Consider the following 57,671-nt stretch of genomic DNA (forward strand, 5'->3'; position numbering starts at 1 on the left):
ATCTAATTCTCCTTCAAGCATCTTTTCAATACCGCGCTTTTGAATTTGTTTTAAAAAACTGCTGAGTTCATCTCCAGTCTTAAACTGTTTTAAAAAATCGTCGGATAATAAATCTTCTTTTTTCATGAGTGTGTAAAATTTAAAATTAAACAAAAAAATATCGAGGGTTGCAACCCTCGATATTTTTTAATTACACACTTCGTGGCTTAGTGCCGATGATTTCTTTAAACACTACTAATATCATTTCCTAAAAAAGGATCTTAACTTACTCATTAATCCTTTGGGTTTAACAAAGGTTTTTACATATTGTTTTCTGTGGTTATCTTTATAGTTATATCGCTCTAAAATAATATTAACCTTTTCTTTATATTTTTTACCTTTTTCTTGATCAATCTGGTTTATAAAATTGGCATACCCATGAATCTGAGATAATAGATCCGCCTTGCCTGTCCATACTTTATCTTTTAAACCATCTTTTTCTATTTGGTATAATAATGCTCGAAATCTTTTTAATGATTTCTTATCAATATTTGGCTTTTCATTGACCACAACTCCTGTTACTTCTTGTCGCACTCCTTTTTTCATTACTCGTAACTTATCGGGATGTAGGGTAAAATTTTCTTCTTTTACTACCCTACGAGAATACTTAAGCATATTAGTAATATGTGCGTACTGATCTTTTTCTCCAGAAAATGTGAGATCGTCTACATATCGTGTATAACTGAAACCATACTTACGTGCCAGCCCATCTAATCGATAGTCTAGTTTTCTACAAATAATATTAGTAATAGCGGGGCTGCAAGGGGATCCTTGTGGTAAAAAACGCTCCCCTCGTTGTGCATAATAATCTTCTCCTAGAACAGATATTTCTACTATTTTAGGCTCTGAACAAAGTAGTGCAAAAATAGTTGCTACCTGATCTGAATACCCTAATGACTGAAATACACCTTTAATCCTTGGGTACACTATAGAAGGAAAGAAATTCTTTAAATCTTGATTAATCACTACATCTTTTGCAACGTGTGGAATCGCATTTGTTTTAATTGACTTTCCTATAACACATCCGTGTGCTTGAGGGTGCATTGTAACTTTGTTTAGGATATTTTCCAAAATCCAATGCTGGGCTTTTTTTAGCTTAGGTTGTGGTGCTGATATGTACCTAAATCCACCTGTTTTTTTTGGAATCTGAAATCTTTTGTAATGATTTATTTTAGAGTTTTTTCTGGAAAATGATAAAAATCGAAGTTGCCCTATCGAAATATCCATCGCTTTAGCAACATCTTCTGCATTTTGTAAAACAGGTAATTTTTCTTGTTGTAATCTATCCTGTTTTGTGCTTTTATCATGTAATGTATGAGAATATCCTGCTCCAAGAAATAAGATATCCTTTTCCTTTGATTCTTTCCAACGATCGGCTTTTTCCTGCCTTAGTTTTTCTCTCTTCTCCTTTGTTTCTTTTTGACTCTGCTTAGAGGCTAGTTTTCGTTCTTTATGTTTTTGAGCTAGAAAAGCTTCAGGGTTTTCTACCAGTCTTTTTTCTCTAAGCAATTTTTGTAACTGCTGGGATAATTCACTTTCTTCTTTGAAATATTGATTTACTGTTTCAAAATCAACCTGACCTTCATTCCAAAATCCAAGACGCTTCATCTCTTCTAGGATATACTGATCTTTTGACGATTCTTTTATTTTATCATAAATCTCTTGTCTTCTGGTTGCAGAATCTGCCATAGTATATGGTATAAAAAAAGTAGCGATAAGATGTATTTTATTCCCTTCGTACAATTCTAAAGACTGGATTGAACAACTCCAGTGAAATAGGTACTATAGTGCTATTTCACTTCGTAGAAGTCTAACCGGAAATGGCACTATAGTACCTATTTCACAAGTTAAGTTCGAGCCAGTGACGCGTTTAGTGTCTGTATGCAGGATTGGCGATCCACCAATCAAAATGCAAGGTTTTCTCTCTTATCACTACCTGTTACAAATATAATTTATTTATCTTCAAAAGCAATCCTAAGTGCTAATATATGGGCACAAGGACCTTTTGTCATTTTGTTATTATAATAATATGCGCAAGTACAATTTCCATCAACAATTCTAAGGTCTCTATCTACCGTTACACTAGGTGTATAGGTCTTATCTACAACCCCTGTAATGGTAATTTTTTCTTGATTTTCTTTATGTTCTATATTACGTACTCCATCTTCTTGTTGTGAAATCTTATAGGCTTCTTTATCTGTATCACTAGAAAAACGTAATGCATCTATATCTATTCCTTCTCGTTTTAATTCTCTGGCACGGTATACTTTGTTTTTTAAATCATAAATCACTTTACCTGCTTGCGTAAATGTTGTTAATGCTTTATTTACTGTAGACACATCCATCCCAACATCTGTAGCTAATTCTTTTTCTGTACGAAACCAATTCTTTCTTAACTCAAGATATATGGTTTGCAATGCAGAAGAAGACACTTGTCCTCTTGGTGCTAACAAATCCAGTTGGCTAACCTGTGTCCAATCGTTTGCTGTCCATCCCGAAAGCCCTAATGTAAAATACATATCATTGTTTAGGTGCGCTGTGTAAAAAGATGGCATTCCAGTTCCTAAAAGGTGTACTGTAAATTTATCTGTTATTGGCAATAAGCGTTCTAATAACAGAATTCGTCGTCGTCCCCAAACACGTATTTCTTTTTCAACATCTCCTTGATAAATGGATCGTGAACATTCTATCTCAATATTCCAAGGCTCGAAAACGGCTATAATTGGTTGTCCTGGTTTTAGGATATACTTAATAGATCGTGGACTTTTTCTTTCTTTATTTCGTTTTAAGACAAAAATAAAATTAGCAATATCAACGGCTTCTAACTCAAAGGATATTTTCTCGCTGGTCATTGCCGAGCTTACTTGTAAGAAGCCACGAAGCCAACTATCTGGCAAATCTATTTTTATTTCTTTATAATTTTCTTCTCCTGTAGTCTGCACATCAAAACCACTGGGATCAATCTTAAAATCTGTTTCTTTATAGCTACGTATTTTCTGAAACTCCTGATATAAATTTTCTGAGTAATCTATATTGGTAGTTCCACATTTAAAATCACTGATGTTAGTAAATACGTCATAATTACAAGATAGTTTACCGTATACAGATTCATCTTTACTAAAACATTCAAAAAAAACTTGATCAGGATGTACTGTAATCACAGGGTCCAATACTAGCCAAGCTGCATAATCTCTTGTGTATAAGTAGTTAAAATATTTTCTTTGCGCTTTATAATAAGGTTTTGTTATTACTTCTCGCTGCTCTCGCAATCCTTTTAGTTTTCTTTGTAATTCGTGTATCTCTGTATTGGTTTTATCCAGTTTTTGATTGGCTTCTGCTAACCATACTTCTTCCTGACTTTTTAACCATTCTAAGTATTGGGTATTATCTTTGGGCTTGAACTTAAAATCTGCAACCACCACATCGTGTAATGCTGAAATGGCTTCTCTAAAAGGAATCTTTTTGTGTAGAGTTCCAATAAAAAACGTAGGATCTCTAAGTACATCTGGTGCAAAAGCAACACCTGTTGATGAAACTCCATTTTGTACGCTGCTTGTTCCGCCATATTTATAGTTAAACTTCATACTTTAAACAGCTTTTATAATTAATGGGATTTCTATTTCAGGAAAAGTCTCCTTAATCGCAAGCATAATATCAATACACTTACTTTTATCTTTTATTGTTTTGGTTGCCAATACAGAATCAAGAACTCTAATTACCATATTAGCTACTAACGGGTCTTTAACACCTTCTTTTTCTAAAAATCCATATACTCTTGCTTTTGCAGCACTATTTGTATTTATATTAAATAGTGTAGTTTTAAAAAAAGCTTCTAGTTTTAGAATTACTTCTGGCGCATCTCGGGCATAAGTATCTAAATAATTAGTGGTAAAAAATTGCATTGTCTTAGAAGGATGTTCTTGTAATTTTAATAATAATTGTAACCCTTCTTCTTTTCTAAAGCGAGTAGTTACCATTTTCCTTCCAAATGCCTGTACGTCTTGTTTGGTGTGATCACATATATATAATAATGTGTCCAAAGTCCAGGTTTCTGTTTTTATAGTATTGTCAAAAAAATCAAATGCCCATTCTCTAGCATCTTTCCAATCTGTATTAAAAATTCGTAAAGCTTCTTCAAATTCATAATTGATACGGGATGGGTTACTTTTAAAATATACCTCTAGTGTATCACGAATTACTCTAACATCACTTGTTGATAATGATATAAGTTGTGATATGGTTAAATCATGGAGTTGAATTCGTTTCTGAAATATCGGAGTTCCTAGTTTTTGTGCAAATTCATATTTAGACAATATCAGTGCAAGAATTCCATCTTGATTTACCTCCTGTAAATCATTTCCATAGTATTTTGTCAATACTTCATAACTACTTTTATGAACTCCTTCATAGGATTCTTCTTCGGTAAGTACTTGCAGTAATTTATCCAATAACCCTTGTTTAAATTTTTTATCTAAACCTGTCAACTTTCCTATTGTAGGTTGGATAGCCTCGCGTACTTCTATATGTGGAGAAAAACAATACCCGCTTATGAGTTGATGATGCTCTAATAAATATTGATCCGGAAAATCTGATACTAATTCTATTCCTGCCTTTCTTAATACTTCTTCATCGGCATTTAAATATTCTCCTACATAATCTTTTGACAGTTCATAAGTAGGGATTGTATTTACTCTACTTAATGTTGCTGCAAATAATTTATTAGCAATCGAGCTACTATTAACTAATTCTTTAATCTTTTCTTTGGATACATCTTTCAATAACTGCCCAAAATATGTTTTCCCAATTAATTCATTTATTTTTAAAAGAAAATCGAATGGATAGGTATTTGATGTTTCTAAAAATGGTGCTAATTGATCTATATGTAATGGCAAATCATAGGCTACTTTATTCTCATATAATTTATACACATAAGCTGTAACTTCTGATCTTTCAATTACTATTAATGCTGCTAAAAAATCAGCACTCTTCATATAGTCAACTTCATATTTTTGCAACCACTCTAAGCCAAGGGTCTGAGCTTTTTTACTGTTGGATAAAAGTAACGATAATAGAATTTCTTCCTCTGGTTTTTCTGTTTCATATTTTTTCTCCAGAATATCTATTACAATATTAACTACTCGTGCATCGTAATGAATTATTAATTTCCTGAAGATGTCAGGAGGAATTTCATCCAAAAAACTGGGTTGGTCTTCTATGATACGAATTGAAAAGCGAATTGCTTCTTCACTTTTTGCATTGGCAAGAATATATAATACTTCTTGCGGTTTGGTGTTCCATACTTCTTGTAAGGCTTCTTCTCTAGGTAATTGAGTTGTGCCAGAAACATCTCCCACATAATACCATCTTTTTCTGGTGCGATGAAACCTTTCTGCATTACCATATAAAACATACATTAATGCTGGAAAATCACAATATTTAGGATACTGTTGTTTTATAGTTTCATAATTTCCTGTATCATAATCGTAATTATACTGATATTTTGTTTCTTCACTTCTCTTATCGGTAGCGTCATCTAAACTGCATAATAATTCTTTAGCAAAATCCACATACCCATTTACATTAAATTTCCCTAGAGAGTGTATAGTTTTATAGGTTGCATTACCAAAATATTCTTTGGTTTTTCTAGAAAAAGCAATTCGTGGATTATTTTTTTTCTTTTCCTCATCAGCAGATATCCAATTCCAATCTGAGTCATAAGTACCATATCCTCTATATCCAGGTTTACTAATAGCGATACGCTTAGAAATTAAAGCATAAAAAACAAAATCTTCGGTTACTTCGGCAGTTCTATATATATACCGAATAGACTTAAATGTATTTAATTTTAGTGGTAATCGATTTATAAATGTATACAATATATCTCTTAATTGAGTATCCTGATAGGAGAGAAGATACAGATAATATATACATAGTGGATGCATACCACTTTCTTTCATAAAATAAGCTGCCAGTTCACTTAAGAGTTCCTGTTTATTGTTTAAATGATCTACTATTTCTATAGGTAGTTCTTTTTTGGCGTATTCAAATATTTCTTTTTGATACAGGTTTCCTTCATTCGAGGTTTTAAGTAAGTATGCTGCTGCTGCTCTTCCTACTTTATTGGTACATTTTTTTTCATCAAAAACATGAAAAATCCTTTCTATTACAGTTGTATCTTTAAATTTTGCCAATACTAAAATAGCAGAATATTGTTCAAATTCATCTTTGGATGTAATAAAATGAGAAATATGTTCTGAAGATTCCACAAGACCAAGGGCTCCTGCTCTCCATATAATTCTGGATACTTTCCAATCTCTTGTATAATTACCTAAGACAGCATCTTTAAGGTATTTGAGAATTACTTCATTTCGTGCCGTATTTACATTGTCATCTTCATTTATTTCTGTTTTTTGGATCAAAGCATTTTCTTGATCTTCTTCTGCATATCCCTTATTTTCTTTGCTTTTTACAAGTTTATCGAATGTAGTTGCTGCTTCTTCATAAGAGACAGGAAAGACCGTTTTTGTTCCTTCTCTAAGGGTACTTCCTTGTCTTCCATATCTAAAATTAACAACAAATAGTTCTGAATCTACTTCGCAAAGATCTACTTCATATATTTTATCCGATTTTGCATCTTTAAAATATAGTGATTTGCTTTTTAGTAATTTCAATGTGAATTGGATTTTATGAACTAAAAATCTCGCTTTTAAATGATATTTCAAAATTAATCATTACTATTTTTTGACTGTATTTAGTTTTTATTGGAATGCTTGTGTTTTACCTTCTGTTTTTGATATTTATTTTCTTTAGTATACCTGCAAAAACACTCCATTAGGATAGATGTAAAAGAAATAGAGAATAGGAAAACTTAAACGAGGTAAAGAAAATCAAAGACAAGTTTCTGTATTGATGATGGTAAAATCAAAAATAAGTAGTCTTCTTTTTGATAAATAGAAAACCTAAAAAAATAAGAGGTTAAATGGATACAAATTACAATTGAATAAATTACTCTTATTCCCTAAAAAAACATAGACAAAAACCAACAGTTTATTTAACAATACGTTAGCTTTTAAAACTTTAAATACACAACTCTTTAACATAAATACATTATCGCAAATAAAGCGGCTAATCTTCACATCGATGTCCTGTATATATAAAAGCATACCATTTGTATATTTTATTTTGCTAAAACCATATAAAGAATCAATTTAGATTGTTTAGTCAATAAAATTGACTGCGTATTAACAATTAAATTATTTTTTTAAACTCAACTTAATTCATTTAACTATGAACAAAACAACTAAATGTACAATAAAGAAGTTTCTTTATCAAAAGGGCTTAAAACAGCTAGTCATGGCTCTGGTTTTCATGATTGGTTACACCAGTATCGCTCAGGTAAACTCAGAAGAAAGTCACAGGGCAACCAACTATTCTAAACAAGTAATAGAAGAACACCCATTGGTATCAAGAGCTCAATGGGATGTTTTATTCCCACACAGATTCGGATCAAAACTAGTAGGAGATATCTATGTAATCGATCCTAAAGATGATTTTTACAGCTATGACGCATTTATAGAAGCTATCAAAAGAATGAAGAACATTAGAGTGATGTTTGAAAGAAGATGTGGAACCAATGCATATAGAATAACTCGAACGGACAAAACCACTGGAGCTTCTTTATTATTGAGAACTCATGTTGATTTTGATGCACCAAGAAACTTAGAAAAAGAGATCATTATAGATAATGTTGATTACGCCTCATTCTTAGAAGAAGGAACGTTAGAAACTAGAAAAAGAGAGCTTGCTGCCTTTTTTGCAAATATCTCTCACGAAACTACAGGAGGATGGGATACAGCACCAGGAGGAAGATTCTCTTGGGGATTACATTTCAATGAAGAAAAAACAGATGCTCCTTATGTAGCTGCAAACGACCCTCACTATCCTGCAACACCAGGTCAATCATATAAAGGAAGAGGCCCTATTCAACTTTCTTATAACTTTAACTATGGAGCTGCTAGTCATATCATCTTTGGAGACAAACAAATTCTATTAGATAATCCTGGTAAAGTACTTGAAGACTCTGCTTTAGCATTTGAAACAGCTATTTGGTTCTGGATGACACCTCAATACCCAAAACCATCTGCACATACAGTAATGGCAGACACTTGGGTTCCTAATGAATTAGATATCGAAAAAAACAGAGTTCCTGGATTAGGAATGACTGTAAACATCATCAATGGAGGTATCGAATGTGGACACGGAGGTGCTTCAGAAAAAGGGCAAGTAGCAGACAGAATTGGATATTACGAACGATTTACTGGTATCTATAATATCGGAACAGATATGGATGGTGTAAATGATTTATCTGACTGTGGTTGTAAAGATATGACTAAATATTCAGGTAATTCTGGTGGTGACTTTACTGCTGAGCCATGTGCGCAGAAACCTGCGATTACCTTTGTATCTCCAACTAACAATCAATTAATCCTGCAAAATACTTTTGCTGCCGTTGCTGTAAAGATAGAAGTAGATCAAAAAAACTCTGTTCTAAAAACTCTTACAACAACTATTGGAACAGAAACATTTAATGGTACTACTTTTTCATGGACTCCTACTGGATACGGAAGCCATGTTATGACTTCTAGTGCAACTTTCGAAAACGGAAAAACTGCCACTACTACTAATAAAGTAATCATTTGGGATGGTACTAATCTTGATTGTAATGAAATCCCAGAATGGATAAACGTTAGAATCTATAAAGACAAAGATAACTATGTGAGATACAATAATGCAATCTACAGAAACAAGTGGTATGCACCCAACGGTAGTACACCAGGAGTTGATGGAGTTTGGGAACTGGTTAAAGAATGTACTGGAACACCTAGTTCTGCACCAACTGTTAACTGGGAGAAACCAACAAATGGCCAAATCATAGAAGCTACAACACTTCCAACACTTACATTAGCTGCAACTGCAACAGATAGTGATGGTACTGTACAATCTTTCTCTTTCAAGCACAATAATACTGTTATCACTGCTACAAAAACAGGAGATCAATATACTGCAGATTTTACACCTGCCGCATTCGAAACAATTACTATCTCAGCTATAGCTACAGATAACGATAACAATACTACAGAAAACAAAATTACTTTTACTGTACAAGAAAATACAGGTCAAAATACGGCTCCTTCAATATCAGGAGTTTTGCCTGCTAATTCAAGTACTATCGAGCAACTACAATTAGCTAGTGTTCCATTAAAAGCATTGGTAAATGATAATGTATCTGTTAGTAGTGTTGTTTTTATGGTAAATGATACTGCCGTTGCTGCGATTCAAAGCCCATCTGGAGAATATACTGCTAATTGGATGCCTACTTCTTTTGGACAGGTTACTTTTAAAATAATTGCTACTGATGGTGAAGGCTTATCTTCAGAAAGCAATACTACTTTTACTGTTAAAAAGAAAACTACTGGGGGAACCTGTGGAGATGTTGCTACATGGGAAGCAAAAATATACCCGTCTTCTGGTCAACTTGTTAACTATGAAGGAAAAGTATATAAAAACAAATGGTATGCTGAAAGTACAGATACTCCAGGAATAAATGATGTATGGGACTATGTAAAAGATTGTAATGGTGGAGCTTCAGAAGACTATTGTGGATCACAACTGTGGGCTGCTACCAAAGCATATAACGGTAACGATAAAGTATATTATTCTAAGAAAATATACCAAGCTAAACACTGGACCAAAGGAAGTATACCAAACACTAGCAACGAATGGACTTTTGTTTCAGACTGTGTTCCTATAAGCTCTATTACGACTAAAGTATATCCTACTGTAATCTCTGACCAGATTAATATTAGTGTAAACTCTAAAAAGAGTACTATTTTGAAAATTGTACTTTATGACTATTCAGGTAAAAAAGTACAAACTCTTGTAAACAAAAATATCCTTGAAGGAAATACTGTTTTTACAGAGGATCTTTCTTCTTTGAAAAAAGGTTTATATATCTATAAAATTTACATAGATGGTAAGGTTATAACAGAAAAATTAATCAAAAATTAATAATATGTATGAAGGTGGCTAGTGTTCATTTAGTCACTTTTTCTCTAATTCCCAGCTGTTCCTACTGCTATAATTTTCTAGTAGAAGTTATGAATAAACGGTAAGAGTTAGCAAATAAATGCTGAGAACCAGTTACAGTAATGTAGCTGGTTTTTTTATTGTTTTAATTAATGAATCATTATTTTATAATTTGACTACCTTTTTCGGATAAAATAAATCAATAACCTCGGAACAAGCTCACGAGGTATGCCTATGATTTTTTTATGAAATTGTTACTTGTACTTGAATAAAGTAATATCAAATTAATTATTATCTAAAAAGCGCCTTTTTTTGAAGAAAAGGCGCTTTTTAAAAGTTATACTTTTTTATCTTTTAGAATCCATAATTTACACCAAGTCCAAACACTTCTCTAATTTGAAAAGCACGAACTGCATTATCATCATAGATTGCTTGAAAAGTAATGTTTGTAGATAAATATTTATTGATCTTCATTACAACATTAGCTGTATAGTCTATATCCGTATTTTGCGGGTCTTCTAAATAATTAGAATATAAATTTAAAATATTTTCTATAGATATATTTTTCATGATTTCAAACTTGGCATATCCACTAAGTGAAGCTCCAAATTCAAAACGAGAAGTTTCGTTTGCTTCTACCCCAAAATAACCTCCGGAAGTATTAAAAGCATCAATAGCAGCTTGTGAATTGCCAACATCTGTAAATTCTTTATGAACAAATATCATCCTAGCTGTTGCAGGAGCTATATTAACATAAAGATTATCACTTTTTTTCCATAGCATACCAGGGCCAAACTGTAAATATGCAGGCGAAAAGAAATGAGTAGTTCTAACACGAGTTTTTTCTGTTAAAGCATTACCATTTATCATCACAGGAACTCCCTGATCATCTAAAAGTGGTGTTTCTCTATCCTCAAATCCAGAATCCATTTGTGTTCTAAAGTTTAAGAACAAAGAATAATACCAATTAGATTCTTTTATTTGCTTTCCTAAAATAGAGTTTAACTCTAAACGGTCATTTGTTTTTCTTGTAAAATCGTCTCCTTTTATTTTTGTTAAACCATAATCAGCAATAATTTTATTATCCCAAGAAATTGGTCCTTTTCTGTAGTTAAAACCATACGATATCGAAAGGTTAGCTGCGATATTCGAAACTCCACCACCAGTCCAATCATTATTAAAAGCAGATTGATTAAATAATAAGCTAATATTTCCTCCTCTGGTCCACCCCTCTTTTGGAGCTTCACTCTCTTTTGTTTCTTCTTGAGCAAATGAAATTGCAGAAATTGCTATTAATGATAGTGTTAAAAGTGTTTTTTTCATGTAATACATAGTTTTTAGTTTTAATGAGTCATTTTTAAAAGTTACGTAATTTGTGGGTATCAATGACTGCCTATATTTTTACGTTGGCAAATATATTTTAAGGAACGATTTTTACTGTAAAAAAAAGCTCATAGCGTAGTGTTTTTCGACAAAAGACACTATTTGCAGACAAAAGGTTTTATTTTCTTTTGTATAGAGGTACAGAGGAACAAGCTTCGCCATACATAAGGCTTTTTGCAACTGGTTGTAGTTTTTGGATTAATGCAATATAAGCTCCTTGAGGGACTGGTTTATTAGCACATCCTTTTATAATAATAAACTTGTCTTGATATTTAGAAATATCGAGATTCCTAATAATTTCATTATAAAGAAGCGTTTCAATAGTTTCTAAAGATCCTACCACCACTTTTTTTACAAAAGGAAATGCAGCACTAGTTACTAATAAATATGCCCAACCTGGGATAATAGCATCTGTAGAACAAGTTAATGCAAGATAAGCATCTTGATACTGGCTCCAATCATGATCCATTACTTGTTTTCTAAAGTCTTTTTCACGTAAAATCAACCCTTCATATAGCCAATCTTTTATATCAAAAAGTATACGGTTTCCTTTAGGATAATATTCTTCTAAATCAAAAGTGATTAAATTTATATTACTAGCGACTTTATTTACAATTTCTTCTGCCATTATCGTATTGTAATTTTATTTATATCCTATTTTTTGGGATAGTTCTATTTTACTTTTTGTAAAATTTCCTGTTCCAAATGCAATTTCTTTCCCATCTTCATTATATAAAACAGATTCTGCAACAAAATGATTTCTGGATCTAAACTTAATCTTTCCTACCGATGTAATAATTCCTTTATGTACTGGTCGGACTAAATTAATAGTAAATGAAGTAGTTAGTACAAAAGCATCTTTTATAACTGAATTTACAGCAAAAAACGCAGCATCATCTAATAATTTAAAATAAACTGAGCCGTGTATTGCTCCTAAAGCATGAAAATATTTTTCTGAAATCTCTAGTTCTATTTGTGCCAATCCTTCAGAAATTTTTATGGTAGTAGTATCATACACTTTTGTATTAATATTTGCTTGTAGATACATTCTTTCTAATTTACTATAATGTTCAGGATCCATTTTCCTTATTTAGTGGTTGTAGAAAGTATTAATAATATTACCTTAGAGCATTCCTAACTCTAATTTAGCCTCTTCACTCATTAAATCCTGTGACCAAGGTGGATCAAAAGTAAGTTCCATCTCTACATCGTTTACAGCATCTAGAGATTTTACTTTTTCTCGTATTTCTTCTGGTAAAGATTCTGCAACTGGGCAATTAGGAGAAGTAAGTGTCATTAAGATTTTTACATCCTGATCTTCATTAACAAATACGTCATAAATTAAACCTAATTCATATATATCTACAGGGATCTCAGGATCATAAATAGTTTTTAAAACTTTTACTATTTTTTCTCCTAGTTCGTTAGTGTCTATATTGGTTTCACTCATTTTATTTGATTTTATACTCTTTGCTAGGTAAGACCTAGTAAAAAAAGTAATTAATTTAATTGGGTTTGGTAAGCAACAGCATATAGTTTTATCTGCTTAATCATACTTACTAAACCATTAGCACGTGTTGGTGACAAGTGTTCTTTTAATCCAATTTCATCTATAAAATTGGTATCTGCCTTAATAATATCTGTAGGGTGTTGCCCAGAAAAAGTTCGTATTAAAATTGCGATAATACCTTTCGTAATAATTGCATCACTATCTGCGGTAAATTCAACTTTGTTATCTTTCATTTCGGCATGTACCCATACTTTACTTTGGCATCCTTTAATGATATTATCTTCTGTTTTATATTTTTCTTGAATAAGGGGAAGTGATTTTCCTAGCTCTATCATATACTCATATCGCTGCATCCAATCATCAAACATACTAAACTCGTCAACAATCTCTTCCTGAATTTCTTGAATCGTCATTACCTACAATTTTTTAACAAAAGTACGATAAGAAATGAGCATAATCAAGATTTTCATTCGTAACTAAAAAGTATTATTATGCAATTTCTATATAGACTTACATTTGTATAGTTCTACTCATAAAAAAACAACAATTTAAGCAGGTTAATTATTGTTTTCTATACTTTCTGCTAATCCTAGTATAGCAGTAATTAATGGTTCTATTTCTTGAGGAGGGTTGCCATGATCAAAACCACTGGAAGTATATGTTTGGCTGGAAATAGTTATTTTTAATTGCGCATGTGGCGCTCCATCAAAAAGGCGTTTTTCAGTTGGTGATTTTAGAATATCGATTTTTTTAAAATCTATATTTTTTAAAAGAGAAAGAATGGATTTCCAATCTTCTTTTGAGCATTCTTTAGAGGAAAATTTCTTTAAATTTCTATCTGTTGTTCTTTCTATAAGATCCTTATTTATTTTAATTTGAAGAAAAGATGCTCTAGACAAAGATTCATATTCAATATGTATTACTGTATCTGGAAAATTTGGAGTTATAGAGAGGTCTTTTTCTTTAGATAGTATTTTAACTAAGGTATATTGTAATGAAGAACCATCTGCGGGAGGATTTTCGATCTTAGTAATTGCAACTTCTATTTCGTATATATATCCTTCTTCATATTTAAAACCCTCTATAGTATCGTAAAAAAACAACCAATCCTCTGTAGGGTTCTCTTTATATAATATACATTTTTGAGGAGCTTCTCCTACACAATCTGCTAAAGAACCCGCAATGAATATTGTTTTTGTCTCTTTGCAAGAAGAAAATAAAAAGATAAAGGATACTAAAACAACAAAGTTATTCATAAGGTAAAGGTTTTAGACTATCAAACAGTATATTGTATACTAATATAAATAGCAAACGAATTCTTCTTAGTTTTTGTTATAAAATAAATACTAGCTTAGCATCATTTTTGCTTTTTTAACAGCTTCCACCAAAATATCTATTTCCTCTTTGGTATTGTAAAATGAAAAAGATGCTCTTACTGTTCCTGGTATTTTATAAAAATCCATAATAGGCTGTGCACAGTGATGCCCTGTACGAACCGCAACCCCTAATTTATCTACAATAGAACCTATATCATACGGATGAATATCCCCTATATTAAAAGAAATTACAGATGTTTTATTTTTGGATGTACCATAAATTTTTAAACCTTCGATTTCTAATAGTTTTTCTGTACCGTATTCTAACAGTTCTTTTTCATAGGCTGCAATAGTATCAAAACCAATTGCATTCATATAATCCAACGCTACTCCAAACGCTATTCCTCCACATATGTTAGGAGTACCCGCCTCAAATTTATGTGGTAGACCGGCATAAGTAGTTTTTTCAAAAGTTACCTGATCTATCATTTCACCACCACCCTGATAAGGAGGAAGCTTATTTAACCATTCTTCTTTTCCATACAACAACCCGACCCCTGTTGGTCCACAAAGTTTGTGTGCAGATGCAACATAAAAATCTACGTCTAGAGCTTGAAGATCTGGTTTTATATGAGGACAAGACTGTGCACCATCAATCAATACGGCTGCACCAACCTTATGTGCTTTATGAATTATTTTTTCGATAGGATTTATTGTTCCTAAGGCATTAGAAATATGATTCACAAAAACAAGTTTGGTTTTATCAGATAATAATTGTTCATAAACATCCATTACTAACTCTCCTTCGAGATTCATAGGAATTACTTTAAGAACAGCTCCTGCACGCTCACAAAGCATTTGCCATGGTACAATATTAGAATGATGCTCTAGTGCCGAAACAATAATTTCATCTCCTTTAGACAAAAGATTAGTAAATCCTGTAGCTACAATGTTGATACTATGTGTGGTTCCTGAAGTTAGAATAATTTCATAGCTATGTTTTGCATTAAAATGCTCCTGTACTTTCTTACGAGCCATCTCATAAGCATCTGTTGCTTCTTGTGACAAAGTATGTACCCCGCGATGAATATTAGAATTATAATTACTGTAATAATCTACTATAGCATCTATAACTGCAAGCGGTGTCTGAGATGTTGCTGCATTATCAAAATATACCAAAGGTTTTCCGTTTATTTTTCTTTTAAGAATAGGGAAATCTTCTCTAATTTTTAGTACATCTAACATATTCATTTCTTTCTGCAAAAGTAATAAGTATTTCTAAGTAGGGTTGTTTATTTTTAGAATGATTTAACCCTTTTGTAAAATGAGTATTCTAAAAATGATTAAGCATAAAGATAATTTAGGAAATGTATAGTAGTATATATATATTTATTAATACACATTTAATCTTAAAACCACACTTTAATGAAACTCTTAAAAAAAATTATTGGTATTACACTTATAGTACTTGTAGCAGGGGCTTGTATTACCGCTATCCTCAGTTATCCTAAACTAACCATACTTACAGGATATTCTGCAAAAAACATGAATTCATCGGTTTTTATTGCAAACCGAAGTTTAGAATATACAGATGCAAATGATAACGATTTCTCCCCTGTAAATCTGGCAGAAGATATTATAGATAAAAAGAAAAATATGACGGTTGCTTCTGTATTTGGGCTTAAAGAAAGAAAAGCAATCTATAGAAAAGGACTAGGTAGTGTTTTGATTGATGAAAATTTTGATGAAAAGGTACCTGTAGTAGTCCCAAATAGAACGATAGTACCTACTAAATTATCCTATCCTTATGGAGACTTGGAACAAAAAGATACTATTTTTAATTCTATTAATTATAAAAAGATAGGTAATGCTGTTACTTCGATATTTGATACTGGTGTAGATAAAATAAAGAATACAAGGGCTGTCTTGGTTATCCATAAAGATCAAATCATTGCAGAAAAATATATAGACGGCTTAGATAAGACCTCAAAATTACTGGGGTGGTCTATGACTAAAAGCATTATTAGTACTGTGTATGGTGTTCTCGATAAACAAGGGAAAATAGACATTAATGATAAGGCTCCAGTACAAGAATGGAAAAATGATGAGAGAAAAAATATTACAATCCATAACTTATTACAAATGAACTGTGGTTTAGAATGGGAAGAGGATTATGGTTCTATCTCTGATGCTACAAAAATGTTATACGTAGATGCTGATATGACGTCTGCTCAAATTCATAAAAAAGCAATTCATAAACCAAATGAGTACTGGTACTATTCTTCTGGCGTATCTAATTTATTATCAGGTATATTAAGAAAACAATTTAAAAGTTATCAAGAGTATTTGGATTACCCTTATCGCGAATTTATTGATAAAATCGGAATGCATTCTATGCTTATAGAAACAGATATGGCGGGTAATTTTGTAGGATCTTCTTATGCTTGGGCAACAGTTAGAGATTGGGGTAAATTTGGGCTTTTATATCTTCATAAGGGAAACTGGAATGGGGAACAAATTTTTAATCCTGATTGGGTAGATTATGTTACTACACCAAGCCCAACTTCTAACGGGGATTATGGTGGTCATTTTTGGTTAAATGCAGGTGGTTTTTATCCAGATGCACCTAGAGATATGTTCTCTGCAAATGGATTTCAAGGGCAAAGAGTATTTATAATTCCATCTAAAGATTTAGTAATTGTTCGTTTTGGGTTGATAGGAGATGCAGGTGTAGATTTTAATACGTTTTTAAAAGAAATTATTTCTGCAATAAATTAATATACCAAAAACCCCCACAAGTATTAAATACTTGTGGGGGTTTTGTGTGATTTAAAAATAGTTTTTTCTGTTTTATAAATCAAAACCAAGGTTAACACCTAGTTTTTTGGAAATTAACTTATTAATTCTACTTTTTAGCTGAGGTATTTTTACACTTGATAGTACATTATTAGCAAATGCATACATTAATAAAGCTCTGGCTTCTTTTTCTCCTATACCTCTGGATCTCATATAAAATAATGCACTATCATCTAATTGCCCTATAGTACAACCATGTGAGCATTTTACATCATCTGCAAAGATTTCTAACTGAGGTTTAGAATTAATGGTTGCTTTATCACTTAACAATATATTGTTATTAGATTGAAAAGCATTTGTTTTCTGAGCCTCTTTATTTACAATTATTTTACCGTTAAAAACACCTGTTGCTTTTTCATCAAAAATACCTTTGTAATCTTGATGGCTTTCGCAGTTAGGTTCTTTGTGGTGTACTAATGTATTATGATCTACGTGTTGTTTTCCTTCGATAATTGTTATACCATTAAGAATAGAATCAATTCCCTCTCCTTTTTGATAAAAATTAAGATTGTTTCTGGTAATATTCCCTCCAAAAGCGAAAGTATGTACAGATGCCACACTTTGCGTATGTTGTTCTATGTAGGTACTATCTATTAAGGATGCATTTTGATTATCGTTCTGTATTTTATAATAATCTACAACAGCTCTTTTATCTGCAAAAATCTCGGTTACAGAATTAGTTAAAACTGGATTATCTGTTAAGCTTTGGTGACGCTCTATAATTTGTACATGAGAGTTTTCGCCAACAACAATCAGATTACGAGGTTGTAACATTTGTGCAGATTCTATTCCTGTAGAGAAATGTATAATTTGTATTGGTTTATCTGCCAGTTTATTTTTTGGAATATAGATATATGCTCCTTCTCTAGAAAAAGCAGTATTTAGGGATGTTATACCATCTTCTGTTGCTATTTTGTTAAAATAGTTTTCTATTATGGAACGATATTTTTCATGTGTTAATGCAGAAGACATTAAACAGACATCTATTTTATCATGTGTAGTTTCGGATAAATGAGAAGAATACTTTCCATCTATAAACACAATTTTATAAGTATCCAGATCATGAAGAAAGTATTTTTTTATATCCTTAAACTCTAAATTGTCCTCTTCCTTTGAAAAAATACTATAATCATGTTTTAAAACTGCGTTTAGCGAAGTATATTTCCACGCTTCTTCTTTTTTGGTAGGAAATCCTTTTTCTTCAAAAGTTTTAATAGCTTGGCTTCTGATATCATGAACAGCACTATCCACATCTACTGTATCTTCAAAAGCCAAAAAAGAGGATACTAATTTATCTTTCAACTCCATATTTAATTGCTTATTGTCTGTTGTTTGTCGTTTTATTTAAATAAAAGCTACGTTTACTATCGATGAATAATCGACATCCAACTAATTATGCATTTATTTCTTCCTTAATCCAATCGTATCCTTTTTCTTCTAATTCCAGAGCTAGATCTTTAGTTCCTGACTTTACGATTTTACCATCGTACAATACATGTACAAAGTCTGGAACTATATAGTCTAATAATCTTTGATAATGTGTAATAACTATAATGGCATTGTTGTCACTTTTTAGTTTGTTTACGCCATTAGCAACGATACGAAGAGCATCAATATCCAATCCAGAGTCTGTTTCATCCAGAATGGCTAATTTTGGTTCCATCATTGCCATTTGAAAAATCTCGTTACGTTTTTTCTCTCCACCAGAGAAACCTTCATTAAGAGAACGAGATAAAAATTTACGGTCGATTTCTAATAATTCAGATTTTTCACGAATTTTTTTAAGCATATCCTTTGCTGGCATTTCTTCAAGGCCTTGTGCTTTTCGCGTCTCATTAATAGCAGTTTTCATAAAATTAGTAACCGTTACCCCAGGAATTTCTACAGGATATTGAAAAGACAGAAAAACACCTTTATGAGCACGTTCCTCAGGTGCTAACTCTTCGATGTCTTCAGTTTCTAAAAGGATTTTTCCTTTAGTAACCTTGTATTCTTCTTTACCTGCTATAATATTCGCCAATGTGCTTTTACCGGCACCATTAGGCCCCATAATAGCGTGTATCTCTCCTGCTTTTACATTTAGGTTAAGACCTTTTAAGATTTCTTTCCCTTCGATACTTGCGTGTAAATCTGTAATTTTCAGCATCATCTCTTAATTTAAATATTTAGGTGCTTTTGGCAATTTATTAAAATCTTCTTTTTGGTGTTGTAGATATATTTTTGCATTTTTTGCTTTAGCAAAAGCTTCAAATTCATCCATACTTTTTAAAGTTTGTTTTGTGTCAAAATTAAAAATAGGAACTCTTCTGTGTTCTCTATTTTCATACATATGATACAAATCTCCTGTTAATAAAAGCGGGCCATGTTCTATCAAATCGAGGTATAAAACTTGATGCCCAGGAGTATGTCCTGGCATAGATTTGATAACGACACTTCCGTCGCCAAAAACATCAAAATCCCCGTTTATTTTTTTTATGTTTGTTAACTCTTTAATGGCATTATAGTTATCCGTATTTTTTTTCTGACTCGTTGGACTAGTAATAGAATCATATTCTACTTCTTGTACTAACCATGTAGAATTCTTGAAAACATTAGCATGACCAGTATGGTCAAAATGAGAGTGTGATAAAGCGATATACTTAATATCTTTTATACTCATCCCTATAGATTTCAATTGATTTCCTACGGAATCCTTTCGAGATACAGTAAATGCTCCACTAGCATCTGTAAAAGGTTCTGACAAATCAACTAGCATTTCAGGAAGACCTGCATCCCACATTAAATTACCTTTGGGGTGACTGATTATATAAAAAGCATTAGCAAATTCTTTGGTTTGACCATGATATGTGGTGTCTTGTGAAAAAAGTTCTAAGTTATTAACCATTATATGACCACCGTCTAAAGTGAAAAGCTTTACATCTGGTTTTTTTATTTCTTCAGAATTAACTATGGGATCTGAATTTTGTTTTTTTGTTTCTTTACAGGCAAAAATAACCACAGAAACAAATAATAAGGATATGTATTTTTTCACTTTATTTTTTATATTTTTTCTTCTCTTCGCAAAGATTTTCTCAATTATTTAGTGATTATGACCTTTGTGACTTGCTTCTTCTGTACCTTTAATTTGATCCGATGATTTGATCTTAGTTGGCAATTCTGATGTTGGAGCACTTACTCCTATAATTTCTTTTATTTCAACTATTTCTTCCCAACCTTCTTCTGGATTAGGTTTTACGATTCCTTTTATTACTACGGGAACCATGTCATATTCTTCTCTTTGTAGAGGTTCTATTTTTTTGGCTAACTCATGAGTTAAATCATTAATTACTACTCCGTAAATAAAATCAGTACCTTTTATAACTGCTGCATCGTCGATAAAAATAAACTCTCCGCGAATTAAATCGGATTCTCCTGATTTACTTTCAGACTTACAAGAAATAACAATAAGGCTTAATACAATTAAAATAAATAGTTTTTTCATAAAAGTAGAATTTGATGGTTACACAATTACCCCACAGAACCTTCTAGGGAAATTTCTAAAAGTTTTTGAGCCTCTACCGCAAACTCCATAGGTAGTTTGTTTAGCACTTCTTTACTAAAACCATTAACGATCAATGCAATTGCTTTTTCTGTATCAATTCCTCGTTGGTTACAATAAAAAATCTGATCTTCACCTATTTTGCTAGTAGTAGCTTCATGTTCTATTTGAGCAGTTTTGTTTTTTGCTTCTATATAAGGAAACGTATGTGCGCCACATTCATTGCCCATCAATAATGAATCACATTGTGAAAAATTACGTGCATTGCTTGCTCTGCTGTTTATTTGCACTAATCCCCGATAACTATTATGAGATTTTCCTGCAGAAATACCTTTAGAAATAATAGTACTTTTGGTGTTTTTACCTAAGTGTATCATTTTTGTTCCAGTATCTGCTTGTTGGTAATTATTGGTTACTGCAATAGAGTAAAATTCTCCAACAGAGTTATCTCCTTTAAGTATGCATGAAGGGTATTTCCAGGTTACTGCAGATCCTGTTTCTACTTGTGTCCATGAAATTTTGGCATTAGCCTCACAAATTCCTCTTTTAGTAACAAAATTAAAAACTCCTCCTTTTCCTTCGGCATTACCAGGATACCAATTCTGGACAGTAGAGTATTTTATTTCTGCATCATCTAGTGCTATTAACTCTACAACAGCTGCATGTAATTGATTTTCGTCACGAGAGGGAGCTGTACATCCTTCGAGATAGCTAACATAACTACCTTGATCTGCAATTACTAAGGTGCGTTCAAATTGTCCTGTTCCTGCCTGATTTATCCTAAAGTAAGTAGACAACTCCATAGGACAACGAACACCTTTTGGTATATAACAAAAGGATCCGTCACTAAAAACTGCAGAGTTTAAAGCTGCATAAAAATTGTCTTTTTGTGGGACAACAGATCCAATATATTTTTTAACCAGTTCTGGGTGTTCTTTTATGGCCTCAGAAATGGAACAAAATATAATTCCTTTTTCTCCTAATGTTTTTTTAAATGTTGTAGCTACAGATACAGAATCCATTACAATATCTACAGCAACTCCTGCTAGCTTTTTTTGCTCATCTAATGATATTCCAAGTTTCTTAAATGTATCCAATAACTCAGGATCTACCTCATCTATACTATTATACTTTGGTTTTTTATTAGGTGCGGAATAATAGGAAATATCTTGAAAAGCAGGTTTTTTGTAGGTAACATTAGCCCATTCTGGTTCTTCCATTTCTTTCCAAACACGAAAGGCCTCTAACCTCCATTCTGTCATCCATTCTGGTTCTTCTTTTTTCTTAGAAATTGCACGAACTATATCTTCATTAAGACCAACAGGAAAAGTATCAGATTCTATATCGGTATAAAATCCATACTCATATTCTTTGGTTTCTAATTCTTTCTTTAAGTCGTCTTCGGTATACGCCATTTTCTTGACCTTGAAATAATTCAGGGTATTTTTTTATCAATTAAAGGGAAAAACTTTCTCCACAACCACAAGTTCTACTTGCGTTAGGGTTATTAAACACGAATCCAGTACCATTTAGTCCTCCTGAATACTCAAGAGTTGTTCCTATTAGGTACAGGAAACTTTTTTTGTCTACAATGATTTTTATATCGTTGTCTTCAAAAACTTTATCTTCGTTTTCTTGATTTTTATCAAACTTCAAATCGTATGATAAACCAGAACATCCGCCACTTTTAACACCTACACGTACATAATCTACAGAAGCATCATACCCATCATCACTCATCAGTTCAATGATTTTCTTTTTAGCTATATCAGATACTTTGATCATATTTTTGTAAATAGATTAATTCTAAATTGAATGCAAATATACTACATAAGTATATTTTATACACGAAACCTAACATTTATCTATTATATATTAGGATAAGAAAAAACTATAGTGATGGTAAAAGGGGCTTTTTAGAATTCAGAAAAACGGTCGTCATTTAAAAAATCATCATCAGTGAGGGTTTTTAAAAAAGCAATAATTAATTGTTTTTCCTCAGTAGTCATTGGGATTCCTTTAATGTTATTTTGACTTTTGAATATTGGATCTAAGGTCCTAGAATCTACCATGCCATCACTATAATGATTTAAAACATCTTCTAAAGTTTTTAATCTGCCATCGTGCATGTATGGAAAAGTAAGTTCTATGTTTCTTAAACTCGGAACTTTAAATTTATAGATATCTTCTTCTAAACCTGTTACTCGTTTTCTGCCTACATCATTATACTCTGGATCTATTGGCAAACCATTATTGCGATACGATTGATCCGTAAATAATGTTCCTTGGTGGCATGAGGCACATTTGGACTTAAACAGTTCTAAGCCTGCACTTTCTTGCTCAGTAAATACAGAACCTTCATTTCTTTCTACTTTATCGTATTTTGTATTTGCCGAAATCATCATAATCATAAACTGAGAAATTGCCTTGAGCATATTATCTGAATTTATTTTTTGATCTTCAAAAGCTTCTGCAAATAATTTTACATATTCTGGTTGCTCTTCTAATTTTTTTATAATGCCTGTAAATGTTTCGTTCATTTCAACTTCTGCAGTAATCGGTATAATAGGTTGCAGATCTAGATGTATTGCTGCACCGTCCCATGTAAACTCTTTCATAAAAGCCATATTATGTAAAGGTTGTGCGTTTCGAGTACCCAGCGCACCATTTACTCCATGACTTACAATATGTGTATGGTGGGTAAATGCAAAATCTTGTATATGGCAAAATCCACAAGAGATTACTCCATCTGATGCCAGACGGCCATCATAAAATAATTTTTTGCCTAATTCAAACCCTTTTTCTGTAGGAGGATTAAGAGTAACATTATAACTAGGCTCTGGAAAATTTGCAGGAACAGTAAATTCTAGTTTAGCATTCTCTGTAATGGGTACATAATCTTCCTTTTCTGAACTACAGGAAGTCCAGAAAAGGAGAGATATTATGTATACCAAAATTCGTAATTCCATATTATTCATTTATGCTCGCTGCGCTAAACATCGTAGCGCTATTTTCTGCAATTTTTGGAGCATTTTCGGGATCTACCTGAATATCACTTTTTATAGATAAAGAATGTGTGTTTACACTATCAAATATTTTGGCTATATCTGCATTTATAACTACTCTTGAAGTCGCATTTTCTTTGATGTTTAAAGTGTTTGGTAAATCCAAAATAACTTCTTTATAATTATCTAATGTTGTGCCGTGGCTACCTATGTGTATTTTAAAATCTGTATTTTCTTGCCCTCCTACAGAATAACCTCCTTCAAATTTAAGAAATATATAACCTGCAGACCAGCTCCATAGCATTTCATTTTCTTGTGCCGTAGGTATAAAATTATTTGTCCTATGTAACGGGTATTTGGATTGATCTACGCCAATACCGAATCTAATCTTTGTATATTCACCTTCGGATATAGTGTTTAGTTCTATGGTTTTACTTTCTGCTACTTCTTCATTAATCAGGAAATAACTTTTTTCTGTCGGGTACTTAAATTCTTCTCCATTAGCCTTAATAAAAACAATATTGCTAATAATATACTTTAGTTGTGAAATAGTGTATGTTTCACCACTTTTATTGGTATATGAAGTATTATTCATAATAATTGAAGTGTTCTCTATACTATTGTTAAAATTAAGGTTTACACTACCCACTTTTACATCATCATCGTCTTTACATGATGTTATTGCTAAAATCGTAAATACGATTATTATTATATTTTTCATTTTTCTTCTTTATATTTTATTATAATAAAGTCTTTTGATCCTTTATTACTTGGTACATCAAAATCATTACTTTCTGAACTACCAACGATGATTATTTTTTTATCACTTGTTTCTAAACAGCTTTCTCCAAATTCTGCAAGACTACCTCCAACGGTGGATTGCCATTGTACTACTCCTTTACTATTAATTAGTAGATTTAAGATATCACTTTGCCCTTTATTTTCTTTTATATCTACATCATTACTTCTGGAGTTTCCTGTAATGATAAAGTTGTTGTTTTGAGTTGTAAAAATACCTCTACCAGTATCGAACTGTGTTCCTCCTATAGATTTTTCCCATAAAACAGCACCGTTTCCATCTATTTGTATCATCCACAGGTCTGCATTTCCTTTGGCACTAGAAACATCACCATCGTCACTTCGAGAATCTCCTATAATTATATATTTTCCATCTCCAGTAGATGTTATTGCATAAGCGACATCGATTTCAGATCCTCCATAAGATTTTTGCCAAATCTTAGTGCCTTCAGAGTTTACTTTTACTGCCCAAAAATCATAGCTTCCTTTACTATTGGTTACATCAAAATCAATACTTTCTGAAGATCCGATCATTAAAAACCCATTATCCTCGGTTTGAAGAACATCATAACTTCGATCGTTATTAGTTCCTCCAAAATAGCGCCTCCAGATCTTATTCCCAGATATATCTAATTTTATACCCCAAAATTCTCCTACTCCATGTTTTTCGTTGTTTTTTGATTTATCATCATTACCTTCTCCATTACTGGCACTTACGTCTAAAAATCCTGTAATAAAATACCCTCCATCATTGGTCTGTACGATAGAAAAAGCACGATCAATTCCAGAAAAACCAAAGTTTTTTTCCCATTGAATATCTCCTGCACCATTAAGTTTAACAATCCAGTAATCTTGTAAGCCTTCATTTGAAGTTACATCTTCATCATTACTTCTACTATATCCTACTATTGCATATCCGCCATCATTAGTTTTAATGATTTTTTCTGCTCTCTCGTCTCCGGTTCCTCCATAAGTTTTGCTCCATACAATTTCTCCTTCTCTAGTGAGTTTAAGTACCCAATAATCACTATCGGTTGCTGTTTTATCGGTTATATCTCCATCAATACTTAAGGTGTATCCAGCAATGGCATAACCCCCATCTGCAGTTTCTACTACAGATAGGGCATTATCTTCATTGCTTCCGCCAAATGTTTTTGTCCATTCTATTGTTCTGATAATTTCTTGTTCTTCTTCTGGATTTGTTTCTGGATTTGTTTCTGGATTTTTATCATCACTACTACAAGAACTTAATACAACCATTGTTATAAATACAATACGTTGAATATATAAAAGTTTAAAGGTCTTCATTTGACTATAAAATTTATCATATTAGTTTTTTACAAAACGTTTTGTATAGACCTGATTGTTTGCCATGATTTGTACAAAATAGGTGCCAGCTCTTAAATTAGAAACATCTATTGTATTTGTAACAGTCCCTTTGGTTACGGATTGTCCTAAAAAATTTTTAATTTCAAAGCTTGCATTTTTTTCTATTCCATCAATAAACACAGTTAAAAGACCTCCTTTAACTGGATTTGGAAATATATGAAATGCTATCTTTTCTACAGGTGTAATTGGTTCGCTTCTAGAGGCATTGGTGGTTAAGGAAATATTATCAATAGCAATATCTGCTTGCCATGTAGATCCTGTTGTTCTATTAAATCTTAATTGCACACTATTTCCAACATAAGCAGAAAGGTTTATGTTAGCAGTATTCCAAGAGTTTCCTTGGTTACCTGTCTGGCTCCATATACTGGCCCATGTTGTACCATTATTTGTACTTGCCTCTAAAGCAAAGCTCCCCATATCTGCTGCACCATACATATGGTATGCAAATGAAAATGTGGCTGAAGTTTGACTACTTAGATCAAAACAAGGAGAGTTTATAATAGCTTGTTTATTAGGGAATCCTTCTGTTCCTGAGGCTTCTACATAGATATAATATGTCCCTTGTGTAGCACTAGATGGCCCTGTGTTATTAGAAGGTGTTCCATTTGCATCTATAGTCCAATCTATATTATCTGTAGAAGATTGTGTCCATACCCCAAGTGTATTTTCAAAACTTTCATTATAAGGAAAAGAAGATATTCCAGAAGAACATCCTTGGCTTCCGCCACTGCCAGCGGTAATATTAACAGTATAGTCCTCAACCTCTCCATATTCAAAAGATTCGCAGGAGGTTGGTATACCATTATATTTCATAGAAACACGCATTCTGGTTGCTCCTTCAGCTGTTGCTGCGGGAACAGTAAAACTCCCGGTAACCGGAGTTGTTTTAGAGGCTGCTTTAGTCCATACCTGTTCTCCTGAATCTGTAAAATCTCCATCTTTGTTATAATCTATCCATACACTATACCCTTCATTATAAATATTATTTGCCCAAGTTGGTGTTATTGTAATAGTTTGTAAACTTCCTTTTGCTATGTCTGTTGCGATTGATGTATTGTCTGCATAGCCTCCATTAGAGGCTCCTGTAGTGTTGTTAATAGTTCCTAAGCTAACATTGCTTATATATTCGTCAGCAATACTATTACCATTAGATGCACAATAGTTTATTTGTACATTGGTAGTTGTAAAATTAGTAGAGGCACTAAAACCAGAAGAGGTTCCGTCTTGGCATTTACTTTTTACCTGTACTTCATAAGCTGTAGTAGCCGTTAAACCTGTTATGTTATAAGAAGCAGAATTTGAAGTAGCAGTAGTCCAAGAGGTTGCTCCTGTTTGGCGATATCTTATATCATAAGTTGCATTTGATATAGAGGTCCAGTTTATTGTAGCTGTTGTTGCTCCTATATTAGAAGATGTTACTCCTACGGGTACTGTTGCGATACATTCTCCTCCAGAAGTATTGCTTTTACGAACTAAGAAAAGTCCTCCTTGAATATCGCTTATAACTATGTTTCCACTACTAAAATAAGGATATACGTTCCATACACCATCCATAGTTACACTATTACTAGAAGTATATGTGTCAAAAAAACCTACCTCTGTCATTGTTTTAGCTCCTATGCTAGAAATGTCTATTACCCTTAAACCTGCTCTATAATTTGCAAGGTAAAATAAATTCCCTTTTACGTAGCCATTATGATCTGTGGAAGGAGTAGGTCCAAAGTAGTTAAAATGGAATTTTGGATTATCTAAATCTTGAAAATCAAATACAATTGTTTTGGTATTGAAACCTACACCTTGTTCATCTAATTCATCTCCTAATATAAAGTATTTTAAATCTTCTGTGAACCATCCCTGATGGGTATATTTAACATCTGTATATTTTATAGTAGATATAGTAACAGGATTTGATTTATTAGTTATGTCCGCTATTACTATTTCAATCTCATTACTACCTATTAAAATTTCTTTTCCAGTATAATCACTATCTGGCCCATTATAAGTTATTACTTGCGCATCATGTGTATAGGCTCTTTGTCCTCCAGATAAAAGCCCTCCTGCGTTAATAGGATTTTTTGGGTCTTGAATATTAATAAATAGAGGTCCCCCTTTATAAGGCCCAGAGTTTCTTTGAGCTCCTACTACATAGGCATATCCAGAATCTTCGTTGATTACAATATTATGGGCATTTCCAAATTCTGTATATCTTGTATCTGCTGTAAATGTTTGAGGTGGATTCGCTACATTCCGTAATCTGGTTAAGTCAAAAACCTGTAATCCATGACCACTAGCTTCGCTTACAATAAAAGCATGATCTTTATATACTTTTACATCTCTCCAAGTACTATTAGAAGTAGCAGTAGGGAGTTTGCCTAAATATACTGGATTAGTAGGGTTGGAAATATTTATAAATGCAGTACCATTATTTAATCCGATAATTGCATATTCGTTACCATTTTGTGGATCTGTCCATCCCCAGCTATCATTACCCAAACTGGCGTTCATAGTAGATAGAGTTACTTGAGACATTAAATCGTAATCGTTACATGGGTAAGAACCAGCAAACCCATTTTGACAGGGGGTTTGACCATAAGAATATACCACTGTAATTAACAGCAGAAGAGTAGTTATTAAATTTTTCATTGAGTTTGTGTTTTAAGAGTTAGTTATAACGTTAAGTTTTTGTCATGTATAAATATTTAGTTAAAAAAATAAAAATACAATTAATTTGCTAAATTATTTTATAATTTATTAACGATATCCTATTAATTTGTTGTTTATTAACTATTTTTAACATTTTTTAAGATAGAGGGGTGCCTTTTTTTAAACCTAAGGCTTATAGTTTTAACAAACAATAAGTTAAATATCAAAATTTATCGATTTACATAATTTTTTTGTTAAAAAATTATACAATTACAAATACATGATTATCATTTATAACTATGCGGCTGATTTATTACTTTTATATCCTAAAGAAATTAATAACAAGATAAAAAACAAAAAGAGTAGGTGGTTTTTTACTATGGCTACTATTTTAGTGAAAACATAAAGTCATTATTATAAAAAAGAGAGATAAATTAATATTTGTTGCATATGGAATAGATTTTATTTTTATAAATTATAGTAGATAAAAATATCATGTTGCCTAAATTTGCAAAATGATTGAAAATAAAAATACATCAAGAACACAGATATCTGAATTAGGAGAATTTGGACTCATTAATCATTTAACTAAAGGTTTTAAAATCAAGCAAAAGACTACAGCTATTGGCGTTGGTGATGATGCGGCAGTTTTAGATTTTAAGAATAAGAAATGTGTTTTAACAACAGACTTATTGATTGAAGGAGTGCACTTTGATTTATCTTATGTGCCTTTAAAACATTTAGGATATAAAGCGGTAGTTGTTAATCTGTCTGATGTATATGCAATGAATGCAATAGCAACACAAATAACAGTTTCGATTGCGGTATCTAATAGATTTCCTTTGGAAGCTTTAGAAGAACTGTATTCGGGGATTGAAGCTGCTTCAAAAATTTATAATGTAGATCTGGTAGGAGGAGATACCACTTCTTCAACAACTGGTTTGTTAATTAGTATAACAGCTGTAGGATATGCTGAAGAAAAAGAATTGGTTTATCGCAATGGTGCTAAAGAAAATGATCTTTTAGTTGTAACTGGAGATTTGGGAGCAGCATATTTAGGGCTTCAAGTATTAGAAAGAGAAAAAGAAGTCTATAAAGTCAATCCAAATTCGCAGCCAGATCTAGATCCATATACTTACCTTATCGAAAGACAGCTTAAACCAGAAGCTAGAAAAGATATACGAGAACTCCTGCAAGCTCTGGATGTACAGCCCACAAGTATGATTGATATAAGTGATGGTTTATCTTCTGAAATTATACACTTGTGTAAACAATCCAAAGTCGGAGTAAATTTATATGAAGAAAAAATCCCATTAGATCCCACGGTAATATCTGCTTGCGAGGAATTTAAATTAAATAGTACTACTGTGGCTTTAAATGGCGGAGAAGATTACGAATTATTGTTTACTATCCAGCAAGAAGATTATTCAAAAATTAAAGCAAATCCTAGTTTAACCGTTATTGGTCATATAACGGATGAAAAAAGTGGGATAGGATTAGTTACCAGATCTAATGAAAAGATAGAAATAAAAGCTCAAGGGTGGAACCCTATAAACGAATAGAATAGTTATGATACTACCCGAAAAGAAGTATCTATATTGATTTTTGCCATTTTTTTGGCATGCACAGAAGCTAAAGCATTATTAATTTCTTTTAATTTAGGTGTCATTATTTCTAATCGACCTCGACTATTAGTTGTAGCTTGCTCACCGCAATGAGAACAAGTATACTCTTTTATATGATGTGTAACGTTTTTAGAAAGAAGGTAATTATGACCGAACAAAGAACAATAGATTTTAGAAAAAGAAAATGCGGCGCTAGGGGTAGTTTTTTTCATTATTTTTAAGGGGTTAAAAATTCATAAAAAGGGGTTAAATGTTCATTATCAATACAATAATAACATATTTTTTATAACTATCCATGTTTTTGTAAGAAAAAAACGCATTTCATGTACGTTTTTTAAGTAAGAATGTAATTTTAAAGTGTTTTTTAGCCATCAAAAATGTATTTTGTCTATATTTTTGATTTTCTGTAGTTGTGAAAAGTAAGAATACACTTCTTTCTATTAGTTGTATATTATATAGAATTTAAAAATCGACTAAGTTCTATCATATATTGCTCTTTATTTTCTAGATAAGACATGTGTCCCCCTTCAAGACTGACTAAATCAACATTATTTTGTTTTGCTTCTGCACAGCTTTGTTTATAGGGTAGAATAGGGTCTTTAATTCCAGCAAAAATTACTTTAAACCCTTTAAAATTAGCCAAAATATTGGTTCGATCTTTTCTAATCTTCATCCCTTCAAGAGCAGAAATAATTCCTTGTAAGGACATCTTAGAGGCTTGATTTTTAATTTCATGTATTTCGCTAGCAAACTGTAGCTGGTTTTCTTCTGCAAAAAGATTAGCTATTGCCATACTTGTATATGCATTAGGATTTTTTTTAACAATATTAATAGCTCTGGTTCTATTATATTTCCTTTCTTCACTATCGGGAAATGAAGTAGAGTTAAGCAGTGCAATACCCAAAATCAAATCAGGGAAAAGATCTACACAGGCCAAAGATACATATCCCCCCATAGAGTGTCCCACAAAAACAGCTTTGGATATACTTAGATTTTCTAAAACAGTTTTTACGGCTTTTGCCATATCTTCCATAGTATGTATGTATCCTATATTTCCAGAGTGACCATGACCTAAAAGGTCGATCAAAATACATTGATAGCTATCCGTTAGAGACTCTGTGGTTTTCTCCCACATGTTTAAATTTTCTAAAAACCCATGAAGAAATACTACAGGTATTCCTTTCCCTAAAGTGTTATAATTTATTTTAATCCCTTTATACAGTAATATCATTATGAAAGTTTATTTTTAAGGTTGATAAACCTAACTAAATGAGATTTAATAAAGAAACTTTCGTAGCAGGATTTGCATTATTTTCTATGTTTTTTGGTGCAGGAAACCTCATGTTTCCACCTCTTCTTGGTTTAAAAGCGGGAGATGCATGGTTTATGGTTACACTAGGTTTTGTTATTTCGGCAGTAATTATACCTTTATTAGGGATTTTTGCGCACGCCAGACTACAAGGTACCATGTTAGATTTTGCAAAAAAGGTGTCTCCTACTTTTAGTCTTATTTACTGTATTCTTGTCTATTTAATATCGATTACATTGCCTTCCCCAAGAACTGCTTCTGTAACTCATGAAATGGTAATTCAACCTTTTTTTGGTACCAGCGCATGGTTAACAAGTGTTGTTTACTTTTCTTTGGTTTTACTTTTTGTACTTAATCGCTCTAAAGTTCTTAATCTATTAGGTAAATTTTTATCTCCTGTCTTATTTATTGTTGTTTTAAGTATTATATGTATAGGTGTTTTTTCTGTACAGAACCCTGTTATAAACCCATCTGAATTTAAAACACCAATGATTAAGGGATTGTTAGAAGGGTACCAAACTTTTGACGCCATTGGTGCTGTTGTTGTTGGCGCTGTTATTATAATTTCTTTAAAAATAAAAGGAGAAAATAATTTTATTAGAAACAGGAGGGTAATTATAAGCTCTGGTATTGTAGCAGGAATGGGACTTTTGATAATCTATTCTGGAATGATATATAATGGAGCGTTGTTTAGTACCCAATTTGAAACCAATGTAACGCGAACGGAATTATTATCTGGTTTAAGTTTCATAACTCTTGGTAAGATAGGAAAAACATTTTTAAGCATTTTAGTTGGTTTAGCCTGTTTTACAACTGCAGTTGGTATTATAACTGGTACTGCGGATTTTATAAAAGGGTTGTTTAATAACTCTCAAAAAGTGTATATTCTTACTGCAGTTATAGCTTGCTTTTTAGGTGTTCTAATAGGGCAATTTAATGTTCATAATATTGTCACTATAGCTATACCAGCTCTTATGTTTATATATCCTATAACTATTATTTTAATAGTTTTAAATATATTACCTAATAGATTTACTTCTCCGCTAGTATTTAGAGCAGTGGTTGTTGTAACCATTATGTTTAGTATTCCTGATTTTTTTGGATCTATAGGTATGCAGAAATTTATTAGTCCAATTTTAGAGATTCTTCCTTTTGGGAAATATAGCCTAGCTTGGTTAATACCTGCAATAGTAACCTTAATTCTTATGAATGTTTTGTCTTACAAAAAAGACAAAACAATTTCTTAAACTTTTTTAAAAATTAGGGGGGATCTCCCCCTTTCTATCGAATTGTTTTTTACTATTTTCGTGCTGAAAAATAATTTATTTTATACTAATATCATTTGTCATTTGAATTTAGTAGAATAAAACATTCTTGTTTTTTAATAAATTCAAAAAATAGCTAGTATCAAAAAAGGAAATGCCTATGAAAAAAATAATTACTCTAACATGTATCTCTTTATTTTTATTTTCTTGTAGTGACGATGATGATTATATCCCTGTTGGATCAGGTTTAGATAAAGAACTAACAACTATTTTAACAACTGTTTCTGAAGATAAAACACTATCCTATTTTATTTTACCAGAAAGTGATGACTATCTTAATATTCCTCAAGATCCTTTAAATGTAATTACTAAAGAAAAGGTAGAATTAGGTAAATTATTGTTACACGAAACTGCGTTGGGCAGAAAACCAAAAATGACAGAGATGACAGCTACATATTCTTGTGCTTCTTGTCATCAAGCTGCAGCAGGTTTTAGTTCTGCTTTACGACAAGGGATTGGAGAGTGTGGTGTTGGATTTGGAATCAATGGTAATGGTAGGATAATTAATCAAGGTGTTCCTATTGATTCTGTAGATATCCAACCTATTCGTTCTCCTACTCTTTTAAATGTTGCATACCAAGATGTAATGCTTTGGAATGGGCAATTTGGAGCTACAGGAACCAATCAAGGAACTGAGGCAAATTGGGGTCAAATACCTGAGAATTTTTTAGGATTTCAAGGGGTAGAAGTTCAAGCTATAAAAGGGCAAGGTGTTCATCGATTATTAGTTGATGAGGATTTTGTAATTACTTTTGGATATAAAGAAATGTTTGACCAAGCTTTTACGGATATAGTAGAAAAACAAAGATATACTACTAAAAATGCAGGCCTTGCAATAGCTGCATATGAAAGAACTTTGCTTGCAAATAAATCACCTTGGCAACAATGGCTAAAAGGGGATCGTAACGCTATGACTACTGTAGAAAAAAAAGGAGCTATAACTTTTTTTAGTAAAGGAAAATGTTATGAATGTCATACTGGTCCTGCTTTAAGCGATAAAGGTTTTTATGCATTTGGAATGGGAGATTTTGATAACTCTAATAAGGCAGTAGTTGTTGCTAACTCTGGATTTGAAAATATAAAAAAAGGAAGAGGTGGTTTTACCAAAAACACTAATGATGATTATAAGTTTAAAACACCTACTCTATACAATTTGTTAGATAATGGTTTTTATGGTCATGGAGGAACATTTACATCTGTAAGGGATGTTATTGCATACAAAAACAAAGGAATCCCACAATCTACAGAAGCAACGGTTGAAAATTTCGCATCACAATTTGGAACTATTGATTTAACAGATGATGAAATAAATAACCTAACTGCTTTTATAGAAAACAGTTTACGAGATAGTAATCTAACCAGATATGTTCCTGAAACATTAAAATCTGGACAATGTTTTCCTACTAATGATATACAGTCTCAAATTGATTTGGGATGTAATTAATAAGTTAATATAGATTAAAATATACAGATAAAACTTAGTTTAATGTAGCGATCCACCAGGTATTACCAAATGGATCTAGAAAACCTGCTCCTCGAGCACCATAATCCTCTTCCATAGGTTGCATTAAGGATTTGGCTCCTGAATCAAGGGCATCATAATAGGTTTTGTCTGTGTCTTTTACATATACATACATTGATCCAGGGTGTGCAGGATAATGTTGTGATGCTTCAGAAAGAAGAATGGTACTATCCCCTATTTTAATCTCAGAATGTTGTATTCTATTATCCAGATCCAGATTTCTTATCATTTCTTGGGCTTGAAAAATCTTTCGAATAAAATCTATAAAATCTTCAGCTTTTTCTACTACTATATATGGCATCGCTTGCTGGTGACCAGCAGTAATTTTCATTCGTTGCATATTATATAAGGTGACTTTTATAAGGAACGAAAAAACTATACAAAATATTCTATATATAGATGAAAACATATTTTTTTTGGCTTCTATAAAAATGAGACACCAGTGAACTATAAGTTTTATGAAATGAATAGAGATTATTTTATAAAAAATAAAATAAACACCTTAGTGATCTCCTGAATGTTCTAACAGGTCTATATAAAGATATTTCTTAAACTTTTTTTAACATATCCCTGCACCTATAGTCATTCTAATGCTATAACTTGTTATCCGCAAAAAATCACACAAATACATTAACAGTTATGAAATTAAAATTACTTTTAATTCCATTTATTATCTCTTGTTTTATAGGGGTTCAGGATGGATTTACACAATCTGTGTTTATCAACGAAATACACTATGATAATGCAGGTACAGATGTAGAAGAAGCTATCGAAATCGCAGGGGTAGCAGGAACAGATCTTACTGGTTGGAGTATTGTTTTATACAATGGTTCTAACAACAGTGTTTACAATACCATCTCCTTATCAGGAACTCTTACAGACCAACAAAATGGTTTTGGAACCAAAGTAGAAATGCTTCCTGCCAACGGTCTTCAAAATGGATCACCAGATGGATTAGCATTAGTAGATAACAACAATACGGTTGTTCAGTTTTTAAGTTACGAAGGGGTTATTACCGCTGCAGATGGACCAGCAAACGGTATAACAAGTACAGATATTGGGGTATCCGAGCCTAATACAGCACCAGTTGGATCCTCTTTACAACTATCGGGAGCAGGAACCAAAGCCACAGACTTTGTTTGGGAAAACACAACAACCAACACCTATGGCGCAGTAAATACAAACCAAACTTTTGGTACCCCGTTTATAACACCAGTAATTAATGAATTTGTATTTAACCACACAGGTTCAGATACCGATGAGTTTGTTGAGGTACTATCTGGTGCAAATACCGATTTAAGTGCCTATTGGTTGCTAGAGATCGAAGGAGATAGCAATGCTGCAGGAACTATCGATGAGGTTATACAATTAGGAACTACAGATGTTAACGGGTATTTTACTACTGCCTTTGGTAATAATACATTCGAAAACGGAACGGTAGCATTACTTTTAGTGAAAAATTTTACAGGGACACTTGGGCAGGATTTAGATACCAACGATGATGGTGTTTTGGATACCACCCCGTGGGAAGAAATAACAGACGATATTGGGGTTAATGATGGTGGGGCATCTGATCTTAATTATGCCATGGTTACCTTATTGCAATCTTTTGACGGTAGTTCATTTACCGTAGGCGGGGCTTCCCGATTTCCTAACGGTCAGGATACCAATGCAACAACCGATTGGACCAGAAATGATTTTGACGGTAGTGGGTTGCTTAGTTTTCCTACTGTAATTGCAGAACCCGGAGAAGCGATAAACACCCCTAACCGTGAGAATGTTGTTATCGAAGATGTAAATCCAACAGCACAATTAGTAATTAATGAAATAGATGCCGATACCCAAGGCGCAGACGCTTTGGAATTTGTAGAGTTATACGATGGCGGAGCAGGAAATACTTCTCTGGATGGATATATACTGGTGTTTTTTAATGGGTCGAATAATCAAAGCTATGCTACGTATGATTTAACAGGATTTACCACCAATGCAAATGGATATTTTGTTATTGGTAATGCAGATGTTGCCAATGTAAGTATTACTTTTTCTGGAAACGGATTACAAAATGGTGCAGATGCGGTAGCATTATATAAAACAGAGGCAGCTAATTTTCCTAACGGTACTGCCGTTACTACCGATAACCTAGTAGATGCAATTGTATATGACACTAATGATAGTGACGATATAGAGTTGTTAGCGCTTTTAAATACCGAAGAGCCACAAGTAAACGAAGATGAAAAAGGAGATAAAGATGTTCAATCGTTACAACGTTTTCCAAACGGATCTGGTGGATTAAGAAACACAACTACCTACACACAAGCAATCCCTACACCAGGGTCTGCAAATACAAATGCAACACAGGTGGTTACCCTTATCATTAATGAGATAGACGCAGATACACAAGGAGCAGACACTCTGGAATTTGTAGAGTTATACGATGGCGGAGCAGGAAATACCCCGCTGGATGGTTATGTATTGGTAAACTATAACGGGAACAACGATACCAATTATAATGCAATCGATCTGGATGGTTTTTCTACCAATGCCGAAGGATATTTTGTAATCGGTAATGCAGATGTTACCAATGTTGGATTGGTGGTGCCAGGCAATACGTTTCAGAACGGGGCAGATGCAGTGGCTCTCTATTTTGGCGATGCTACTAATTTTCCTAACGGAAGCGCCGTTACTACCGATAACCTGATAGATGCTGTAGTATATGATACCGACGATGTAGATGATGCAGAATTATTGGTATTACTTAACGCAGATCAGCCACAAATTAATGAGAATGTAAACGGAAAAAAAGATAGTGAATCCCTGCAAAGAGTACCTAATGGGCAAGGAGGAGTACGTAACACCACTACATACATAGCAAAAACTCCTACACCAGGCGTAAGTAACGAAGGTATTATAGTAAACCCGGGAGAGCAGATTAGTATTGCCGAGGCAAGAGCTGTTGCCGAAGGAACCACAGTTATAATTGCAGGTGTACTAACGGTAACCGATAGTTTTAAGGGCCCAGCATTCGTTCAGGATGCTACTGGTGGTATCGCAGTTTTTGATGATTTGGTGCAAGCAGACGCCAGCCTAAAAGTAGGAGACTCTGTAACCATAACAGGAACAAGAGCTGTTTTTAATGATCAGATTCAGATAAGCTCTGTTACAAAAGTAGTAAACCATGGTCTTCCTCAAAACCCGATCACTCCTGTAGAAATTACTTTGGCAGAACTTGGTCAGCATCCAGGAGAACTGGTTCGGGTATTAAATACTACCTTCCCTAATCCAGGAGATATTTTATTCGGAAATTCTAACTTTACGCTTACAGATACTAGCGGAAATGGAGAATTACGAGTGGATAATGATGTAGCCTCTATCGTTGGAAAAGCACAACCAGTTACCTGTCCAGAAATTACAGGAGTAATAGGGCGTTTTAGAGAGTTTTTTCAGTTACTACCAAGACAATCCTCTGATATTCCTTGTGCAGTAGAGTTTATACCACCAGGAGATACGGTTGGTTTTCCTAAAGAAGATACTTTTGATGTAGTAGCTTGGAACATTGAGTGGTTTGGGGATGAGAGCAATTCGCCTGTTGGGCAAAACCCGTTATCTGATGCTATTCAGCGAGATAGTACCGCTACGGTATTAAAAAGATTAAATGCAGATGTATATGCAGTAGAAGAAATTGCAGATGATGCCTTGTTTGCCGAATTGGTAAACCTGTTACCTGGATATGATTTTATCTTGTCGGATGCAGTGTCTTATCCTGGTTCTGGCGGAGTATCCCAAAAAGTAGGATTTATCTATAATACCGAAACCGTTTCGGTAGTAAATACCAGAGCGATGTTTACTTCTATCCATCCTATATATAATGGGGGTGATGCATCGGCACTAGTAGATTACCCAAGCGATCCTTCTCGTTTTTATGCTAGTGGAAGATTACCTTTTTTAATGACAGCAGATATAACCATTAAAGGAGTAACAGAGCGTATCGATTTGGTTGCATTACATGCCAGAGCAAATAGTAGTGCAGATCCTCAAAATCGTTATGATATGCGTAAATACGATGTAGAAGTTTTAAAAGACTCCTTGGATGTTCATTTTGCGAATAACAAACTTATTCTTTTAGGAGATTATAATGATGATGTAGATAAAACTGTTGCAGATATTCCTTCCACCATTTCTAGTTTTCAGAAATATATAGACGATGCCGCAAACTACACTATTGTTTCTTCTGCATTAAGCGAAGCAGGATTGCGATCGTATGTTTTTAGAGAAAACATGATCGACCATATCGCTGTAACTAATGAGCTTAAGGATGCATATATAGATAAATCAGTAACTGTTCATTATGAGGTGTATGATAATGATTATGCCTTTACTACCTCAGATCACTTACCAGTTTCTGCACGATTTTTATTAACACCAGAATATGTAGATAATGAGTGTGCAGGAGGGTCTGTAGTGGCATTTGAGCAAGGTAAAAGAAGAGATGGTAGAAAAGTTTCTTGGTTTAGAAGCAAACCAGAACGTGCTTTAGGACAACCAAGAGAAAGAGGATACTTTAACTTTGTGAGTTTAGGATTTGGAGGATCTATTACTATAGAATTAAACAACGAGATTTTTGATAATGCAGATACTAACGAATTTGCAGTATTCGAATCTACAGGATTTTTTGATAATATACCATGTAACTATTATCCAGAATCTGCAGAGGTATTCGCATCACAAGATGGGGTATCGTTTGTTTCTTTGGGAACCACTTGTCAGGATGGTGAATTTGACCTTGCGGCGGGTAACTTACGTTCTGCAAAATATATTAAAGTAGTAGATACTAGTGATAAAAATGTTTTTCCTTGGTTTGCAGATGGGTATGACTTGGATGCTATCGTATGTTTAGAAAACGGAGAGCGTATTGCTACCAAAAATAAACTAGCATATTCTAAAAACCCTACTGCTCTGGAAAGCGAATTACTAACCGAAGAGTTTGGATTAGAAGAGGTGCAAGTATCGGTAACTCCTAACCCTGTTAAGGATCAATTATCTTTAGAGTTTAACAGTTTTGCCAATGCAAGTAATGTAAATGTTGTAATTACAGATGTTACAGGAAAAACTGTTTATACACAAACGATCAGGCTTAAGGTTGGACAATCTAAACTGTCTGTCGATATGCATCGCTATCCAAAAGGATTTTATGTAGTTAGAGCTTTGGATACTACAGGAAAACTAAACGTTACCCAAAAGGTAATGAAGAAATAAATTTTATAAGAACATAACAAAAAGGTCTGAAAAATGTTTTTTTCAGACCTTTTTTATAGTATAAAACGTGTATTTTCTTAAAAATCAGGTTAAATAGGTATTACTCCACTTTAGCATACTTTTCTTTACACGGTTCCATACATTGTGTAGGGTAATCAATAATTAGAGTTACATCTTTTAGCTCAAAATTTATTTTAGATGCTGTAGAAGCACAAGGTATAACAAGAGTAGTTTGATCCATATTATAGGTTCCTGATGTTCCAACAGAGACATCCTTATCCATTGGGCAGTAAGATACATTGCTTTTTAAAGTGCCATCGGCAAAAAATTCAATCACTTTGTTCTGATTTGCTTTTTCAAAAGTAGCCTTGCCGTTTCCTATATCGATTAAAGTATGGGTTAGTTTCCATTTACCAACTAACGGGGATTTATTTTTTTTAGCACAAGCAGTGCAAAGAGCAAACAAAAAAAAGTATAAAAGAAACTTTTTCATAGTCTAAAAGGTTTTAGAGTTATTTTTCATCTAAGCTATAAAAAATAAGATAGAGTCCCTTACGGGTTTACCACCAAGTTTTCTTTACTTTTTGGGCGTTAAAAAACCCCAGACAGATAATGTATAGGGTTATATATGATAAAGCTTGCTTTAGTTTTATCCTTTATTCATAAGATCTTCAATCTCTTCTGCTTCGATAGGGATATTACCCATTAAATTAAAAGGCTCTCCTTTTTCTTGTACTACTACATCATCCTCTAATCTAATCCCAAATCCTTCATCGGGAATATAAATTCCTGGCTCTACAGTAAATACCATATTTGCTAGTATAGGCTCGGTAAGAATCCCATAATCGTGTGTATCTAATCCTATATGGTGAGAAGTACCATGCATAAAGTATTTTTTGTACGCAGGCCATTCTGGATCTTCATTTTGTATATCGGCTTTATCCAAAAGCCCTAATCCTAACAGTTCCGAAGTCATGAGCTTACCAACCTCTACATGATAATCTGCCCATATAGCTCCGGGAACTAATAATTTGGTAGCTTCATTTTTAACTCTAAGCACAGCATCATACACATCTCTCTGGCGTTTGGTATACCTTCCGGATACCGGGATGGTACGAGATAAATCACTAGAATAATTAGCATACTCTGCAGCTACATCCATTAGGATTAAATCTCCTGCTTTACAGGGTTGGTTGTTTTCTATATAGTGTAGTACATTGGCGTTGTTTCCGCTTGCAATAATGGGAGTGTAAGCAAAACCTTTGGATCTGTTATTTATAAATTCGTGTAATAATTCGGCTTCAATATTATATTCCCAAACATCAGGTTTTACAAAGCTTAGAAGTCTGCGAAATCCTTTTTCGGTAATATTACAGGCATTTTGTATCAGATCAATTTCGATAGGATCTTTTACAGAGCGTAATCGTTGTAAAATAGGATTACTTTTTGCAACAGTATGTGCAGGATATTTGGCTTTCCACCATTTTGTAAAACGATCTTCACGAGTTTCGGTTTCTACATTAGATCTGTAATGCTCATTTGTATTTACATATACAGTTTCACATTGGGTCATTATTTCAAAGAAAATCTTTTCCAGATCTTCTAACCAATATACCGTTTTTATCCCTGAAACCTCGAGAGCACGTTCTTTAGTTAATTTTTCACCTTCCCAAATTGCAATATGTTCATTGGTTTCTTTTAGAAATAAAACTTCACGATACTTTTCTTTTGGTGCATCCGGAAAAAGTAACAATATACTCTCTTCTTGATCCACACCACTTAAATAAAAAATATCTCTATGCTGTTCAAAAGGCATAGTACTATCGGCACTAATGGGATATATATCATTGCTATTAAATACAGCAATGCTATTAGGTTTCATTTGCGCAGTAAAGTTTTTACGGTTTTTGATAAAGAGGTTTTTATTAATTTGGTGGTATTTCATAATATGATATGTTGTTTAATCCCTTATGTATGGGAGTTTTCCTCAGAGTTAGCCTTAATCAAAATGTTAATTCAGATAGCACACTTTGCCAGCTTGTCTCGAGAGTATTGATTTATAAAACTATAGATACCTGTTGTACCTTAAAATAGGTTAAAAACAGTAATTCTGCCCAAAAATACTAAAGCTAAAAGGATGTATTGTTAAACAATATCTAAAAATTTTGGAGTTTGTTATAACAATATCTACATTCATCCAATTTTATTATTTTAAAAAGCCCAATATAATTTGCCATACTTCTTTAAATTATGGTTCATTATTATGACGTTAAATACCATCAAAAATGAAAATTGATACTTCCTTTCTAGTATTAGTACTGTATTCTACTTTTATTTTTTCTCAGCATCCTCCTGCTACTAATGCAGATGAGGTTGTACAAGGTTTATTGCATAAAAAACAAATGGAAGCCTCTTCGTTGGTAAAAAATGTACCATTTGATAACATTGGACCTACCGTAATGAGTGGTCGTGTAGTCGATGCAGATGTAAATCCTGATAATACTACAGAGTTTTATGTGGGATATGCTACAGGGGGATTATGGCACACCACGAATAACGGAACTACTTTTGAACCAGTACTCGATTCGGCAGAAACTATTAACGTTGGGGATATTGCTGTAGATTGGAAAAACAACATCCTTTGGGTAGGAACTGGTGAGAATAACTCCTCTAGATCCTCTTATGCAGGTACAGGGATTCTAAAATCTACAGATAGTGGTAAGACATGGAAAAATGTTGGATTACCAGATGCACACCATATAGGTCGAATCATTATTAATCCTAATAATAAAGAGGAGGTAGTTGTGGGAGTAACCGGGCATTTATATTCCTCTAACGAAGAACGAGGTATATATAAAACTACAGATGGAGGAGCAACTTGGTCCAAAACATTGTTTATTGATAACCAAACTGGGATCATAGATGTAGCATTTGCACCAAATAATTTTAATGTTATGTATGCTGCTGCTTGGGATAAAGATAGAAAAGCATGGAATTTTGAAGGGAGCGGATCTGGGTCAGGAATTTATAAAAGTATGGATGCTGGAAATACATGGAACAAAATATCTATTGATAGTAGTGGTTTTCCTACTGGGGATGGAGTAGGAAGAATTGGCCTTGCTGTTTTTGATGAAAACACCCTATATGCAGTACATGATAATCAATTTAGAAGAAAAGAAAAAGACACAAAAAAGGAATCTAATGGTTTAGCCAAAAAAGATTTTAAAACCATGTCTGTAGAAGCGTTTTTAAAGCTAGAAGACAAAAAGCTTAATGCATTTTTAAAAGTAAATGGTTTTCAAGAAAAATATCGCGCAGATAATATGAAACAATTGGTTCGTGGTGGTAGGGTAAAACCAATAGACCTTGCCAAATATCTTGAAGATGCCAATGCTGTGTTTTTGGACACTCCGGTTATAGGAGCAGAAGTATATCGAAGCAACGATGGAGGAACATCCTGGCAAAAAACCCATACTGGATATATCGAAGATGTATTCTATAGTTATGGATATTACTTTGCCCAAATACAAGTAAGTCCTGCCGATAAAGATCATATATACATATCTGGAGTACCGATTTTAAAATCTAAAGATGCAGGAAAAACATTTGTAAGTATTAACGGTAACAATGTACATGCCGATCATCACTCCTTATGGATTAACCCAAAAAACCCAAAGCATTTGGTAAACGGTAATGATGGGGGATTAAATATTTCGTATGATGATGGTAAAAACTGGATAAAGGCAAATCAACCTAGTGTTGGGCAGTTTTATGCTATAAATATAGATCATAAAAAACCATATAATGTATATGGTGGATTACAGGACAATGGCGTTTGGGTAGGAGCGCATAATGCACCGCAAGACGATTCGTGGCATCAAACAGGGCAGTACCCCTGGGAGAGTATCATGGGTGGAGATGGTATGCAGGTACAAATAGATAATCGAAATGCTAATATTGTATATACGGGATTTCAGTTTGGTAATTATTTTAGAATCAATCGTTCAAAAAACAAGCAAGTATACATTCAGCCAAAGCATGAGTTGGGCGAATCCCCTTATCGATTTAATTGGCAAACACCAATTTTACTATCTTATCACAATCAGGATATTTTGTATTTAGGCGGTAACAAAGTAATGCGATCTATGAATCAGGGCGATGATTGGATTGCTATATCAAATGACTTAACCAATGGTGGTAAAAAAGGAAATGTAGCATATGGTACATTAAGTACTATATCCGAGTCTGTATTTCAGTTTGGACTTATATATACAGGTAGTGATGATGGATTGGTATATGTAACCAAAAACTCTGGCGGGAGCTGGAGCAAGATTTCGGGTTCTTTTCCTAAAGATTTATGGGTATCCAGAGTAATTGCATCTTCGCACAAAAAGGAAAGGGTATATGTTACCTTAAACGGTTACCGATGGGATAATTTTACTCCGTATGTATATGTGAGCGAAGATTATGGGCAAAACTGGAAAAATATAGGGAGTACCCTGCCAATATCTGCAATAAATGTTATCAAAGAAGATCTTGATAATGAAAATGTATTGTATTTGGGTACCGATAATGGTGCTTATGTATCCTTGGATAAAGGAACCACATGGCAGGTTTTTTCTAAAGGATTACCTAATGTAGCAGTACATGATATAGTAATCCAACCAGAAGCTAAGGATTTATTATTAGGTACTCACGGTAGGAGTATTTATAAAACTAATATAGCAGCAATACAATTGCTGGATGCTGCTATTTTAAACAAACCTCTTCATGTTTTTGAGATACCAGCAATACAATGGTCTGACCAATGGGGTGTTTCCTGGAGTGCTTGGTTTGAGACCAAAGAGCCATCGACAGCCATTACCTTTTATGCAGGTACTTCTGGAGATGTTTCTATACAGATAACTACAAAAGAGGGTGCTGTTATTAAAGAATTTGCTACAAAGGCAGACAAAGGAATGAACTATGTGTCGTATGATCTTACTATAGCAGAACAAGGAAAAAATATTCTCGAAAAAGAGTATCCGGATGAAGAAATATTGAAAAGAAAAAATGGAAAGTACTATCTGCCTATAGATAACTATGTGGTGGTAATTAGTAAAGGTAAGAGTACTAAAAAAGTGCCTTTTATCGTGGAGTGATTTGGTAGTTCGACTACGCTAAGTACAGGCAGCAAGATTGTGTCTAGAATAATGATTTTTTATCTAAAAAAACTATTCTAGATAGTTCTGCTGAGCTTTTATTGAAGTACAATTTTTTTCATGTTATCTCGAGTAAAGTTGGGAGATCATTCTAAAAAATAACGAATTGACGCTTTTTTAAATATTTTAGCTTAGGTCGAACTGAGGTTAATAAATACTCCTGATACAGGAGGATAAAAATAGTAGTGCTACGATATAATACAATAGGTTTTAGTTTTGCTTCGCAAAGTCTCCTGGCTTTGCGAAACAATTAGTGACTAGAAACAAAATAATCCTACTGTATTGGCATCAGAGGGTTTAATCCACATTGTGGGGTTTAAGATAGAGGTGTTTTGGTATAATAAAAAAGACTGCCTTTTCAGACAGTCTTTTTGCTTTATATATTTTTAATCATTCACAATTAGAGAGTTCTACATATTTATCAAAAGTAACTCCTGTATCTCGTAGAGTAATTTCTCCATTATTACTTTCTTGTATAAATGCATTTCCGTTTTCTCCTCTACAAATAAAAGTTTTTTGTTCACCATTTTTGCATAACAAGCATTTTTTACCTGCAATAGTACAATCTCCTAATAGTTCTAATTGTGATAGGTATATTTTTATTAATTCTTTATCTTCTGTACAACTATTGTTTAAATACCCTTCCATTGCGGTCTTATATGCCTCGCAATTATCCGTAGAACTGTTTTCTCTATATTTATTTCCTGTTTCTGCTATCGCGACTGTTCCTGCAGAACAATCAAATTCATCATCATTATCACTACCACATGCATAAAATCCCAGGGCAAGGATGTAAACAGCAACATACATAAGTTTTTTCATATTGGGTACCTGTTTTCGGTTAAGGAAATTCAAAAGTAAGAAAATTAACCGGATTATATAAATTAGTAATATTAGGCAGGCATTACAAAACTGTATATTTTGGATTTGACTAATAAGTGTTTATAAATATATTTATTTTACTTCTTCGATATCTATAGGTTTACCTATATATGCTAAAAAACTACTTTCTTCGATATCTTCCATTTCTTTATTATTAGATAGTATTATTCTAATATTTTTATCTGCATCTTTTATAAATAAAGGAATAAAGTCTTTATCTGTTTTATTAAGGTGATCCATTATGGTTTTATAATGATTTTTATCTTGTATTAAAATTTCTTGTATCCCTGGATATCTTTCTGCAAGATCTATAAGTTTATAATAATCATCTGTTTGCGAGAACAATCCTTCTTCGGGACTGTTATTGTGGTCTTTCATTTCTTCTGATGTTATTAACCTAAAAGATCCAAATTCTCCAAATTGTTTTTTAAATTTATCTATAGCATACTTGTTAATATCACTATTTGCTGTAAGTGCCATTAGGTATCCAACATTATTTAATTCGATATTATCTCCTAATTTATTACCATAGATATTACTTTCTATAGCTTCTAAACCTAGTTCTTTTGCTTTATTAACATTGTTTTTATTGCTATCTACAAGTACCACGTGCCTGTTATTTTTTTTGAGATAAACTCCTATTAATCTAGAGATTTTGGAAGCTCCGATAATTAAAATCCCTTCTGATTTTTTAAGAAATACACCTACTACCTTAGCAAAAATACGTGCTGTAGTAGCATTAAGTAAAACAGTACCTAATACAATCATAAATACTAATGGGGTAATATACTCTGCTCCTGGAATTCCTTCTTTATATAGTTTTAGCCCAAATAAAGATGCTATACCTGCTGCTACAATACCTCTAGGGCCTACCCAGCTTATAAAAAGTTTTTCGTTTATTTTTAATCCAGAGTTTATAGAACTAAGAAATACGCCTAGTGGTCGAACTACAAATACAACAATAATAAAAAGTAAAGCTGCTTGCCAATTGTATATTAATTGTAAATCTTCAATATTAATATTTGCAGATAATAGAATAAACAGTATAGAGATCAAAAGGACGCTTAAAGATTCTTTAAAATATAATATTTCGTCAATATATGGAAGGTTAATGTTGCCTAAAACCATACCCATAATAACTACAGATAGTAATCCAGATTCGTGTGCAAAAATATCTGATATCACAAAAACTCCTAATACTGTTGCCAGAGTTACTACATTAAGAAGATAGTGAGGGATAATTTTATTTTTTAATGAAAAAGCGAGTGCATGAGCAAAAGTAAAACCAAAAGTAAAACCTACTATTACTATTTTTGCAAACTCTATCAAAGCGGTTGATGTAAACTCTTCGCCTCCTCCTGCCCTGATAAATTCGAAAACTAAAACGGCTACAAGTGCGCCAATAGGGTCTATTAAAATACCTTCCCACTTTAATACTGCCGAAATATCTTTTTTAAGCGGTATATTTCTTAAAATTGGTGTTATAACTGTAGGGCCAGTAACTATGATTAAAGAAGAAAACAAAAAAGAAATGGACCAACTTAACCCAAAAATAAAATGAGCGGCAAGTCCTGCTCCAAAAAATGTAATAATTACCGCTATTGTGATTAATTTTAGAATCACAGGGCCTACATTTAGTATTTCACTTCTTCTTAATGTAAGACCGCCTTCAAAAAGGATAATGCTTATTGCTAAGGAAACAAAATAAAAAAGGCTTTCTCCTGGAAATAACCCTTTTTCTCCATTCCAAATAGGTTGTATTAACTTGGTACCATCGCTTGTAAAAAAAGTTGCAAAAGGACCAACAAGGAGTCCTATCAAAATCAATGGTAAAATTGCAGGGATTTTAAATTTCCAAGCGACCCATTGTGCCAAAATTCCAAGTATTATTATTCCTGCAAGTTCTACCATAATTCATGTTCATTAAAAAATATGCAGGAAATATCGGGATTTTTTGGAACATTACAGAAGTTAGGATTGCTTTAAAGTTTCAAAAAAAAAATAAGATTATATTCTGCCGCTTTTAAAACCAATAACCTTGGAGAATAAAACTCCACAATATGGATTAAAACTCTTGTTAGATTATGAAACTTGATTAAAAAAAATAGTTTCGAGCATACAATATGATCAAATATTGTTAAAAAGTACAAAAATTAAATCTTGATCCCTTCCTTTTTTTCTATTTTGCAAAGATTTTTAAGTATTTATAAAATTAAAGCAATCAGAGTATGTATAAATAAAATAGTATTTGGTCTATTTTTTATAAAATAAAATATCTCTTGATCTAAATATACCTACCTAAAAATATGGAAATTTATATCCAAGAAACGATAATCAAACAAATAGCAAAAAATGAATTTATATCCTATAAATGCAGGAAATTTTAAACTAGATGGGGGTGCCATGTTTGGGGTTGTTCCAAAAGTATTATGGAACAAAACAAACCCTGCAGATGCCAATAATCAAATTGATATTGCGGCAAGATGTTTGCTTATAGAAAACGGGGATAGGTTACTACTTATCGATTCTGGAATGGGAGATAAACAATCTGAAAAATTTTTTAGTTATTATTCTCTTTGGGGAAACGATAGCTTAGATGCTTCTTTACAAAAAAACGGGTTTCATAGAGATGATATTACCGATGTTTTTGTTACCCATCTTCATTTTGATCATTGTGGTGGAGTAGTACAACGAAACGCAAACAAAACTGGTTATGAATTAGCGTTTAAAAATGCTAAAATATGGAGTAATGAAGAACACTGGCAATGGGCAATAGAGCCTAATGATCGGGAAAAGGCATCTTTTTTGAAAGAAAATATAATGCCTATTCAGGAAAGTGGACATTTGCATTTTATTTCCAGAACACATAAAACATTTCAAAAAAATTCTGAATTAGGTTTTGGTGTACTATTTGCTAATGGGCATACCGAAAAACAAATGATTCCGCATATCGAATATAAAGAAAAAACTATTGTTTTTATGGCAGACCTACTGCCTACAGCTGGTCATGTACCTTTGCCATATGTAATGGGTTATGATACAAGACCGTTATTAACTTTAGATGAAAAAAAACTGTTTCTTGAAAAAGCAGCAACAAATGGTTGGTACTTGTTTCTGGAACATGATGCACATAATGAAATAATAACCGTACAACATACTGAAAAAGGTGTTCGCCTTAAAGAAGTTTTTACCAGTCATGAAATATTTAATTAAACAAAAAAATCCAATGATTCCCAAATCTAATAAAATTATTGCTGCAATTGCCTCTTCAATACTTATAGTAAGCTGTGGAGCACCAACTGTTGTTTCTACGCCTATACAGAATATAGATGCAATTTCTTTAAAAAATATAGATCTAACAGATAGCCAACTAAAAAGTTGGGGATCTCTTGATTTGGTGTCTGATACGATACCAGGAATGAGTATAAATAAAACCTACACAGATATTATTAAAAACAGAAAAGGCCAAACAATTATTGTTGGTGTTATAGATAGTGGTGTAGATATTGAACATGAAGACCTTAATGGTGTAATTTGGACCAACCCAAAAGAAATTAAAGGAAACGGTAAAGACGATGATAATAATGGATACATTGATGATATACATGGCTGGAATTTTTTAGGAGATTCTGAAAATGAAAACCTGGAATTTGTAAGGGTTGTTAAAAAACTGAAACCAAAATATGCAGGTAAAAATCTTGCATCTGTTGCCAAAACGGATCAGGAAGAGTACCAATTGTATATTGAAGCTAAAGCTGAATACGAAAAAAAATATCAAGAAGCTTCTGGACAAAAAATGCAGTATGAACAAATTCTTCAACAATCCGAAGTATCCCATCAATCTGTTGCAGAAGTAATAGGAAAAGAAAATTATTCTCGTAAAGAGCTTTTAAATATAGAGGCAAAAACCCCAGAAATGCAACAGCATGTAGCATTTTTAGCACAAATGTTTGGGTTTATGGATCCAGAAGATACAATTCCTGATTTTATAAAAAATATTAAAGAAGGAGTAGAACATTTTACAGAACAATTAAACTATAACTTAAATATTGAATTTGATGGTAGACAAGTTGTTGGTGATAATGTAGATGATATTACAGATACAAAATATGGCAATAACAACGTTATGGGGCCAGATCCTAAGAAAAAAGGAATCAAACACGGTACACATGTTGCTGGTATTATTGCAGCAGAAAGAAATAATGGAAAAGGAATGAATGGCGTGGCTCAAAATGTGAAAATAATGGCTATTAGAGCTGTTCCTAATGGAGATGAATATGACAAAGATATTGCTCTTGCATTACGATATGCAGTAGATAATGGAGCCAAAGTAATTAATACTAGTTTTGGAAAATACTACAGTACACATCCTGATTGGGTTAGAGATGCTATAATCTATGCTGAATCAAAAGATGTATTAATAGTAAACGCAGCAGGAAATGAAAGTACAGATTTAGATCAAAAAGCAGTTTATCCTAATGATCAACCCAATAATGGTAATGAAATAGCAAACAATTTTATAACTATTGGGGCTTTAAATTATACGTATGGATCTAATCTGGTTGCTGATTTTTCTAATTATGGAAAAAATAATGTAGATGCATTTGCTCCAGGAGTTAAAATATGGGCTACAACACCAAACAATTCATACGAATACTTACAAGGAACCTCTATGGCTGCACCGGGTGTTGCTGGTGTTGCTGCATTAATTAGATCTTACTATCCAAAATTAAAAGCAGCACAAGTAAAACAAATACTTATGGATAGTGGTTTAGGTACTAAGACCTCTGTAGTTATTGGAGGAGAACAAACAAACGTAGGAAGTTTTTCTGAATTGTCTAAATCTGGTAAAATAGTAAATCTATATAATGCCTTTATTATGGCAGACAAATTATCTAAATAATTGCAATATGCTTAAAAAAATTGTTTTTGTTTTTCTTGTCGGAATCTTTTATGCTCCGGCACAAAATAACACCTCTTATTGGCAACAACAAGTAGATTATACCATGAAGGTGGACATGGATGTTGAGAAATTTCAATATGAAGGAACTCAAGAATTAGTATATTCTAATAATTCTCCAGATACTCTATATCAAGTATTTTATCATTTGTATTTTAATGCATTTCAACCAGGAAGTGAAATGGATGTTCGTTCTATTAACCTTCCTGATCCTGATCCAAGAGTAGGGGATAGAATAAGTAAACTTACACCTGAAGAAATTGGATATTTAAAAGTCTCTTCTCTAGAACAAAATGGTAAACGAGTACTCTATAAAACTTCGGGAACAGTACTAGAGGTAGAGTTACATACTCCTATCGCTCCAGGTGAGAAAGTGAATTTTTCTATGAATTTTAATGGTCAGATACCTACACAAATACGTCGTTCTGGTAGAAATAGTAAAGAAGGTGTTGCTTTGTCTATGACACAGTGGTTTCCTAAAATGGCAGAATATGATTTTGAAGGCTGGCATGCAGATCCATATATAGCAAGAGAGTTTCATGGAGTATGGGGTAATTTTGATGTTACTATAACTATTGATAAAAATTATATTTTGGGAGGTACAGGGTATTTACAAAACCCACAAGAAATAGGATATGGATATGAAAAACCGGGTACTAAAGTAACTAAAAAAGGAAAAAAACTTTCTTGGCATTTTAAAGCTCCAATGGTACATGATTTTGCATGGACTGCAGATCCTGATTATGTACACGATGTTTTAAAGATTCCTAATGGTCCTACTCTACATTTTTTATATAAAAATAATAAAGATATTATCGATAATTGGAAAGATTTACAGCCTAAAACAGCAGAATTGGTACAATATTTTAGCGAAAATATAGGAAAATACCCTTACGATCAATATTCTGTATTACAAGGGGGTGATGGAGGAATGGAATATGCTATGTGCACTTTAATTACTGGAGAAAGAAGTTTTGAAAGTTTGGTTGGTGTTACTGCACACGAACTGGCACATTCTTGGTTTCAACAAATTTTGGCAACTAATGAGGCCAAACATGAATGGATGGACGAGGGGTTTACTAGCTATGTTTCTACCTTAGCTATGAATGAGGTAATGAAACAAAATAATCCTAATTCTCTAAGAGGGGTCTATAAAGGCTATTATCAATTGGCAATTTCAGGTATAGAACAACCACAAACCACACAAGCAGATCATTATTCACATAACGTTGCTTATGGAGCTTCTGCATATTCTAAAGGAGCTGTTTTTCTTTCGCAATTAGGATATATTATCGGAGAAGATAATCTTCAAAAAACAATTAAAAGATATTTTGAGGAGTGGAAATTTAAACACCCTACTCCTAACGATTTTAAAAGAGTTGCAGAAAAAGTTTCAAAAATGCAATTAGATTGGTATTTAACCAACTGGACACAAACAACAAATACGATAGATTACGGTGTAAAAGAGGTAATAAGCACTACTAATAATAGTACCAAAATTATTTTAGAACGAATAGGATTAATACCTATGCCTATAGACCTATATGTAGAATATAAAGATAGTACAATAGAATCATTTTATATTCCTTTAAGAATAATGCGAGGAGAAAAAGATAATCCTATACCATCTATGAAAAGAACTGTTTTATCAGATTGGGCTTGGGCAAATCCTACATATACCTTAGAGCTTTCTAAACCAAAATCAGAAATAAAAACAATTGAAATAGATATCACTCATACTATGGCAGATATCAATCCTAGTAATAATATGTTTTCAGAATAAAATGTAATATCCCAGAGGATATATCTTATAAAATCAAATTTTATAAAATACCTCACAGGCTATATAAATCTGTGAGGTATTTTTATATAACTATTATAAATAATACCATTTATCATTATATATAATGCCAATGAAGGCTACTTTTAATAAAACAGAGAGATTAAAAAGTAAAAAAGAAATAGATATTTTATTTTCTGATGGAAAATCTATTTCCAAATACCCTATCCGATTAGTATATAAAAAACTAGATTTTAAAGAAAATACACCTATTAAAGCAGGGGTTTCTGTTAGCAAACGTAATTTTAAAAAAGCTGTAGATCGTAATTTTATAAAGCGTTTAATGCGTGAAAGTTATAGAAAAAATAAGTATATTGTAGCCAATACTACACATCAATTTGCTTTTATGTTCTTGTATTTAGGTAAAGAAATACCCGAATATTCTTTAATAGAATCTAAAATAGAAGGAGTTTTACAAAAATTTGTTACAAAGGAAATAGAACCAAAATAATATCCATGAAGAAGAGAGTTATCTATCCGGTAATAGCTATTACCATCTTGTTATCTACCGTAAGTTTTAAATCCGACTTTTTTGAAATCGCTAAGCAGATCGAAATCTTTACTACCATGTTTAAAGAATTAAACATGAATTATGTGGATGAGACGAATCCAGCAGAGTTAATGGATACGGCTATAAAAGCCATGTTAGATGATCTGGATCCTTATACCAAATATTGGAATGAACAAGATGTTGAAGCTTCAAAAATACGTAATGCTGGAGAATATACGGGAATTGGAGCTTCTGTAAAGACTATAAAAGATAAAATCGTTATTGTAGAACCTTATAAAGATTATCCTGCAGATAAAGCTGGTTTAAAGGCTGGAGATGAAATTATACAGATTGGAGATATCAAAGTAGCGGATTTTAAAGAAGATGCGGGAGAGCTTCTTAAAGGAGCCAGCGGAACAAAAGTTAATATTGCTTTTAAAAGACAGGGAGAAACAAAAACGACAATACTTACCAGAGAAGAAATAGAAGTAGATGCTGTTCCTTTTTACACATTATTAGAAGACAATACAGGCTATATTGTACTCTCTAAATTTAATAATAAAGCCTCTAGTGAAACCATTGACGCTCTAAAAGAATTAAAAGCTAAAGGTGCAGATAAAATTATTCTGGATTTAAGAGGAAATCCAGGAGGATTATTAAGCGAAGCTATAAATGTTACTAATATTTTTGTTCCTAAAGGAGAATTGATCACTACCACAAAATCGGTTATAAAAAAATATAATAAAGAGTATTTTACAAAAAGAGCGCCTATAGATACAGATATCCCTTTAGTGGTTTTGGTAAACGGTAGAAGTGCTTCAGCAAGTGAAATTGTTGCGGGTAGTATTCAGGATTTAGACAGAGGGGTTGTAATAGGGGCAAGAAGCTTTGGTAAAGGTTTGGTACAAAGACCAAAAAAACTAACCTATGGTACTCAATTAAAAATAACTATTTCTAGATATTATACTCCTAGTGGTAGGTGTATACAAGCGTTAGATTACTGGAATCGTGATAAAAATAATAATGCTGTGCGTATTGATCAACACGACTTTAAAGCTTTTAAAACAAAGAATGGAAGAACAGTATATGACGGTGGAGGTATACAACCAGATATTGAATTAGAAACATCCAAATTTAGTAATATAACTACTGCTTTATTAAGATCTGATGCCATATTTGAATATGGAACAAAATATTACTATTCACATCAACTAAAAAAGGCCAGTGATTTTAATTTTAGTAATGATGATTATGAAAGTTTTAAGAATTTTGTAAAACAAAGTGATTTTAATTTTGAGACTGCAACTGAAAAATCCTTTAAAAAGTCATTAGAAATAGCTAAAAAAGAAAATTTTGATAAAGATATATCAACTACCTATACAAAGCTTATAGCTTCAATAAACGCCTCTAAACAAGCTGCTTTAGAAACTTATAAAACAGAAATTGTTAACTTACTCACAGATGAAATTATTAAACGTTACTTCTATAGAGAGGGGTTATATAATTATTATGTAAAACATAACCCTGAAGTGGCTAAAAGTCAAGAAATACTTAATAATAAAACTAAGTATGAAACAATTTTAAAATGATAAAATCTTGAATAAGTAGAAAATTTCTACTTATTCAAGATTTTATCATAACAATATGAGGTATCCCATCTTCTAAATATTCTTCACCAATTTTTATAAAACCATGAGATTTATAAAAATTTTGTAGATGTGTTTGTGCAGAAATTTTTATTTTTTTTGTTTTAAAATAAGTTTCTATAGCACTGATGCTTTGTTTAATAAGATCATGACCATATCCATATTTTCTTTCTTTTTTAGCTACTAATACTCTGCCTATACTAGAAGTTTCAAAGTAATCTCCTCCATCAAATATTCTGGTATAAGTTATAATTTCACCATTTTTATTTCCTATTACATGAAGTGCTTTTTGATCTTTGTTATCCATATCTTGATACACACAATCTTGTTCTACTACAAAAATTTCTGCGCGCAAGCGCAAAATTTTATACAATTCTGCTATAGATAATTCATCAAATCGCTTTACTTCAAACTTTATATCCATATTTGTTTAATCTTGTACAATAATATCTTTATTATCCTTGTTTTCGTATTCTGGCTGCAGAGTAACATGATTGATTTTAAATTTTTCTTGTAAAATGACTTCTATAGTATAAAGTATTTCTCCAAATTCAGATACCTTAATATTACTATTAAAATCAATATGGGCCTCTAAATGAGTCTCGTCTTCATTAAGTTGCCATATATGTATGTGATGTAAACTTTTAACATTTGGTAATTCATTAACTATACTTACTATTTGTTTTACTTCTATATCATCAGGAGTATATAACATAAGTATTTTAAAAGATTTTTTTAAAAGATCATATCCCATAATAATAAGATAAATTGCAATTATAAAAGTTAATATACTATCTATCCAAAATATACTATAGAACTTCATTAATAGTCCACCTAATAATACTGCTAAAGAGGCCATTAAATCTGTTACAAGATGTAAATATGCAGACCTCATATTCATATTTAATTTACTATCTTTCTTTAATAATAATACACTTAATCCATTACCAAAAATTGCTATTAAAGAAAGGACTATTACAACACTTGTGTCTATTTGTTGTGGGGTTTTAAAACGTTTTATCCCTTCTATTATAAGAATTACAGCTATTACTATTAATGAAAAAGAATTTATAAATGCGGCCATAATTTCTGCTCTTTTAAAACCAAAAGTTTTTTCGATAGAAGCTTCTTTTTTTGAAAGTCGATTAGCGAAAAAGCTAACTGTTAAAGAAAGAACATCACTAAAATTATGTAGGGCATCTGATAACAAAGAAAGACTGCCAGAAATCAAACCACCAATTATTTGTGCAACAGTAATACCAATATTTAATAAAATCGAAAATAACAAACTACTTTTCGTAATTTTATCGTTTGATTGTTGATTACACGCACTTTTTTTAGCCATATTTTAAATACACATAGGTATTTTATTAACTCTATTTAAATGTCTTCCTCCTTCAAAATTGGTATCCAAAAAAGTTTTTACCATTTCAATAGCCTGAGGTAATGAAGTAAATCTAGCAGGAATACATATAATATTAGCATCATTATGTAGTCTTGTTAACTCGGTAATTTCTTTTGTCCAACATAATCCTGCACGAACATTAGGATATTTATTAGCAGTCATAGCAACTCCATTTCCACTACCACAAATCAAAATTCCAAAATCAACTTTTTTAGAATTTACATCTTTTGCTACAGGGTGTACAAAATCAGGATAATCTACACTATTATTTTCATTAGTACCATAATTTACCACCTCAATTCCTTTGGATTCTAAATAAGCAGCAACTTCAATTTTATATTCCGTTCCTGCGTGGTCATTTCCAATAGCTATTTTCATTTTCTTTTGTTCGTTTTATTATTTAAAAACAAAGATAATTTAATCTAAAAAAGTAAACTCCAAAAAACCAATAATTTAACCCATTATTACGGTAATGTTAATAACTAGGGTTCTTCTGTTAACATAGGATGTGGATAAGTAGTTCTTAAAATTGAGGAAGTTTTTTTGGTAGTCTTAATATTTATTAGAATACAAGTATCATGAGTAGAAATCAAAATTATAACTCCTCTTTTTTTAGAGAAGTTTTCAGATGTTAATTTAACGTTATCAACTATGGTTTTACCGTAATTATATAAAGAATTTTATGTGTTTATTAGCTATTAACAATTGTTAATTAAATCAATATTTAAGTAGATTATCAATCAATTAGAATACTAATATCCTGTTTATATGTTTCTGAAAATTTACTTAAACTTAAAAAGCAAATAAATTTTAAAAAAGATATACCGCTATTAACACTATATCATAATCATCATTAATAATTTTAAATTTTAAAAAAAGAAAAAGATATATATAATAAGTGTTTAAAACTATATTTAAAATAAGAGGATATAGTAAGATTATACAATTCTTAGATGAGAATTAGTATTTAGATCCTTTATGATCTGAAGAACTTTATTTTTATCTTTTATATGAACTTTAAGATTAATGCCTCCTAATGCGTTTGAATAAAAAGGAAAAACGCCTACCATAGTTTCATTCTCAAAGAAATAGGAAATTCCTTCTTGATCTAACAGAAGTTTTAATATAGCATATTCAAATGGGTAAGTATATGTAGTTATAGTAATAAAATCTCTCATTTTATTAAAGTAAACCTTGATTATACTAGGTTTACTTACAATATACAAAATAAGTATAATAATCTAGAGATAAGAAATTAAAATAAGCTTGATAATTTGAAATAACTAAACTAGTTGATTTGAGTAGCTTCTCTATCCGTTTTAATAGAATTATTTATTTCTGAATTTTCTATAGTTTCATTTTTATGATCTATAGTATTATTGATATACAATGAAAAAGAATATATACCCAAAAGAAATATGAGTATAAAGAATAGTATTATCTTATGTATTTTTTTGATTTTATGCATATTTAATTAGATACTAAACGAATAAAACCTAATTCTAGTGTATTAAAATTAAGTAAATTTTAAGAAAAAATAAGGTGTTTACTTAAAATAAAATAAAACATGTATAAATTTAATAGATATTTTTTTGTAATAATTTGGTGATTATGGAATATATAGATTAATAAAAGTTTAAAGTTAAAATT

43 protein-coding genes and 1 pseudogene are annotated in these 57,671 nt (G+C 32.2%); 12 read left to right on the plus strand and 32 right to left on the minus strand.

Annotated features, from left to right (window positions below; translation table 11 throughout):
- The 4 genes and pseudogenes from H527_RS24665 to H527_RS0119570 all read right to left on the minus strand — a co-directional run.
- Nucleotides 1-126, minus strand: a pseudogene (locus H527_RS24665) (IS256 family transposase); the annotation flags it as partial.
- A 114-nt stretch (nucleotides 127-240) separates the two neighbouring features.
- Nucleotides 241-1,728 (minus strand): reverse transcriptase family protein, encoded by a 1,488-nt coding sequence (locus H527_RS22775; protein ID WP_081414659.1) that lies wholly within the window; start codon nucleotides 1,726-1,728, stop codon nucleotides 241-243.
- 263 nt (nucleotides 1,729-1,991) lie between these two features.
- Nucleotides 1,992-3,623, minus strand: a complete 1,632-nt coding sequence (locus tag H527_RS0119565; RefSeq protein ID WP_027414208.1) for a hypothetical protein — start codon at nucleotides 3,621-3,623, stop codon at nucleotides 1,992-1,994.
- 3 nt (nucleotides 3,624-3,626) lie between these two features.
- Nucleotides 3,627-6,710 carry a WGR domain-containing protein gene (locus tag H527_RS0119570; RefSeq protein ID WP_027414209.1) on the minus strand — a complete coding sequence of 1,028 codons (3,084 nt, stop codon included), beginning with the start codon at nucleotides 6,708-6,710 and terminating at the stop codon, nucleotides 3,627-3,629.
- A 682-nt stretch (nucleotides 6,711-7,392) separates the two neighbouring features.
- Between H527_RS0119570 and H527_RS23360 the strand changes: the two genes are divergently transcribed.
- A complete protein-coding gene (locus H527_RS23360; RefSeq protein WP_051316879.1) occupies nucleotides 7,393-10,107 on the plus strand; it encodes a glycoside hydrolase family 19 protein in 2,715 nt (904 codons plus the stop codon).
- Nucleotides 10,108-10,479: 372 nt separating this feature from the next.
- Here H527_RS23360 and H527_RS0119580 read toward each other — a convergent pair whose 3' ends face one another.
- The 7 genes from H527_RS0119580 to H527_RS0119610 form a co-directional block, all read right to left on the minus strand.
- Entirely contained in the window at nucleotides 10,480-11,448 is a 969-nt protein-coding gene (locus H527_RS0119580) for a DUF3078 domain-containing protein (RefSeq protein WP_027414210.1), read from the minus strand.
- Nucleotides 11,449-11,626: 178 nt separating this feature from the next.
- Nucleotides 11,627-12,136 carry a DUF2480 family protein gene (locus H527_RS0119585; RefSeq protein WP_027414211.1) on the minus strand — a complete coding sequence of 170 codons (510 nt, stop codon included), beginning with the start codon at nucleotides 12,134-12,136 and terminating at the stop codon, nucleotides 11,627-11,629.
- Between the two features lie 15 nt (nucleotides 12,137-12,151).
- The gene (locus tag H527_RS0119590; RefSeq protein ID WP_027414212.1) at nucleotides 12,152-12,589 is read right to left on the minus strand and encodes a PaaI family thioesterase; all 438 of its coding nucleotides are present in this window, start codon (nucleotides 12,587-12,589) and stop codon (nucleotides 12,152-12,154) included.
- Between the two features lie 42 nt (nucleotides 12,590-12,631).
- Nucleotides 12,632-12,958 carry an SUF system Fe-S cluster assembly protein gene (locus H527_RS0119595; protein ID WP_027414213.1) on the minus strand — a complete coding sequence of 109 codons (327 nt, stop codon included), beginning with the start codon at nucleotides 12,956-12,958 and terminating at the stop codon, nucleotides 12,632-12,634.
- A 50-nt stretch (nucleotides 12,959-13,008) separates the two neighbouring features.
- Entirely contained in the window at nucleotides 13,009-13,431 is a 423-nt protein-coding gene (locus H527_RS0119600) for a SufE family protein (RefSeq protein ID WP_027414214.1), read from the minus strand.
- 144 nt (nucleotides 13,432-13,575) lie between these two features.
- Nucleotides 13,576-14,274 (minus strand): DUF4377 domain-containing protein, encoded by a 699-nt coding sequence (locus tag H527_RS23365; protein ID WP_051316880.1) that lies wholly within the window; start codon nucleotides 14,272-14,274, stop codon nucleotides 13,576-13,578.
- Nucleotides 14,275-14,364: 90 nt separating this feature from the next.
- Nucleotides 14,365-15,579, minus strand: coding sequence for an aminotransferase class V-fold PLP-dependent enzyme (locus H527_RS0119610; protein ID WP_027414215.1), 1,215 nt, complete (start codon nucleotides 15,577-15,579; stop codon nucleotides 14,365-14,367).
- Between the two features lie 180 nt (nucleotides 15,580-15,759).
- Between H527_RS0119610 and H527_RS0119615 the strand changes: the two genes are divergently transcribed.
- On the plus strand, nucleotides 15,760-17,112 hold the full coding sequence (locus H527_RS0119615) for a serine hydrolase domain-containing protein (protein WP_027414216.1): 1,353 nt from the start codon (nucleotides 15,760-15,762) through the stop codon (nucleotides 17,110-17,112).
- A gap of 72 nt (nucleotides 17,113-17,184) precedes the next feature.
- Here H527_RS0119615 and sufD read toward each other — a convergent pair whose 3' ends face one another.
- The 10 genes from sufD to H527_RS24670 form a co-directional block, all read right to left on the minus strand.
- Nucleotides 17,185-18,498 carry a Fe-S cluster assembly protein SufD gene (gene sufD / locus H527_RS0119620; RefSeq protein WP_027414217.1) on the minus strand — a complete coding sequence of 438 codons (1,314 nt, stop codon included), beginning with the start codon at nucleotides 18,496-18,498 and terminating at the stop codon, nucleotides 17,185-17,187.
- 85 nt (nucleotides 18,499-18,583) lie between these two features.
- Nucleotides 18,584-19,336, minus strand: coding sequence for a Fe-S cluster assembly ATPase SufC (gene sufC, locus H527_RS0119625; protein WP_027414218.1), 753 nt, complete (start codon nucleotides 19,334-19,336; stop codon nucleotides 18,584-18,586).
- 6 nt (nucleotides 19,337-19,342) lie between these two features.
- Nucleotides 19,343-20,221 (minus strand): N-acyl homoserine lactonase family protein, encoded by an 879-nt coding sequence (locus H527_RS0119630; RefSeq protein WP_027414219.1) that lies wholly within the window; start codon nucleotides 20,219-20,221, stop codon nucleotides 19,343-19,345.
- Between the two features lie 48 nt (nucleotides 20,222-20,269).
- The gene (locus H527_RS0119635; protein WP_027414220.1) at nucleotides 20,270-20,671 is read right to left on the minus strand and encodes a hypothetical protein; all 402 of its coding nucleotides are present in this window, start codon (nucleotides 20,669-20,671) and stop codon (nucleotides 20,270-20,272) included.
- A gap of 26 nt (nucleotides 20,672-20,697) precedes the next feature.
- Nucleotides 20,698-22,143, minus strand: coding sequence for a Fe-S cluster assembly protein SufB (gene sufB / locus H527_RS0119640; protein WP_027414221.1), 1,446 nt, complete (start codon nucleotides 22,141-22,143; stop codon nucleotides 20,698-20,700).
- Nucleotides 22,144-22,183: 40 nt separating this feature from the next.
- Nucleotides 22,184-22,513 (minus strand): HesB/IscA family protein, encoded by a 330-nt coding sequence (locus tag H527_RS0119645; protein ID WP_027414222.1) that lies wholly within the window; start codon nucleotides 22,511-22,513, stop codon nucleotides 22,184-22,186.
- A 131-nt stretch (nucleotides 22,514-22,644) separates the two neighbouring features.
- On the minus strand, nucleotides 22,645-23,697 hold the full coding sequence (locus H527_RS0119650; protein ID WP_027414223.1) for a cytochrome-c peroxidase: 1,053 nt from the start codon (nucleotides 23,695-23,697) through the stop codon (nucleotides 22,645-22,647).
- A gap of 1 nt (nucleotide 23,698) precedes the next feature.
- Entirely contained in the window at nucleotides 23,699-24,454 is a 756-nt protein-coding gene (locus H527_RS0119655) for an MbnP family protein (RefSeq protein ID WP_027414224.1), read from the minus strand.
- Entirely contained in the window at nucleotides 24,451-25,839 is a 1,389-nt protein-coding gene (locus H527_RS0119660; RefSeq protein WP_027414225.1) for a hypothetical protein, read from the minus strand. Before H527_RS0119660 ends, H527_RS0119655 begins: the two co-directional genes overlap by 4 nt.
- 21 nt (nucleotides 25,840-25,860) lie before the next feature.
- Entirely contained in the window at nucleotides 25,861-28,563 is a 2,703-nt protein-coding gene (locus H527_RS24670) for a choice-of-anchor B family protein (protein WP_051316881.1), read from the minus strand.
- 515 nt (nucleotides 28,564-29,078) lie between these two features.
- On the opposite strand from H527_RS24670, the gene thiL reads away from it, so the two are divergent.
- Nucleotides 29,079-30,125: a thiamine-phosphate kinase gene (thiL, locus tag H527_RS0119675; RefSeq protein ID WP_027414226.1), complete on the plus strand. Its 1,047-nt coding sequence runs from the start codon at nucleotides 29,079-29,081 to the stop codon at nucleotides 30,123-30,125.
- Between the two features lie 5 nt (nucleotides 30,126-30,130).
- Here the strand turns inward: thiL and H527_RS0119680 are convergent, their stop codons facing one another.
- Together H527_RS0119680 and H527_RS0119685 are read right to left on the minus strand one after the other, a co-directional pair.
- A complete protein-coding gene (locus H527_RS0119680) occupies nucleotides 30,131-30,400 on the minus strand; it encodes a hypothetical protein (RefSeq protein ID WP_027414227.1) in 270 nt (89 codons plus the stop codon).
- A gap of 239 nt (nucleotides 30,401-30,639) precedes the next feature.
- The gene (locus H527_RS0119685) at nucleotides 30,640-31,419 is read right to left on the minus strand and encodes an alpha/beta fold hydrolase (RefSeq protein ID WP_027414228.1); all 780 of its coding nucleotides are present in this window, start codon (nucleotides 31,417-31,419) and stop codon (nucleotides 30,640-30,642) included.
- Between the two features lie 38 nt (nucleotides 31,420-31,457).
- Between H527_RS0119685 and brnQ the strand changes: the two genes are divergently transcribed.
- Nucleotides 31,458-32,744, plus strand: a complete 1,287-nt coding sequence (brnQ, locus tag H527_RS0119690) for a branched-chain amino acid transport system II carrier protein (RefSeq protein WP_027414229.1) — start codon at nucleotides 31,458-31,460, stop codon at nucleotides 32,742-32,744.
- A gap of 178 nt (nucleotides 32,745-32,922) precedes the next feature.
- Nucleotides 32,923-34,266, plus strand: coding sequence for a cytochrome-c peroxidase (locus tag H527_RS0119695; protein ID WP_027414230.1), 1,344 nt, complete (start codon nucleotides 32,923-32,925; stop codon nucleotides 34,264-34,266).
- Nucleotides 34,267-34,300: 34 nt separating this feature from the next.
- On the opposite strand, the gene H527_RS0119700 is transcribed toward H527_RS0119695, so the two are convergent.
- Nucleotides 34,301-34,684: a VOC family protein gene (locus H527_RS0119700; RefSeq protein ID WP_027414231.1), complete on the minus strand. Its 384-nt coding sequence runs from the start codon at nucleotides 34,682-34,684 to the stop codon at nucleotides 34,301-34,303.
- A 299-nt stretch (nucleotides 34,685-34,983) separates the two neighbouring features.
- Here H527_RS0119700 and H527_RS22795 point away from each other — a divergent pair, with 299 nt between their 5' ends.
- Entirely contained in the window at nucleotides 34,984-39,597 is a 4,614-nt protein-coding gene (locus H527_RS22795) for a lamin tail domain-containing protein (protein ID WP_081414658.1), read from the plus strand.
- A 100-nt stretch (nucleotides 39,598-39,697) separates the two neighbouring features.
- Here the strand turns inward: H527_RS22795 and H527_RS0119710 are convergent, their stop codons facing one another.
- Together H527_RS0119710 and H527_RS0119715 are read right to left on the minus strand one after the other, a co-directional pair.
- The gene (locus H527_RS0119710) at nucleotides 39,698-40,090 is read right to left on the minus strand and encodes a lipocalin-like domain-containing protein (RefSeq protein WP_027414232.1); all 393 of its coding nucleotides are present in this window, start codon (nucleotides 40,088-40,090) and stop codon (nucleotides 39,698-39,700) included.
- A gap of 156 nt (nucleotides 40,091-40,246) precedes the next feature.
- A complete protein-coding gene (locus H527_RS0119715; protein ID WP_027414233.1) occupies nucleotides 40,247-41,542 on the minus strand; it encodes an aminopeptidase P family protein in 1,296 nt (431 codons plus the stop codon).
- Nucleotides 41,543-41,882: 340 nt separating this feature from the next.
- Between H527_RS0119715 and H527_RS22800 the strand changes: the two genes are divergently transcribed.
- Entirely contained in the window at nucleotides 41,883-44,738 is a 2,856-nt protein-coding gene (locus H527_RS22800) for a VPS10 domain-containing protein (protein WP_035089254.1), read from the plus strand.
- 450 nt (nucleotides 44,739-45,188) lie between these two features.
- On the opposite strand, the gene H527_RS0119725 is transcribed toward H527_RS22800, so the two are convergent.
- On the minus strand, nucleotides 45,189-45,620 hold the full coding sequence (locus H527_RS0119725) for a hypothetical protein (protein ID WP_027414234.1): 432 nt from the start codon (nucleotides 45,618-45,620) through the stop codon (nucleotides 45,189-45,191).
- Between the two features lie 132 nt (nucleotides 45,621-45,752).
- Nucleotides 45,753-47,591 (minus strand): cation:proton antiporter, encoded by a 1,839-nt coding sequence (locus H527_RS0119730; protein ID WP_027414235.1) that lies wholly within the window; start codon nucleotides 47,589-47,591, stop codon nucleotides 45,753-45,755.
- Between the two features lie 441 nt (nucleotides 47,592-48,032).
- On the opposite strand from H527_RS0119730, the gene H527_RS0119735 reads away from it, so the two are divergent.
- The 5 genes from H527_RS0119735 (at nucleotide 48,033) to H527_RS0119755 (ending at nucleotide 54,559) form a co-directional block, all read left to right on the plus strand.
- On the plus strand, nucleotides 48,033-48,893 hold the full coding sequence (locus H527_RS0119735) for an MBL fold metallo-hydrolase (RefSeq protein ID WP_027414236.1): 861 nt from the start codon (nucleotides 48,033-48,035) through the stop codon (nucleotides 48,891-48,893).
- Nucleotides 48,877-50,583: a S8 family peptidase gene (locus tag H527_RS0119740; protein WP_229809265.1), complete on the plus strand. Its 1,707-nt coding sequence runs from the start codon at nucleotides 48,877-48,879 to the stop codon at nucleotides 50,581-50,583. The genes H527_RS0119735 and H527_RS0119740 overlap by 17 nt, the downstream gene beginning before the upstream one ends.
- A gap of 7 nt (nucleotides 50,584-50,590) precedes the next feature.
- Nucleotides 50,591-52,423, plus strand: a complete 1,833-nt coding sequence (locus H527_RS0119745; protein WP_027414238.1) for a M1 family metallopeptidase — start codon at nucleotides 50,591-50,593, stop codon at nucleotides 52,421-52,423.
- Between the two features lie 130 nt (nucleotides 52,424-52,553).
- Nucleotides 52,554-52,931: a ribonuclease P protein component gene (rnpA, locus tag H527_RS0119750; RefSeq protein ID WP_035089288.1), complete on the plus strand. Its 378-nt coding sequence runs from the start codon at nucleotides 52,554-52,556 to the stop codon at nucleotides 52,929-52,931.
- Nucleotides 52,932-52,936: 5 nt separating this feature from the next.
- Nucleotides 52,937-54,559, plus strand: coding sequence for a S41 family peptidase (locus H527_RS0119755; protein ID WP_027414240.1), 1,623 nt, complete (start codon nucleotides 52,937-52,939; stop codon nucleotides 54,557-54,559).
- A gap of 34 nt (nucleotides 54,560-54,593) precedes the next feature.
- On the opposite strand, the gene H527_RS0119760 is transcribed toward H527_RS0119755, so the two are convergent.
- From H527_RS0119760 to H527_RS0119775, 4 genes are all read right to left on the minus strand, one after another.
- A complete protein-coding gene (locus H527_RS0119760) occupies nucleotides 54,594-55,040 on the minus strand; it encodes a GNAT family N-acetyltransferase (RefSeq protein WP_229809264.1) in 447 nt (148 codons plus the stop codon).
- Nucleotides 55,041-55,046: 6 nt separating this feature from the next.
- Nucleotides 55,047-55,961 (minus strand): cation diffusion facilitator family transporter, encoded by a 915-nt coding sequence (locus H527_RS0119765; protein ID WP_027414242.1) that lies wholly within the window; start codon nucleotides 55,959-55,961, stop codon nucleotides 55,047-55,049.
- Nucleotides 55,962-55,964: 3 nt separating this feature from the next.
- Complete coding sequence (gene rpiB / locus H527_RS0119770; RefSeq protein WP_027414243.1) at nucleotides 55,965-56,399, minus strand: ribose 5-phosphate isomerase B; 435 nt, start codon at nucleotides 56,397-56,399, stop codon at nucleotides 55,965-55,967.
- Between the two features lie 560 nt (nucleotides 56,400-56,959).
- Nucleotides 56,960-57,199 (minus strand): hypothetical protein, encoded by a 240-nt coding sequence (locus H527_RS0119775; RefSeq protein WP_027414244.1) that lies wholly within the window; start codon nucleotides 57,197-57,199, stop codon nucleotides 56,960-56,962.
- Nucleotides 57,200-57,671 lie beyond the last annotated feature (472 nt).

Origin of the sequence: Aquimarina muelleri DSM 19832 (genome assembly GCF_000430665.1) — a bacterium.
Lineage (GTDB): Bacteria > Bacteroidota > Bacteroidia > Flavobacteriales > Flavobacteriaceae > Aquimarina > Aquimarina muelleri.

Bases quoted from the DNA above. Each gene is read 5' to 3' on its own strand.
- H527_RS22775 (WP_081414659.1), bottom strand. From the start codon at position 1,728: ATGGCAGATTCTGCAACCAGAAGACAAGAGATTTATGATAAAATAAAA.
- H527_RS0119565 (WP_027414208.1), bottom strand. From the start codon at position 3,623: ATGAAGTTTAACTATAAATATGGCGGAACAAGCAGCGTACAAAATGGA.
- H527_RS23360 (WP_051316879.1), top strand. From the start codon at position 7,393: ATGGCTCTGGTTTTCATGATTGGTTACACCAGTATCGCTCAGGTAAAC.
- H527_RS0119580 (WP_027414210.1), bottom strand. From the start codon at position 11,448: ATGAAAAAAACACTTTTAACACTATCATTAATAGCAATTTCTGCAATT.
- H527_RS0119585 (WP_027414211.1), bottom strand. From the start codon at position 12,136: ATGGCAGAAGAAATTGTAAATAAAGTCGCTAGTAATATAAATTTAATC.
- H527_RS0119590 (WP_027414212.1), bottom strand. From the start codon at position 12,589: ATGGATCCTGAACATTATAGTAAATTAGAAAGAATGTATCTACAAGCA.
- H527_RS0119595 (WP_027414213.1), bottom strand. From the start codon at position 12,958: ATGAGTGAAACCAATATAGACACTAACGAACTAGGAGAAAAAATAGTA.
- H527_RS0119600 (WP_027414214.1), bottom strand. From the start codon at position 13,431: ATGACGATTCAAGAAATTCAGGAAGAGATTGTTGACGAGTTTAGTATG.
- H527_RS23365 (WP_051316880.1), bottom strand. From the start codon at position 14,274: ATGAATAACTTTGTTGTTTTAGTATCCTTTATCTTTTTATTTTCTTCT.
- H527_RS0119610 (WP_027414215.1), bottom strand. From the start codon at position 15,579: ATGTTAGATGTACTAAAAATTAGAGAAGATTTCCCTATTCTTAAAAGA.
- H527_RS0119615 (WP_027414216.1), top strand. From the start codon at position 15,760: ATGAAACTCTTAAAAAAAATTATTGGTATTACACTTATAGTACTTGTA.
- sufD (WP_027414217.1), bottom strand. From the start codon at position 18,498: ATGGAGTTGAAAGATAAATTAGTATCCTCTTTTTTGGCTTTTGAAGAT.
- sufC (WP_027414218.1), bottom strand. From the start codon at position 19,336: ATGCTGAAAATTACAGATTTACACGCAAGTATCGAAGGGAAAGAAATC.
- H527_RS0119635 (WP_027414220.1), bottom strand. From the start codon at position 20,671: ATGAAAAAACTATTTATTTTAATTGTATTAAGCCTTATTGTTATTTCT.
- sufB (WP_027414221.1), bottom strand. From the start codon at position 22,143: ATGGCGTATACCGAAGACGACTTAAAGAAAGAATTAGAAACCAAAGAA.
- H527_RS0119645 (WP_027414222.1), bottom strand. From the start codon at position 22,513: ATGATCAAAGTATCTGATATAGCTAAAAAGAAAATCATTGAACTGATG.
- H527_RS0119650 (WP_027414223.1), bottom strand. From the start codon at position 23,697: ATGGAATTACGAATTTTGGTATACATAATATCTCTCCTTTTCTGGACT.
- H527_RS0119655 (WP_027414224.1), bottom strand. From the start codon at position 24,454: ATGAAAAATATAATAATAATCGTATTTACGATTTTAGCAATAACATCA.
- H527_RS0119660 (WP_027414225.1), bottom strand. From the start codon at position 25,839: ATGAAGACCTTTAAACTTTTATATATTCAACGTATTGTATTTATAACA.
- H527_RS24670 (WP_051316881.1), bottom strand. From the start codon at position 28,563: ATGAAAAATTTAATAACTACTCTTCTGCTGTTAATTACAGTGGTATAT.
- thiL (WP_027414226.1), top strand. From the start codon at position 29,079: ATGATTGAAAATAAAAATACATCAAGAACACAGATATCTGAATTAGGA.
- H527_RS0119680 (WP_027414227.1), bottom strand. From the start codon at position 30,400: ATGAAAAAAACTACCCCTAGCGCCGCATTTTCTTTTTCTAAAATCTAT.
- H527_RS0119685 (WP_027414228.1), bottom strand. From the start codon at position 31,419: ATGATATTACTGTATAAAGGGATTAAAATAAATTATAACACTTTAGGG.
- brnQ (WP_027414229.1), top strand. From the start codon at position 31,458: ATGAGATTTAATAAAGAAACTTTCGTAGCAGGATTTGCATTATTTTCT.
- H527_RS0119695 (WP_027414230.1), top strand. From the start codon at position 32,923: ATGAAAAAAATAATTACTCTAACATGTATCTCTTTATTTTTATTTTCT.
- H527_RS0119700 (WP_027414231.1), bottom strand. From the start codon at position 34,684: ATGCAACGAATGAAAATTACTGCTGGTCACCAGCAAGCGATGCCATAT.
- H527_RS22795 (WP_081414658.1), top strand. From the start codon at position 34,984: ATGAAATTAAAATTACTTTTAATTCCATTTATTATCTCTTGTTTTATA.
- H527_RS0119710 (WP_027414232.1), bottom strand. From the start codon at position 40,090: ATGAAAAAGTTTCTTTTATACTTTTTTTTGTTTGCTCTTTGCACTGCT.
- H527_RS0119715 (WP_027414233.1), bottom strand. From the start codon at position 41,542: ATGAAATACCACCAAATTAATAAAAACCTCTTTATCAAAAACCGTAAA.
- H527_RS22800 (WP_035089254.1), top strand. From the start codon at position 41,883: ATGAAAATTGATACTTCCTTTCTAGTATTAGTACTGTATTCTACTTTT.
- H527_RS0119725 (WP_027414234.1), bottom strand. From the start codon at position 45,620: ATGAAAAAACTTATGTATGTTGCTGTTTACATCCTTGCCCTGGGATTT.
- H527_RS0119730 (WP_027414235.1), bottom strand. From the start codon at position 47,591: ATGGTAGAACTTGCAGGAATAATAATACTTGGAATTTTGGCACAATGG.
- H527_RS0119735 (WP_027414236.1), top strand. From the start codon at position 48,033: ATGAATTTATATCCTATAAATGCAGGAAATTTTAAACTAGATGGGGGT.
- H527_RS0119740 (WP_229809265.1), top strand. From the start codon at position 48,877: ATGAAATATTTAATTAAACAAAAAAATCCAATGATTCCCAAATCTAAT.
- H527_RS0119745 (WP_027414238.1), top strand. From the start codon at position 50,591: ATGCTTAAAAAAATTGTTTTTGTTTTTCTTGTCGGAATCTTTTATGCT.
- rnpA (WP_035089288.1), top strand. From the start codon at position 52,554: ATGAAGGCTACTTTTAATAAAACAGAGAGATTAAAAAGTAAAAAAGAA.
- H527_RS0119755 (WP_027414240.1), top strand. From the start codon at position 52,937: ATGAAGAAGAGAGTTATCTATCCGGTAATAGCTATTACCATCTTGTTA.
- H527_RS0119760 (WP_229809264.1), bottom strand. From the start codon at position 55,040: ATGGATATAAAGTTTGAAGTAAAGCGATTTGATGAATTATCTATAGCA.
- H527_RS0119765 (WP_027414242.1), bottom strand. From the start codon at position 55,961: ATGGCTAAAAAAAGTGCGTGTAATCAACAATCAAACGATAAAATTACG.
- rpiB (WP_027414243.1), bottom strand. From the start codon at position 56,399: ATGAAAATAGCTATTGGAAATGACCACGCAGGAACGGAATATAAAATT.
- H527_RS0119775 (WP_027414244.1), bottom strand. From the start codon at position 57,199: ATGAGAGATTTTATTACTATAACTACATATACTTACCCATTTGAATAT.